The 55,029-nt window shown below is 66.5% G+C and carries 56 protein-coding genes (1 of these 56 only partly in view); 27 read left to right on the forward strand and 29 right to left on the reverse strand.

Going from position 1 to position 55,029, the window contains the following annotated elements:
- The 3 genes in view from AC4PTO_RS14645 to AC4PTO_RS14655 are tightly spaced (at most 25 nt apart) and all read left to right on the forward strand, a layout consistent with a single transcriptional unit that may run on beyond the window.
- On the forward strand, positions 1 to 266 hold the final stretch of the coding sequence (locus AC4PTO_RS14645) for a tetratricopeptide repeat protein (protein WP_492729685.1). The gene continues 301 nt to the left of window position 1, outside the view; 266 of the gene's 567 nt are visible here — the last part of the coding sequence; its start codon lies beyond the left edge, outside the window; its stop codon occupies positions 264 to 266.
- Positions 267 to 291: 25 nt separating this feature from the next.
- Entirely contained in the window at positions 292 to 1,152 is an 861-nt protein-coding gene (locus tag AC4PTO_RS14650) for a tetratricopeptide repeat protein (RefSeq protein WP_492729687.1), read from the forward strand.
- Between the two features lie 8 nt (positions 1,153 to 1,160).
- Entirely contained in the window at positions 1,161 to 1,655 is a 495-nt protein-coding gene (locus tag AC4PTO_RS14655; protein WP_492729690.1) for a prepilin peptidase, read from the forward strand.
- Positions 1,656 to 1,662: 7 nt separating this feature from the next.
- Here AC4PTO_RS14655 and AC4PTO_RS14660 read toward each other — a convergent pair whose 3' ends face one another.
- Positions 1,663 to 3,300, reverse strand: coding sequence for a hypothetical protein (locus AC4PTO_RS14660; protein WP_492729692.1), 1,638 nt, complete (start codon positions 3,298 to 3,300; stop codon positions 1,663 to 1,665).
- 158 nt (positions 3,301 to 3,458) lie between these two features.
- On the opposite strand from AC4PTO_RS14660, the gene AC4PTO_RS14665 reads away from it, so the two are divergent.
- From AC4PTO_RS14665 to AC4PTO_RS14680, 4 genes are all read left to right on the forward strand, one after another.
- Positions 3,459 to 4,769 carry a DUF8689 domain-containing protein gene (locus tag AC4PTO_RS14665; RefSeq protein ID WP_492729694.1) on the forward strand — a complete coding sequence of 437 codons (1,311 nt, stop codon included), beginning with the start codon at positions 3,459 to 3,461 and terminating at the stop codon, positions 4,767 to 4,769.
- A 44-nt stretch (positions 4,770 to 4,813) separates the two neighbouring features.
- Positions 4,814 to 7,201, forward strand: a complete 2,388-nt coding sequence (locus AC4PTO_RS14670) for a ligase-associated DNA damage response DEXH box helicase (protein WP_492729696.1) — start codon at positions 4,814 to 4,816, stop codon at positions 7,199 to 7,201.
- 96 nt (positions 7,202 to 7,297) lie between these two features.
- A complete protein-coding gene (gene pdeM, locus AC4PTO_RS14675; RefSeq protein ID WP_492729698.1) occupies positions 7,298 to 7,954 on the forward strand; it encodes a ligase-associated DNA damage response endonuclease PdeM in 657 nt (218 codons plus the stop codon).
- Between the two features lie 57 nt (positions 7,955 to 8,011).
- Positions 8,012 to 8,443 (forward strand): PaaI family thioesterase, encoded by a 432-nt coding sequence (locus AC4PTO_RS14680; RefSeq protein WP_492729700.1) that lies wholly within the window; start codon positions 8,012 to 8,014, stop codon positions 8,441 to 8,443.
- 9 nt (positions 8,444 to 8,452) lie between these two features.
- On the opposite strand, the gene folD is transcribed toward AC4PTO_RS14680, so the two are convergent.
- From folD to ruvC, 18 genes are all read right to left on the reverse strand, one after another.
- Complete coding sequence (gene folD, locus AC4PTO_RS14685) at positions 8,453 to 9,343, reverse strand: bifunctional methylenetetrahydrofolate dehydrogenase/methenyltetrahydrofolate cyclohydrolase FolD (RefSeq protein ID WP_492729702.1); 891 nt, start codon at positions 9,341 to 9,343, stop codon at positions 8,453 to 8,455.
- Positions 9,340 to 9,645 carry a chorismate mutase gene (locus AC4PTO_RS14690; protein ID WP_492729704.1) on the reverse strand — a complete coding sequence of 102 codons (306 nt, stop codon included), beginning with the start codon at positions 9,643 to 9,645 and terminating at the stop codon, positions 9,340 to 9,342. The genes folD and AC4PTO_RS14690 overlap by 4 nt, the downstream gene beginning before the upstream one ends.
- Before the next feature lie 90 nt (positions 9,646 to 9,735).
- The gene (locus AC4PTO_RS14695) at positions 9,736 to 11,361 is read right to left on the reverse strand and encodes a formate--tetrahydrofolate ligase (protein ID WP_492733643.1); all 1,626 of its coding nucleotides are present in this window, start codon (positions 11,359 to 11,361) and stop codon (positions 9,736 to 9,738) included.
- Between the two features lie 139 nt (positions 11,362 to 11,500).
- On the reverse strand, positions 11,501 to 12,097 hold the full coding sequence (locus AC4PTO_RS14700) for an MOSC domain-containing protein (RefSeq protein WP_492729706.1): 597 nt from the start codon (positions 12,095 to 12,097) through the stop codon (positions 11,501 to 11,503).
- Positions 12,097 to 12,897: a methyltransferase domain-containing protein gene (locus tag AC4PTO_RS14705; protein WP_492729708.1), complete on the reverse strand. Its 801-nt coding sequence runs from the start codon at positions 12,895 to 12,897 to the stop codon at positions 12,097 to 12,099. Before AC4PTO_RS14705 ends, AC4PTO_RS14700 begins: the two co-directional genes overlap by 1 nt.
- 6 nt (positions 12,898 to 12,903) lie before the next feature.
- Positions 12,904 to 14,814, reverse strand: coding sequence for an ATP-dependent zinc metalloprotease FtsH (ftsH, locus tag AC4PTO_RS14710; protein ID WP_492729710.1), 1,911 nt, complete (start codon positions 14,812 to 14,814; stop codon positions 12,904 to 12,906).
- A gap of 79 nt (positions 14,815 to 14,893) precedes the next feature.
- On the reverse strand, positions 14,894 to 16,123 hold the full coding sequence (tilS, locus tag AC4PTO_RS14715) for a tRNA lysidine(34) synthetase TilS (protein ID WP_492729712.1): 1,230 nt from the start codon (positions 16,121 to 16,123) through the stop codon (positions 14,894 to 14,896).
- The gene (gene ybgF, locus AC4PTO_RS14720) at positions 16,120 to 16,932 is read right to left on the reverse strand and encodes a tol-pal system protein YbgF (RefSeq protein ID WP_492733645.1); all 813 of its coding nucleotides are present in this window, start codon (positions 16,930 to 16,932) and stop codon (positions 16,120 to 16,122) included. Before ybgF ends, tilS begins: the two co-directional genes overlap by 4 nt.
- Before the next feature lie 16 nt (positions 16,933 to 16,948).
- Positions 16,949 to 17,473: a peptidoglycan-associated lipoprotein Pal gene (gene pal, locus AC4PTO_RS14725; RefSeq protein WP_492729714.1), complete on the reverse strand. Its 525-nt coding sequence runs from the start codon at positions 17,471 to 17,473 to the stop codon at positions 16,949 to 16,951.
- A 77-nt stretch (positions 17,474 to 17,550) separates the two neighbouring features.
- A complete protein-coding gene (tolB, locus tag AC4PTO_RS14730; protein WP_492729716.1) occupies positions 17,551 to 18,870 on the reverse strand; it encodes a Tol-Pal system beta propeller repeat protein TolB in 1,320 nt (439 codons plus the stop codon).
- Positions 18,871 to 18,983: 113 nt separating this feature from the next.
- Complete coding sequence (locus AC4PTO_RS14735) at positions 18,984 to 20,174, reverse strand: hypothetical protein (protein ID WP_492729718.1); 1,191 nt, start codon at positions 20,172 to 20,174, stop codon at positions 18,984 to 18,986.
- A gap of 13 nt (positions 20,175 to 20,187) precedes the next feature.
- On the reverse strand, positions 20,188 to 20,679 hold the full coding sequence (locus tag AC4PTO_RS14740; protein ID WP_492729720.1) for an ExbD/TolR family protein: 492 nt from the start codon (positions 20,677 to 20,679) through the stop codon (positions 20,188 to 20,190).
- A gap of 3 nt (positions 20,680 to 20,682) precedes the next feature.
- The gene (gene tolQ / locus AC4PTO_RS14745; protein WP_492729722.1) at positions 20,683 to 21,378 is read right to left on the reverse strand and encodes a protein TolQ; all 696 of its coding nucleotides are present in this window, start codon (positions 21,376 to 21,378) and stop codon (positions 20,683 to 20,685) included.
- Positions 21,379 to 21,493: 115 nt separating this feature from the next.
- Positions 21,494 to 21,895: a tol-pal system-associated acyl-CoA thioesterase gene (ybgC, locus tag AC4PTO_RS14750; RefSeq protein WP_492733647.1), complete on the reverse strand. Its 402-nt coding sequence runs from the start codon at positions 21,893 to 21,895 to the stop codon at positions 21,494 to 21,496.
- Positions 21,895 to 22,524 (reverse strand): hypothetical protein, encoded by a 630-nt coding sequence (locus tag AC4PTO_RS14755; RefSeq protein WP_492729724.1) that lies wholly within the window; start codon positions 22,522 to 22,524, stop codon positions 21,895 to 21,897. The genes ybgC and AC4PTO_RS14755 overlap by 1 nt, the downstream gene beginning before the upstream one ends.
- A 27-nt stretch (positions 22,525 to 22,551) precedes the next feature.
- Positions 22,552 to 23,598, reverse strand: a complete 1,047-nt coding sequence (ruvB, locus tag AC4PTO_RS14760; protein WP_492729726.1) for a Holliday junction branch migration DNA helicase RuvB — start codon at positions 23,596 to 23,598, stop codon at positions 22,552 to 22,554.
- A gap of 111 nt (positions 23,599 to 23,709) precedes the next feature.
- Entirely contained in the window at positions 23,710 to 24,369 is a 660-nt protein-coding gene (gene ruvA / locus AC4PTO_RS14765; RefSeq protein WP_492729727.1) for a Holliday junction branch migration protein RuvA, read from the reverse strand.
- Entirely contained in the window at positions 24,366 to 24,872 is a 507-nt protein-coding gene (gene ruvC, locus AC4PTO_RS14770) for a crossover junction endodeoxyribonuclease RuvC (protein WP_492729728.1), read from the reverse strand. Before ruvC ends, ruvA begins: the two co-directional genes overlap by 4 nt.
- Positions 24,873 to 24,981: 109 nt before the next feature.
- Here ruvC and AC4PTO_RS14775 point away from each other — a divergent pair, with 109 nt between their 5' ends.
- Both AC4PTO_RS14775 and AC4PTO_RS14780 read left to right on the forward strand, forming a co-directional pair.
- Positions 24,982 to 25,194 (forward strand): hypothetical protein, encoded by a 213-nt coding sequence (locus AC4PTO_RS14775; protein WP_492729730.1) that lies wholly within the window; start codon positions 24,982 to 24,984, stop codon positions 25,192 to 25,194.
- Positions 25,195 to 25,206: 12 nt separating this feature from the next.
- Positions 25,207 to 25,398, forward strand: coding sequence for a DUF1127 domain-containing protein (locus AC4PTO_RS14780; RefSeq protein WP_492729731.1), 192 nt, complete (start codon positions 25,207 to 25,209; stop codon positions 25,396 to 25,398).
- A gap of 78 nt (positions 25,399 to 25,476) precedes the next feature.
- On the opposite strand, the gene AC4PTO_RS14785 is transcribed toward AC4PTO_RS14780, so the two are convergent.
- Together AC4PTO_RS14785 and AC4PTO_RS14790 are read right to left on the reverse strand one after the other, a co-directional pair.
- Positions 25,477 to 25,848, reverse strand: coding sequence for a hypothetical protein (locus AC4PTO_RS14785; protein WP_492729732.1), 372 nt, complete (start codon positions 25,846 to 25,848; stop codon positions 25,477 to 25,479).
- A 57-nt stretch (positions 25,849 to 25,905) separates the two neighbouring features.
- Positions 25,906 to 26,784 carry a 50S ribosomal protein L11 methyltransferase gene (locus AC4PTO_RS14790; RefSeq protein ID WP_492729734.1) on the reverse strand — a complete coding sequence of 293 codons (879 nt, stop codon included), beginning with the start codon at positions 26,782 to 26,784 and terminating at the stop codon, positions 25,906 to 25,908.
- 150 nt (positions 26,785 to 26,934) lie between these two features.
- Between AC4PTO_RS14790 and AC4PTO_RS14795 the strand changes: the two genes are divergently transcribed.
- On the forward strand, positions 26,935 to 27,999 hold the full coding sequence (locus tag AC4PTO_RS14795) for a YeeE/YedE family protein (protein WP_492729736.1): 1,065 nt from the start codon (positions 26,935 to 26,937) through the stop codon (positions 27,997 to 27,999).
- Here AC4PTO_RS14795 and AC4PTO_RS14800 read toward each other — a convergent pair.
- Positions 27,996 to 30,191, reverse strand: a complete 2,196-nt coding sequence (locus tag AC4PTO_RS14800) for a primosomal protein N' (protein ID WP_492733649.1) — start codon at positions 30,189 to 30,191, stop codon at positions 27,996 to 27,998. The genes AC4PTO_RS14795 and AC4PTO_RS14800 overlap by 4 nt on opposite strands.
- Before the next feature lie 155 nt (positions 30,192 to 30,346).
- Between AC4PTO_RS14800 and fsa the strand changes: the two genes are divergently transcribed.
- The 4 genes from fsa to AC4PTO_RS14820 all read left to right on the forward strand — a co-directional run bounded on the left by fsa (position 30,347) and on the right by AC4PTO_RS14820 (position 33,512).
- Complete coding sequence (gene fsa, locus AC4PTO_RS14805) at positions 30,347 to 30,997, forward strand: fructose-6-phosphate aldolase (RefSeq protein ID WP_492729738.1); 651 nt, start codon at positions 30,347 to 30,349, stop codon at positions 30,995 to 30,997.
- A gap of 134 nt (positions 30,998 to 31,131) precedes the next feature.
- Positions 31,132 to 31,848, forward strand: coding sequence for a DUF484 family protein (locus AC4PTO_RS14810; protein ID WP_492729740.1), 717 nt, complete (start codon positions 31,132 to 31,134; stop codon positions 31,846 to 31,848).
- Positions 31,848 to 32,771: a tyrosine recombinase XerC gene (locus AC4PTO_RS14815; RefSeq protein ID WP_492729742.1), complete on the forward strand. Its 924-nt coding sequence runs from the start codon at positions 31,848 to 31,850 to the stop codon at positions 32,769 to 32,771. Before AC4PTO_RS14810 ends, AC4PTO_RS14815 begins: the two co-directional genes overlap by 1 nt.
- Positions 32,772 to 32,810: 39 nt before the next feature.
- Positions 32,811 to 33,512, forward strand: a complete 702-nt coding sequence (locus AC4PTO_RS14820; RefSeq protein WP_492729744.1) for a CDP-alcohol phosphatidyltransferase family protein — start codon at positions 32,811 to 32,813, stop codon at positions 33,510 to 33,512.
- On the opposite strand, the gene AC4PTO_RS14825 is transcribed toward AC4PTO_RS14820, so the two are convergent.
- Together AC4PTO_RS14825 and ileS are read right to left on the reverse strand one after the other, a co-directional pair.
- Positions 33,509 to 34,345, reverse strand: a complete 837-nt coding sequence (locus tag AC4PTO_RS14825; protein WP_492729746.1) for an EamA family transporter — start codon at positions 34,343 to 34,345, stop codon at positions 33,509 to 33,511. The two genes, AC4PTO_RS14820 and AC4PTO_RS14825, sit on opposite strands and share 4 nt — an antisense overlap.
- 80 nt (positions 34,346 to 34,425) lie before the next feature.
- On the reverse strand, positions 34,426 to 37,395 hold the full coding sequence (gene ileS / locus AC4PTO_RS14830; protein ID WP_492729748.1) for an isoleucine--tRNA ligase: 2,970 nt from the start codon (positions 37,393 to 37,395) through the stop codon (positions 34,426 to 34,428).
- Positions 37,396 to 37,732: 337 nt separating this feature from the next.
- Here ileS and AC4PTO_RS14835 point away from each other — a divergent pair, with 337 nt between their 5' ends.
- Positions 37,733 to 38,140, forward strand: coding sequence for a group III truncated hemoglobin (locus tag AC4PTO_RS14835; protein WP_492729750.1), 408 nt, complete (start codon positions 37,733 to 37,735; stop codon positions 38,138 to 38,140).
- On the opposite strand, the gene AC4PTO_RS14840 is transcribed toward AC4PTO_RS14835, so the two are convergent.
- Positions 38,137 to 39,153, reverse strand: coding sequence for a YcjF family protein (locus AC4PTO_RS14840; RefSeq protein ID WP_492729752.1), 1,017 nt, complete (start codon positions 39,151 to 39,153; stop codon positions 38,137 to 38,139). The genes AC4PTO_RS14835 and AC4PTO_RS14840 overlap by 4 nt on opposite strands.
- Entirely contained in the window at positions 39,150 to 40,559 is a 1,410-nt protein-coding gene (locus tag AC4PTO_RS14845) for a YcjX family GTP-binding protein (protein ID WP_492729754.1), read from the reverse strand. The genes AC4PTO_RS14840 and AC4PTO_RS14845 overlap by 4 nt, the downstream gene beginning before the upstream one ends.
- A 168-nt stretch (positions 40,560 to 40,727) precedes the next feature.
- On the opposite strand from AC4PTO_RS14845, the gene truA reads away from it, so the two are divergent.
- On the forward strand, positions 40,728 to 41,495 hold the full coding sequence (gene truA / locus AC4PTO_RS14850; RefSeq protein ID WP_492729756.1) for a tRNA pseudouridine(38-40) synthase TruA: 768 nt from the start codon (positions 40,728 to 40,730) through the stop codon (positions 41,493 to 41,495).
- Between the two features lie 3 nt (positions 41,496 to 41,498).
- On the opposite strand, the gene AC4PTO_RS14855 is transcribed toward truA, so the two are convergent.
- The 3 genes from AC4PTO_RS14855 to AC4PTO_RS14865 form a co-directional block, all read right to left on the reverse strand.
- Positions 41,499 to 43,421, reverse strand: coding sequence for a polysaccharide biosynthesis protein (locus AC4PTO_RS14855; protein ID WP_492729758.1), 1,923 nt, complete (start codon positions 43,419 to 43,421; stop codon positions 41,499 to 41,501).
- A gap of 98 nt (positions 43,422 to 43,519) precedes the next feature.
- Positions 43,520 to 44,125 (reverse strand): sugar transferase, encoded by a 606-nt coding sequence (locus AC4PTO_RS14860; protein WP_492729760.1) that lies wholly within the window; start codon positions 44,123 to 44,125, stop codon positions 43,520 to 43,522.
- On the reverse strand, positions 44,122 to 45,015 hold the full coding sequence (locus AC4PTO_RS14865) for an NAD-dependent epimerase/dehydratase family protein (protein WP_492729762.1): 894 nt from the start codon (positions 45,013 to 45,015) through the stop codon (positions 44,122 to 44,124). Before AC4PTO_RS14865 ends, AC4PTO_RS14860 begins: the two co-directional genes overlap by 4 nt.
- 78 nt (positions 45,016 to 45,093) lie before the next feature.
- Here AC4PTO_RS14865 and AC4PTO_RS14870 point away from each other — a divergent pair, with 78 nt between their 5' ends.
- The 11 genes from AC4PTO_RS14870 to AC4PTO_RS14920 all read left to right on the forward strand — a co-directional run bounded on the left by AC4PTO_RS14870 (position 45,094) and on the right by AC4PTO_RS14920 (position 54,984).
- The gene (locus AC4PTO_RS14870; protein ID WP_492729764.1) at positions 45,094 to 46,209 is read left to right on the forward strand and encodes a polysaccharide biosynthesis/export family protein; all 1,116 of its coding nucleotides are present in this window, start codon (positions 45,094 to 45,096) and stop codon (positions 46,207 to 46,209) included.
- 85 nt (positions 46,210 to 46,294) lie between these two features.
- A complete protein-coding gene (locus AC4PTO_RS14875; protein ID WP_492729766.1) occupies positions 46,295 to 47,161 on the forward strand; it encodes a branched-chain amino acid aminotransferase in 867 nt (288 codons plus the stop codon).
- A gap of 65 nt (positions 47,162 to 47,226) precedes the next feature.
- Positions 47,227 to 47,682, forward strand: coding sequence for a universal stress protein (locus AC4PTO_RS14880; RefSeq protein WP_492729768.1), 456 nt, complete (start codon positions 47,227 to 47,229; stop codon positions 47,680 to 47,682).
- 104 nt (positions 47,683 to 47,786) lie between these two features.
- On the forward strand, positions 47,787 to 48,350 hold the full coding sequence (locus AC4PTO_RS14885) for a NifU family protein (RefSeq protein WP_492729770.1): 564 nt from the start codon (positions 47,787 to 47,789) through the stop codon (positions 48,348 to 48,350).
- On the forward strand, positions 48,340 to 48,996 hold the full coding sequence (gene tsaB / locus AC4PTO_RS14890; protein ID WP_492729772.1) for a tRNA (adenosine(37)-N6)-threonylcarbamoyltransferase complex dimerization subunit type 1 TsaB: 657 nt from the start codon (positions 48,340 to 48,342) through the stop codon (positions 48,994 to 48,996). The genes AC4PTO_RS14885 and tsaB overlap by 11 nt, the downstream gene beginning before the upstream one ends.
- A complete protein-coding gene (locus AC4PTO_RS14895) occupies positions 48,993 to 49,442 on the forward strand; it encodes a GNAT family N-acetyltransferase (RefSeq protein WP_492729774.1) in 450 nt (149 codons plus the stop codon). Before tsaB ends, AC4PTO_RS14895 begins: the two co-directional genes overlap by 4 nt.
- Positions 49,443 to 49,575: 133 nt before the next feature.
- Complete coding sequence (locus tag AC4PTO_RS14900; protein WP_492729776.1) at positions 49,576 to 50,565, forward strand: BMP family lipoprotein; 990 nt, start codon at positions 49,576 to 49,578, stop codon at positions 50,563 to 50,565.
- A gap of 4 nt (positions 50,566 to 50,569) precedes the next feature.
- Positions 50,570 to 52,141, forward strand: a complete 1,572-nt coding sequence (locus AC4PTO_RS14905) for an ABC transporter ATP-binding protein (protein ID WP_492729778.1) — start codon at positions 50,570 to 50,572, stop codon at positions 52,139 to 52,141.
- Complete coding sequence (locus tag AC4PTO_RS14910; protein WP_492729780.1) at positions 52,141 to 53,232, forward strand: ABC transporter permease; 1,092 nt, start codon at positions 52,141 to 52,143, stop codon at positions 53,230 to 53,232. The genes AC4PTO_RS14905 and AC4PTO_RS14910 overlap by 1 nt, the downstream gene beginning before the upstream one ends.
- Positions 53,232 to 54,197: an ABC transporter permease gene (locus tag AC4PTO_RS14915; protein ID WP_492729781.1), complete on the forward strand. Its 966-nt coding sequence runs from the start codon at positions 53,232 to 53,234 to the stop codon at positions 54,195 to 54,197. The genes AC4PTO_RS14910 and AC4PTO_RS14915 overlap by 1 nt, the downstream gene beginning before the upstream one ends.
- Positions 54,181 to 54,984 carry a purine-nucleoside phosphorylase gene (locus AC4PTO_RS14920; RefSeq protein WP_492729783.1) on the forward strand — a complete coding sequence of 268 codons (804 nt, stop codon included), beginning with the start codon at positions 54,181 to 54,183 and terminating at the stop codon, positions 54,982 to 54,984. The genes AC4PTO_RS14915 and AC4PTO_RS14920 overlap by 17 nt, the downstream gene beginning before the upstream one ends.
- Positions 54,985 to 55,029: the final 45 nt, after the last annotated feature.

Below are 55,029 nucleotides of genomic sequence, written 5' to 3' on the forward strand. Positions count from 1 at the left end.
GCCGCGCGATCGAAGAGGATCGTACCTTCGTTCCCGCCTGGAACAACCTCGGCGTCGTGCTGATGGAGAAGAACGAAGTGCCCGAAGCCGCGCGCGTCTTCCAGACCGCCTATGCGCTTGATAGTGGCCAATCGGACTCCATTCGGGAAAACCTTCGCCTGGCGCTCGCAAAACTCAAAAATCCGGGCTATGTTGAGGAAGAAGAACCAAACTATGCGCTGGTGCGGCGAGGGGCCGGAGAGTACCTGCTGTTGACCAAGCGTTGAGGCAACGAGCAGAAGGACGCAAAAAATGCGCCACCCGATCTTTATCGCGCTGCTTGCGGGCAGCGCCATCGCCTTGGCGGCATGCCAGAAATCCAACGATGCCGAGGTGTCGCGCGCACTCAAAAGCGTGAACGCGATCGACGAGACGAACCTGTCGGACATCATGCTGACGGTGGGCGACCCGAACGAAGCGGTATCCTATTTCAAGCGCACCGCAGACGAGAACCCCGACCGCATCGACCTCAAGCGCGGGCTGGCCAAGTCGCTTGTGCGGGCCGGCAAGCCCTCCGAGGCGATCCCGGTCTGGCAGGCCGTCATCGCCATGCCCGAGGGCAATAATGATGACCGCGTGCAGCTTGCCGATGCGATGATCCGCGCGAATGATTGGAAAGGCGCCGAGGCGGCGCTGAACCAAATCCCGCCGACGCACGAAACCTATCAGCGTTATCGCCTTGAAGCGATGGTCGCCGACGCGAACAAAAACTGGTCCAAGGCCGATGCGTTCTATGACACCGCAGCCGGGCTGACGACAACGCCGGCCGGCGTGTTGAACAACTGGGGCTATTCCAAGCTGACCCGGGGCGATGCCAAGGGTGCGGAAAAGCTGTTTGCCGATGCGCTGGTGCACGATCCGACGATGTTCACCACCAAGAACAACCTCGTTCTGGCCCGCGCGGCGCAGCGCAAATACGATATGCCCGTGGTCACCATGACCCAGACCGAAAAGGCGCAGCTGCTTTACACCGCCGCGCTTTCGGCGATCAAGCAAGGCGACGTGACGATCGGGAAGGGGCTATTGCAAGAGGCGGTAGACACCCACCCGCAACATTTCGAGGAAGCCTCACGCGCGCTTGCTGCGCTTGATGCCAACGTGGCGAAGGGCTGAGCGAACATATGCTTGGCCTGACCCCGCCCCAGTCCGCGCTGGTGTTCCTTATCCTGATCACGCCGATCTGCCTGTGGGTCGTTTACACCGACCTGAAATACATGAAAATCCGCAACAAGGCCGTTCTGGCACTGGTGGCGGTCTATGCGATCGCGGGGCCACTGGTGCTGCCTCTGGATGTCTGGGCATGGCGATGGTTGCATCTGGTGATCGTACTAGCAGTCGGGGTGTTTCTGAACGTGGTGGCGCATTTCGGTGCGGGCGATGCGAAATTCGCCGCCGCTGCCGCGCCCTTCTTCGCATCAAGCGCCGCGGGGCTGGTCGTGGCATTGCTGGCCGCTTTTCTTCTAGGGGCCTTTAGCGCGCATCGCATCTTTCGCGCGGTCCCCGCCGTGCGCCGCCTGACCCCGGACTGGGTCAGCTGGAAGCGTGCGGATTTCCCGCTGGGGCTTGCGTTGGTCGGAACGCTCTGGACCTATCTTCTGATCATCGTCCTGCCCTAAGCACCGCTCAGGGCGCGACCGGCCTAAGAAGGATGTAGGTGTCGGTGCGGCGCTCTTCTTCCAGGATCCAGCCATCTTCCTCCAGCGCCTTCACGATGCCAGTGCGCACGTTCAGGCCCGTGGGGCACAACGGCACCAGAAGATGGTCCGCCCCTGCAATCCCCGGCGTGCCGCCGTAATACCAAGGCGCCCCACCGCGGACCGGACGCAGATCACCATAAAGCCAAAGTGCCGAGAAGAGATCGGCCACCAGAACCGCGCTGCCCGCCTGGCCATTATCCTCCAGATCCTTCACCACGGTTTCGAACCAGGCATTGTAACCAGCGGCAAGCTCGCAATCGGGCAGCGCTTCTCCGTTCAGCGTCGTCGGATCAGGCCAGTCGGCACGCTCTTTGTAGGCGGCATAGGCGGTGCCCGGCCCGTCTGCGGCGACACGGTAGGACACACGATAGACCCGCGGTTCCTGCACCATGATGTCGTGATGGGCCGGCAGGGCCGACAAAAGCGGCACGGCTTTTTCTGCATCCATCGACATGTGACGGAACGGACTCCACATCAGGTTGAGGATCGAGCCCGCACCAAGCGTCACCGCAACGATACCGGTTACGCGCAGCGCATCGGAAAGAGACCATCCAAACCCGTTCGTCTCCGGCCCGGAAGGACGCAGCGAAAAAGCCAGAAGCGCAAGCAGAACAAGCCATTGCGGGTCATTGCCGAAATTCTGCCAGGTGACATAGATGAAGCCCGGCATCAGGAACAGAAGAACCATGCCCTCGGTCATACGGCCGGCCTGGCGCAGGAAGATGATGACCGCCACCAGCGTCAGCGTGCCCGCCAGATAGGCAGGCGCCGCCATCACCGCCCCCAGCGGATGGCCCGGCGCCGGGCGCGTCTCGGAGCCGGCGACACTTTGCAGATCATGCAGATAGGCCAGCCAGAATTCGGCCCCCAGTAGCCCTGTCACCGCACCGGCCACACCCAGCCCCGCGACAAGGGCCGCAAGGATCATGCGCCCCTGCCGCCGCGCGATCAGCGCAATCAGCACCGGCGGCGCGAAGGCCACGAAATAGGTCACCTTGATCAGCACAAGCCCCGCCATCGCAAGGCCGATCAGCCCGCCATCCAGCCAGGGACGCGGCGCCCCGTTCGGCGCCAGCATCGCCAGCGGAATCGCCAGATAGGCAAGCGCCCATGCCCACCGGTTGTAATGCATCGAGATCGAGATCGAGGCCTCGGATTCGCCATGCACGAGCGCGAGGCACAGGATCATCAGGTAAAGGCCGAACGCCCAGGACAGAAGCCCCGAGAAACGCGACAGCGCCACCCGCAGCACCGGCAGGAACAACAGCGCCGCGACCGCCGCCTGCGCGGCAAAGATCGCGTGACCCAGCCCCAACCCCGCCTGCACGAAGGCCGCCATCGGCCAGACCGCGCCGATGCCGATCGGCGTCATGAAATCCAGATGCGGGACCTGCCCGGCTTCGCCCATGCGCAGCACGATGTCGGCCAGGTGCAGCGTGTCACCTTCATGCTTGCCGATGAAGAACGCGCCCTTGAGGAAGGGCAGGACCGCCAGAATCGCAGCCGCAGCCGCCATGGCCTCCGCCAGCAAGACCCCGTTCGTTCCCTGCCGATTTCCACTCATCGTTTACGCCTCACAATCATTCTTCCATTTTTTGGCCACATTAGCCGCGCATCTTGCGCCTGTGAATCCCCGTATCGGGCAATTGCGCCCAGAGCGTGGCGCAGCAGGGGCAAACGGCAAATGAACCGCAGACGGCAAGCACAAAGAGGACAGCGGGCATGAACATGATGGCAACGAACGTGCTGGCCCCGGTGCCGCCGCGCAGTCTGGACGATGTCGGGATCTCGGTCGTGATGATGCGGGACATCCTGCTCAAGACGATGTTCCGGACCAATATGGATACCGCCTCGGGGATCGCGAAACTGATCGCGCTGCCGCTGACGCTTACGCAGGAACTGATCGACCTTGCCCGCTCGCAACGGCTGGTCGAGGCGATGGGCACGCTGCATGCAAACTCGGGCGGCGAGATGGGGTTCCAGCTTGCCGATGCGGGCAAGGCACGCGCGCTCGATGCGCTGTCGCAATCGGAATATTACGGCGCCATGCCGGTGCCGCTTGCGCAATACCGCGAACAGACCACGCGCCAGTCGATCCGCAACATCCAGCTCAGCCGCCAGCAGCTGACCTCGGCGATGGGGCACCTGATCCTGCCGCCCATGCTGCTTGACCAGCTTGGCCCCGCGGTCTCATCGGGCCGGTCGATCCTGATGTATGGCCCGCCCGGCAACGGCAAATCCTCGATCTCGAACGGGATCCGCGACGCGCTTGGCGACCGGATCTATATCCCGCGCGCAGTGGAATATGCAGGCCAGGTCATCACCGTCTATGACCCGATCGTCCATTCCGCCGCCGCCGAGTCCGTCGACGACCCGACCAGCCTGCGCAAGTCGGGCAACCGCTTCGACAACCGCTATGTGCTGTGCGAGCGGCCCACCGTGATCACCGGTGGTGAACTCTCGCTCGACATGCTCGATCTGACCTACAACCCCACCGCGCGCACCTATACCGCGCCCTTGCAGATGAAATCCTCGGGCGGGGTGTTCATCGTGGACGACCTTGGCCGCCAGGCCGAGCCTCCGCAAAAGCTCGTGAACCGCTGGATCGTGCCGCTTGAGGAAAGCCGCGACATCCTTGCCCTGCAATCGGGCGAGAAGTTCGAGGTGCCCTTCGACACGCTGGTCATCTTCTCGACCAACTTCCACCCGAACCAGATCTTCGACCGCGCCGCGCTGCGCCGGATCTTCTTCAAGATCAAGATCGACGGCCCGACGCAATCGGACTTCCTCAAGATCTTTTCGATGATGGCCAAGAAGCGGAAGATGCCGCTGGACGAGAAGGCGCTGATCCACCTGCTGAAGGTCAAGTACCCCACGATCGACAATGTCTATGCGAACTATCAGCCGATCTTCCTGATCGACCAGATGATTGCGATCTGCGAATTCGAGGGCATCCCCTACCAGATGACGCCCGAGTTGATCGACCGGGCATGGGCCAACATGTTCGTGCGCGAGGAAGAGATCATCCACTGATCCCGTCCCTTTTCAGCGGCGCACACGGTCCCTAGACTGGTGCCATGCGCGCCCTGCCCCCGCCCCTGTCCGACTGGTTTTCCTCACGTGGATGGGCGCTGCATCCGCATCAGTTGCAGATGCTGGAACGGGCCGAAGATCCCGCCACGCTGCTGATCGCTCCGACCGGCGGCGGCAAGACCATGGCGGGGTTTCTGCCCACGCTGGCCGATCTGGCCGACCACCCGCCCCCCGGCCTGCACACGCTTTACATCTCACCTCTGAAGGCGCTTGCGGCTGATATTCGGCGCAACCTGACCGGCCCGGTCACAGAGATGGGCCTGCCGATCCGCATCGAGGACCGCACCGGAGATACGGGCGCCACCGCACGGCGGCGGCAAAGGGCCGACCCCCCGCATATCCTTCTGACGACACCCGAAAGCCTTGCACTGCTGTTGTCCTACCAGGATGCACCGCGCATCTTTGCAGGGTTGAAGCGTGTCATCGCCGACGAGATCCACGCCCTGGCCGAAAGCAAGCGCGGCGATCAGCTCATGCTGTGTCTGGCGCGGCTGCAACACCTTGCACCCGGCTTGCGGCGTGTCGGGCTCTCGGCAACGGTCGAGGATCCGGCGGCGCTTGCGCGTTTCCTTGCGCCCGACGGGTGCCGAGTGCTTCAGGCCGATGCGGGCCCCCTGCCTGATATCGCCATGCTTTCGGATACGCCGCCCCCATGGGCAGGCGGTGGCGGGCGCCATGCCATTCCAGAAGTGCTGGAGGCGGTTCGCGCCCACCGCACCACGCTGATCTTTCACAACACCCGTGCGCAAGCCGAACTGTTCTTTCACGACCTGTGGATGGCCAATACCGAGGGCCTACCCATCGGCATCCATCACGGCAGCCTCGCACGCGAGGCCCGCGAAAAGGTCGAGGCAGCAATGGCCACGGGCGCGCTGCGGGCCGTCGTTGCCACGGGCTCGCTCGATCTGGGAATCGACTGGGGCGATGTCGATTTGGTGATCCAGATCGGCGCACCAAAGAACGTGAAGCGGCTGGTCCAGCGCATCGGCCGCGCGAACCACCGCTACAATGCGCCCTCCAAGGCAAGGCTGGTGCCCGCGAACCGCTTCGAGGTGATCGAGTGCGTTGCCGCGCTGGATGCCGTGGCGGAGGGTGATCTGGATGGTGATCCACGCGGTCCGGGGCCGCTTGACGTATTATGCCAGCACATTCTTCTGGTTGCTTGCGCCGGTCCGTTTGACGCGCACGCCTTATTTGCGGAAATCCGCAGCGCAGGCCCCTATGCGGGATTGTCGCGTGCCGATTTCGATGCCTGTCTAGAGTTCTGTGCCACGGGCGGCTATGCGTTGCGCGCCTATGATCGTTGGCGCCGCCTGATGGAAAAGGGCGGTTTGTGGCAGTTGCGTGATCCACGCGCGGCACGCGATATCCGCATGAATATCGGCACCATCGTGGATACGGAGACCCTCAAGGTGCGTCTGGCGGGACGCGGCGGAGTTCTGGGCGAGGTCGAGGAAAGCTTCGCGGCCTCACTCAGCCCGGGAGACACCTTCCTGATGGGAGGGCAGATCGTGCGCTATGAGCGGCTGCGGGAAATGACGGTCGAGGTCAGTCGCACGGCCGGCAGGGTGCCGAAGGTTGCTGTCTTCTCGGGCACCAAATTCGCCACCTCGACACAGCTTTCCGAACGCGTCCTGCGGCTGATGAACGAACCGGAGCAGCACCTGCCCGACCATACGCGGGACTGGCTGGCGCTGCAGCGCGGGGTCAGCCGGATGCCCGAATGCGGCGCCATGCTGGTAGAGAGCTTTCCCTGGGACGGGCGCGAACACACCTGTTTCTGGGGCTTCGCGGGGCGCAATGCCATGCAGACCCTCGGGCTTTTGCTGACACGGAGGATGGAAGAGGCGGGGCTGGCGCCGCTTGGCTTCGTAGCCTCGGATTACGCGACGCTGGTCTGGGGGCTCGAACCTGTCACGGACGCGACACCGTTATTGATGCCGGCCGGTCTGCGCGACGGGCTGGAAGGCTGGCTTTCCGGCAATGCGGTGATGAAGCGCACGTTCCGAAATGTCGCCACGATCGCCGGGCTGACACCGCGCAACCTACCGGGATCACGCAAGAGCGGACGGCAGGCAACGTTCTCTTCGGACATCCTTTATGACACGCTGCTGCGCCACGACCGGGATCACCTGCTGATGCGCATCACGCGCCACGAGGCAATGCGCGGGCTGGTGGATTTTGCCCGGATCGAGGAAATGCTTGGGCGTATCGGCGACCGGATCGACACGATACGGCTAGAGCGGCTGCCTCCGCTTGCGGCACCGCTCCTGCTCGAGATTGGCAAGGTGCCTGTGGAAGGCGCCGGGCGGGCAAGGCTGATGGAGGCCGAAGCCAGACACCTTATGGCAGAGGCGGGGCTTTGCGGGTAAGCGGGGAACGGGGGGCTGTCGGCCCCCCGGCACCGGATGCCCCCTCGACGGGGGTATCCGGTGCCCCCCCGAGGATATTTCGACTCTGAAGAAGTGATGCAAGGATACCGGTTCGAGTTCCATGGAGCTGAGATGGAGGCGCGTGAGAGCGGGGCGCTTTGGTGGTCTGCCCGGCGCATGCTTGTCGTGTCGGACCTGCATCTGGGAAAATCCGGGCGCATGGCACGGCGTGGTGGCGTGTTGTTACCCCCCTACGAGGGGCACGAGACCCTTATGCGGCTGGAAGGCGAGATCGCGGCCCTCGCACCCGAGACGGTGACCTGCCTGGGCGACAGTTTCGACGATCCGGAGGCCGCCACACTGCCGCAGGACGAGGCGCTTTGGCTTGCGCGCCTTATGGCGGGGCGGGACTGGATCTGGGTCGAGGGCAATCATGACCCCGGCCCGGTCGTCACCCATGGGCGCAATGTCGCAGAGTTGCATGTGCGGGGCATCGTTCTGCGCCATATCGCCCGGCCTGGTGCCGTCGCCGAGATCTCGGGGCATTATCATCCGAAGGTGCGTCTGGCCGGGCAGAGCCGACCCGCTTTTCTGCTGGATCGCGATCGGCTGATCCTGCCCGCGTTCGGCGCCTATACCGGCGGCCTTCGGGTCGGAGACCCGGTGATCGCGGGTTTGTTGCGCGCGGATGCCCGGGCGATCCTGACCGGGAAGGGAGGGCTTGTCGTTCCGGCGCGGAAATCTGGCGACTAGCTCTTTCTTTCCCGTTCCGCAGCTGGCAACATCGCCGGATCTGACGAGGGAGCCCCCATGCACGACGCGCAGCGCAATCGCATTCTGGACAGCTTTGCCGCCCAAAGCCTGATGTGCAGCTGTCAGGCCCGGATCACCGATCTTGCGCCGGGCAGTTGTGTGATCGAGGCCCCCCTGCTGCCGGGCATGTTGCAACAACACGGGGCGGGCCATGCGGGGGTGACCTTCGCGCTTGGCGATACCGCGGCCGGCTATGCCGCGCTGAGCCTGATGCCCGAGGGGCGCGAGGTGATGACCGCCGAGATCAAGATCAACCTGCTTGCCCCCGCCTTCGGTGAAACGCTCGTGGCGCGCGGCCGGGTGGTCAAATCCGGGCGCAGGCTTTCGGTGGTGACGGCCGAGGTCGAGGCCGTCGCCGCGGACGGGGCCCGCAAGCTGATTGCGGTGATGCAGGGTACGATGGTTCCGGTCGATCCGGCCGGCGGCTGAGCCTGCGGGTCAGGCCGTCAGCCCCTCGGGTTCGGCAAGGCCGTTCGCGCGGCAGCAGGCGGTGACGGTATTGGCCAGCAGGCAGGCGATGGTCATCGGCCCCACGCCGCCCGGCACCGGGGTGATCGCGCCGGCAACCTTGGCCGCCGAGGCGAAATCGACATCGCCCACAAGGGCGGTCTTGCCGTCACGCTCGATCCGGTTGATGCCCACGTCGATCACCGTAGCGCCCGGCTTGACCCAATCACCCGGTATCATCTCGGGGCGGCCCACGGCGGCCACGAGGATGTCGGCACCGCGGCACACCGCCGCAAGATCGCGCGTGCGGCTATGCGCGATCGTCACCGTGCAGCTATCCCCCAGCAGAAGCTGCGCCATCGGCTTTCCCACGATGTTCGAACGCCCCACCACGACGGCATTCATCCCCGACAGGTTGCCCAGATGGTCGCGCAGCATCATCAGGCAGCCAAGCGGCGTGCAGGGCACCATCGCCTTCTGCCCGGTGCCCAGAAGCCCGACATTCGAGATATGGAAACCGTCCACATCCTTCGCCGGATCAATGGCGTTGATCACCAGATCGGCATTGACATGGCCCGGAAGCGGAAGCTGCACGAGGATGCCGTGCACCGCCGGATCGGCGTTCAGCCGCGCGATCAGCGCCAGCAGGTCGGCCTCGGAGGTTTCGACGGGCAGCTTGTGCTCGAAGGATTGCATCCCCGCCTCAATCGTCTGCTTGCCCTTGTTGCGCACATAGACCTGGCTGGCGGGGTCTTCGCCAACCAGCACCACCGCGAGGCCCGGCAGGATACCATGTTCTTCCTTCAGGCGGGCGACATGCTGCGCAACCTTGCCGCGCACCTTCGCTGCGAAGGCCTTTCCGTCGATGATCGTGGCGCTCATGCCGAATCTCCCGTTCCCAGAACCCGCTCTTCGCGGGCGATTGCCCATTCGATCAGCGCGCGCCACAGGCTTTCGGCCAGCGCCGGGTCCAGACCCTGCCGCGCGGCCTCGGCGCGCACATTCTCCACCACCTGCTCGACCCGGGAATCGATCCGGGCGGGCCAGGCGGCCTTTTGCTTCAGAACGGCGGCGCGGTCGATCAGACGCGCGCGATCCGCCAGAAGCGTCACCAGCTTCGCATCAAGCATGTCGATCTCTTCGCGCAGTTCGGACATGCTTTCGATTGTTTCCGGCGCTTTCATCCAACTCACCTCCGGCAAGGCCAGCCTGCGCCGCGCGCAAGCATCAGACTGGCTATCGCAGGCTTCGCCGGAAGGCTCAAGGCCGGGGCGTCAGAACAGGCCCACAACCTCGCCTTCCGCGCCCAGGCCGATGGTCTCGGCCGAGGGCACCCGCGGCAGGCCGGGCATCGTCATGATCTCGCCGCAGATGACGACGATGAAGCCCGCCCCGGCCGACAGCCGCACCTCGCGGATCGGCAGGGTGTGACCGGTGGGCGCCCCCCGCAAAGCCGGATCGGTCGAGAAGCTGTATTGCGTCTTGGCCATGCAGACCGGCAGGTTGCCATAGCCCGCCGCCTCCCATGCGCGCAGCTGGTCGCGGACCGCCTTGTCGGCAATGACATCGCCCGCGTGATAGATGCGCCGGGCGATCGTTTCGATCTTTTCGAAAAGCGGCATCTCGTCGGGATAGAGGGGTGCGAAATGCCCGGTGCCCGCTTCGGCCAGTTGCACCACCTTGCGCGCCAGTTCCTCGGCCCCGGCGCCCCCGTCGGCCCAGTGGCGGCAGATGATCGCCTCGGCCCCCTGGCGCGCGACATAGTCCTTGACCGCGGCGATCTCGGCCTCGGTATCGGTGGTGAAATGGTTGATCGCCACCACCACGGGCACGCCGAACCCCTTGGTATTGGCGATGTGGCGGCCCAGGTTCGGGCAGCCCTTCACCACGGCCTCCACATTCTCGGGGCCAAGATCGGCCTTGGCCACGCCGCCATTCATCTTCATCGCGCGCACGGTGGCCACGATGACCGCCGCCGCGGGCGTCAGCCCCGCCTTACGGCATTTGATGTCGAAGAACTTCTCGGCCCCCAGATCGGCGCCGAAGCCCGCCTCGGTCACCACGAAATCCGCCAGTTTCAGCGCCGTCGAGGTCGCCATGACCGAGTTGCAGCCATGCGCGATATTGGCGAAGGGCCCGCCATGCACGAAGGCCGGGGTGTTTTCCAGCGTCTGCACAAGGTTGGGCTGCATCGCCTCTTTCAACAGCACGACCATGGCGCCATCGGCCTTGATGTCGCGGCACAGGATCGGGCTCTTGTCGCGCCGATAGGCCACGACGATGCGCCCCAGCCGTTCCTGCAAATCGTCCAGATCGCGCGACAGGCACAGGATGGCCATGATCTCGGACGCGACGGTGATGTCGAAACCCGTCTGGCGGGCAAAGCCGTTGGCAACCCCGCCAAGCCCCACCACCATGTCGCGCAGTGCCCGGTCATTGATGTCCATGACCCGGCGCCAGGTGATCCGGCGCTCGTCGATCTCAAGCGAGTTGCCCCAGTAGATGTGGTTGTCGATCATCGCAGCAAGCAGGTTATGTGCTGCGGTTATGGCGTGGAAATCGCCGGTGAAATGCAGGTTCATCTCTTCCATCGGCACGATCTGCGCGAAACCGCCGCCGGCCGCACCGCCCTTCATCCCGAAGTTCGGGCCAAGGCTGGCTTCGCGGATGCAGATCGCCGTGCGCTTGCCAATCCGCGCAAGCGCATCGCCAAGGCCCACGGTCGTCGTGGTCTTGCCCTCGCCCGCCGGGGTAGGGTTGATCGCGGTCACAAGGATGAGCTTGCCCTCGGGGCGCCCGGCAAGGCCTGCGATGAATTCCCGGTCGATCTTTGCCTTGTCGCGCCCGTAGGGGATCAGCGCGTCCTCGGGGATGCCAAGCTTCGCCGCGATTTCGGGCATGGGGCGCTTTTTCGCGGCGCGGGCGATCTCGATATCGGTTTTCACGGCAAGTCCTCCGGCAGTCCGTTTCAGACGCTACCGTATCCGCAGCCAAGCACAAAAAAGTGGCAATACCGACATATATGCAGCCGAATTCGTCCTAGCCGCGCCGCGCCTCGTCCAGATATGTCCAGGCGCGCTGGTCGGGGACATGCAGGCGCAGCATTTCGCCCAGCCGAAGGACCCCCGGACGCTCGACCCAGGCGGTGATGCCGCGCCGGTCCTTGCCCGCGGGCTTGAAAGCCGCGCCGTTGCCGGGATGGTGGGTTTCGATCACCTTGCCGGGCAGCACGCAGGGGCGGTTCTCCATATCCACCACCAGCGTAACCCCATCGGGCCCCTGCAACCGCGAGGACGGCGGAAGATGCGTCAGATCGGGAATTCCGCGCAGAACCAGCGACGCGCCCACCCATTCGGGTGCAAGCCGCCCAAGCCCCATGGCGCGGGCCGTCTCATCCAGTTCTTCCTGCGACAGGACGCTCAGCTGGCGGGTATTGGCGATGGTCGTGCCGCGCGGATGCAGCCCCAGCACGCGCGAACACGAGGGCCGCGTAAGGCCGCCATGCGCCTCGCCTTCGGGGCCGTCGAAGCCCAGCACCAGCGTTTCCTGCGGAACCGAGGCCAGGCCGCCCCCTTCGGGCACAAGGCCCAGCCAGACGATCTCGGCCTCGAACCGGGTGGATTTCAACGCAGGCATCAGTCGACCTTCAGCACGAAAAACAGCCGCCGGAACGGGAACAGGACGGTGCCGTCCGCCTCGGGCGGATAGGCGGCGCTCAGCGCGGTATCGTAGCGATCGAGGAACGCTTCGGCCTCGGCCGCGGACATCTGCGCAAGGAACGGGCGCATCGCGGTGGATTGCGTGAAATGGCGCACCGGATGGCCCGAGGGCGCGGCATCGAGGCGTTGCAGATAGTCGGTTTCCCACAGATCGGCGCGGCCAAGCGGCGCCAGGACGCGCGCATAATCCGTGGGCGTGCCGACCGGCGCCGTCCAGCCGCTGAAGTCGAACCGATCGGGAAACATCTCTGCGGCGAATTCACGCAGGAAGCGGTGCGACGGGGCGCCGTATTGGCGCGGCATCTGCACCGCAAGCACGCCGCCCGGCACCAGATGGCGCGACAGCCGCGCGATCAGCACCTCGTGTCCCGGCAGCCATTGCAGCATCGCGTTGGAAAAGATCAGTGCGGCGGGCTTGCCCGGTTCCCATGTGGTGGCATCGGCCAGGTCGCAGCGCCGATAGGCCCCGGTTGCCGCGGCCTCGGCCAGCATCGCGGGCGAGGCATCGACCCCGATGATCTTGCGGTCGGCATAGCGCGAGGACAGTGCCGGCCCGGCCGCACCCGCCCCGCAGCCAAGGTCGATCACCTTGCCCGGCGGCAGGGGGCCGACCTGCGCCAGAAGGTCAAGCGCGGGGCGCAGGCGAAGCCCGCTGAAGCGGGTATAGGCGGCGGGGCTCCAGTCCGCCCCGCCCGCCGGATTGTCTGTCCGGTGCATGGCGTCTCAGGCCGAGGGTTCGGGCGCCGTGCCGCCGCCCTTGGGCGCGGCCGGCTTCGTCTTGGGGATCGAGGTGACCGAGGGCAGGCTGCCCGAGGGCGGCGAGGCCGCATCGTCATCCTCGCCCAGCGGAACGCCCGCGATCACCTTCTTGATCTCGTCCCCGGTCAGGGTTTCGTATTCCAGAAGGCCCTTGGCAAGTCGCTCGAACTCTTCTTCCTTCTCAAGCAGGACGCGCCGCGCGGTCTGGTAGCCCTCTTCGATCAGGTCCTTCACCTCCTGCTCGATCAGTTCCTTGGTGTGGGCCGAGACCGAGAAGCCGCCGGTATTGCCCGAATAGCCCTCATGCGCCTCGGCATAGTCGATATTGCCCACCTTGTCGGACATGCCCCAACGCATCACCATCGCGCGCGCAAGCGCCGAAGCCTGCTGGATATCGCCCGCAGGACCGTTCGAGACCCCCTCTTCACCGTATTTCATGATCTCGGCCGCCTTGCCCGCCATGGTCATGGCGATGCGTTCCTTGGCCTCGTCCTTGTGCATGTTCAGCCGGTCCATCTCGGGCAGGCTGACAACCATGCCAAGCGCACCGCCGCGCGGGATGATGGTGGCCTTGTAGACCGGATCGCATTTCGGCATCGCCATGCCGACGATGGCGTGGCCGGCCTCGTGATAGGCGGTCTTTTCCTTCTGTTCGGGCGTCAGCACCATCGAGCGGCGCTCGACCCCCAGCATCACCTTGTCCTTGGCGCTTTCGAAATCTTCCATCGTGACGAAGCGCCGCCCGACGCGCGCGGCCATCAGCGCTGCCTCGTTGACGAGGTTCATCAGGTCGGCCCCCGAAAAGCCCGGCGTGCCGCGCGCGATCAGGCGCAGATCGACATCGGGGCCCTGCGGCACCTTGCGGGCATGCACGGCCAGGATCTTCTCGCGCCCCTTGATGTCGGGGTTCGGAACGTGGATCTGGCGGTCAAAGCGGCCCGGACGCAGAAGCGCGGGGTCCAGCACGTCCTTGCGGTTCGTCGCGGCGATGATGATGATGCCTTCATTCGCCTCGAAACCGTCCATTTCGACCAGAAGCTGGTTCAGCGTCTGCTCGCGTTCGTCATTGCCGCCGCCGATGCCTACGCCACGCGAACGGCCCACCGCGTCAATCTCGTCGATGAAGACGATGCAGGGCGCGTTCTTCTTGGCCTGTTCGAACATGTCGCGCACGCGGGACGCGCCGACACCCACGAACATCTCCACGAAGTCGGACCCCGAGATGGTGAAGAAGGGCACGCCCGCCTCGCCCGCGATGGCGCGCGCCAGAAGGGTTTTCCCGGTGCCGGGCGGGCCGACAAGCAGCGCGCCCTTCGGGATCTTGCCGCCAAGGCGGCTGAACTTCTGCGGGTTGCGCAGGAATTCGACGATCTCTTCGAGCTCTTCCTTGGCCTCGTCGATGCCGGCCACATCGTCGAAGGTCACGCGGCCATGCTTTTCGGTCAGAAGCTTGGCGCGGCTTTTGCCAAAGCCCATCGCGCCGCCCTTGCCGCCACCCTGCATGCGATTCATGAAGAAGATCCAGATACCGATCAGCACAAGGAACGGAAGCCAGACGCCCAGAAGCGACATGAAGCCCGACTGTTCCTGCCGCACGACATTGACCTCGATGCCCTTGGCAATCAGCCGCTCGGCGATCGGATCCGATTCCGGCTTGACCGTGGTATAGGTCGTGCCGTCCGCGGCCTGGTAGGTCACGGTCTCGCCGTCAAGCCGCACGCTGGCAACCTCGTCCTTGTCCACCTTCGCGATGAAGTCGGAATAGCTGGTCGAACGCGCGTTGACCGCGTTCTGCCCGTCGCCGAACAGGTTGAACAACGCCAGGATGAGCAGAAACAGCACGGCCCAGAAGGCGAGATTGCGCGCGTTACCCAAGGGGAGACCTCCAATAGTTCCGTGGCGCCGGAACGAGTCCGGCACCTTGTCTGAGAAAATAGGGATAAAGCGGCCGGGTTCAATGCGAGAATGGCTTTTGTAGGAAAGTGCCGCGGACAATACGCGCTTTCCAGCCATTTTCTCGCCCCGCAAGAGGGGCCGCGATCAGGTATTCACCCCTCCAGACCGCCGGAGAGGCCATCAGAGAGGGGCGCGGCAGGCCGCATTCACGCCATTGCGGGCAGGCGCGCAGCCCGTCTTCGCCGAGTGCCGCGATCTCGAGCCCGGTTTCCCCGGGGCCTTCCATCTGCCAGCGGTCCCATTGCTGCCCGGTGGGCACGCGCAACCCCGCCACGGCGGACCATTCGCGCGTGATGCGGATTTCATCGGTGCGGGCAAGGATGCGGCAGCCGGCAAGCGTGGCGCTGCGCCCCTGTTGCAGCTCGGCAAGAAGCCCAGCCACCGCATCGGCGCGCGGCGCATAGCCCTGACCGCCGACCCATTGCAGCGCCCGCACGATCAGGCGGCGGCGCAGTTCGGGCGGAAGCGCGGGTCCGAACGCGGCGGGCGCGATCACCAGATCGCCGCGATCGGCCCGCACCAGATCGCCCGCCATGTGCCGCAAACACTCCTCAAGCGCGGCCTCGGCGGCGGCCAGATGGGCGGTGGTCTCACAGATCCGCGCCACCGAGATCCCAAGCGGCGCCAGTTCGCGCAGCGCCTTGCGGGCCTTCACCCGGTCGAAATTATCATTGTCGTTGCTCGGGTCGTCGATCCAGCCCAGATCCGCGGCGCGCAGCCAGTCGCGCAACGCCGCCCGGCCAACCCCAAGGAAGGGGCGGGTCCAGATCACGCCATTCTCTTCCCATCTGCGCCGCATCCCCGACAGGCCCTCAAGCCCCGCCGAACGCCCCAGACGCATCACGAAGGTCTCGGCCTGATCGTCGGCCGTATGGCCAAGCGCGACATGGCGCAGCCCGCGCGCGCGCGCCCAGTCTCCGATCAGGCGGATACGGGCGCGGCGGGCCTGATCCATCAGGTTGCCGCGCGCCTCGCCGCGATGCCAGTGCAGCACGGAATGAAAAACCCCCAGACGCGCGCAGCCCTGGGCCACGAAGCGCGCCTCGGCCGCGGCCTCGGGGCGCAGGCCATGGTCGACGGTGACGGCCTCGACCGTGAAATGCCGCGCCAAAAGGTGCAGCGCGGCCATCGAATCTCCGCCCCCGGAAACGGCAACCCCGACACGTTGCGGCGTGTCGGGGGCAAAGGCCGTCAGGGCAAGGTCATCAAGCGCGGGGCCTTCGGTCACTGACACCCCAGCGATTGCATGGCCATCCCCGCTTCCGACGCGGCGGGCGCGGCCTGGAAGCGATAGCCGACCTCGGACAATGTGGCGCAGGCCTCGGCGGTCTGGCCCAGATCGCCCAGGGATTTGCCCAGCATCAGCAGGTTTTCGGCGGCACGCGGCCCCTCGGGCTCGGCCGAGAAGGCATCGAGCCAGGCACGCGCGGCGCCGGGCACATCGCCTGCCTGTTGCAGCGCCTGACCGCGCAGGAACATCGCCTCGCCCGTCAGGGGGCCGCCCGGATAGGTTTGGGCAAAGGCCGCAAAGAGGTCAGCGGCGCCGCGAAAGTCACCCTGACCGAGCACCTCCTTGGCCCGGTCGAAATCTGCCTGTTCGTTCATCGCCATGGAGGGTGCGACCACCGGCGCCGTGGAATTGGGCGCAGGCGCGGTCACCGCCGATCCGCCCAGAACCGGCGTCTGGCCGACCGAGGAAATATCGCAGCCCGGCTCAAGCTCACACAGCCGGAACTCAAGATCCCCAAGCCGGTTGGTGCCATCGGACACCACCCGGTTGATGCGGTTCTCAAGCTCTTCGGCGCGCGATGTCAGCCGCGACAGCGCGGCCTCCATCGTGTTCATCCGCTCAAGCGCCGATGTGCCGCCCGCCGCCTGAAGGCCCTGCGCGCCCGATGCCACCAGCTCCGAGCGCAGGCCTTGCAGATCGGCCGAAAGCTGCGACAGCTCGGCCCGGATATCGGCCAGCGACCGGGCATCCTGCCCGAAGGCCGGAACAGCCAGCCCCAGCGCCAGCGTCAGAACCACTGAGCGGATCATCCTGCCAGGCTCCTCAGCTGCCCGCGCCAAGCGAGATGACGGTCACCGCGCGGCGGTTCTTGGAATAGCAGTCCTCGGTCGAGCAAACCTCGAGCGGGCGCTCCTTGCCGTAGGACACGGTGCGCAGCCGGTTCGAGGCAACGCCCTGCGACACAAGGTATTCCTGAACCGAGCTTGCCCGACGCGCGCCAAGGGCAAGGTTGTATTCGCGCGTGCCCTGTTCGTCGGCATGGCCTTCGATGATGGCGGAATATTGCGGGTGGCTGCCCAGCCATTGCGCCTGCCCCGACAGGATTGTGCGGGCCTCGGGCGAAAGGGTGGACTGGTCGACCGCGAACAGCACCTTGTCGCCGATGGTCTGCGCGAAATAGGCCGGAGAGTTCGGATCCGACGGAAGACCCATCTGGTCGATGCCGCCGGCACCGCCATAGGCGCCGCCCGGATCGACCACGCCATTGGCCCCGTAACGGTCGGGATTGTTGCAGGCCGCAAGGGCCAGAGCGGACAGAAGAAGAAGCGCCTTCGGAGCAAGAGTCATGGTTTACCGCCTTTTTTCACTGGCTCGATGCCAGATATCCTAACAGGTTCGTTCTGCCTTGGGAATCGCCGCCCGCATCAGGGCAAAAGCGGCGACCAGGCCGGGTCGGAGGCCGCACCGTCAAGCGGAACCGCACGCAGGTTCCGCCCCGAGATGTCGACCGAATAAAGAACTGCGCCACCCGCCGCACCGGGGGTTTCGCGGGTGAACATGATGACCCGGCCATTGGGCGACCAGGTCGGCCCCTCATCAAGGAAGGACGAGGTCAGAAGCCGCTCTTCCGAGCCGTCGGTGCGCATCACGCCGATATGGAAGCGGCCCGCATGCTGCTTGGTGAAGGCGATCAGGTCGCCGCGCGGCGACCAGACCGGCGTGCCATAGCGCCCCTCGCCGAACGAGATGCGCGTGGCCTCGCCCCCGCCGGCGGGCATGATGTAAAGCTGCTGCGTGCCCGAGCGGTCCGATTCAAAGACGATCCGGCTGCCCTCGGGGGAATAGGAAGGCGCGGTCTCGATCGCGGGGGTGTTGGTCAGGCGCTGCGGGCTGCCGCCGTTCACGCCCATGCGCCAGATATCGGTATTGCCGCCCTGCTCCAGCGAATAGACGATGCTGCCGCCATCGGGCGAGAAGCGCGGCGCGAAGGTCATCGTGCCGGGCACCTCGGGCAGAAGCTGCGCCGAGACATTCGCAACATTGAGCATCTTGATGCGCGGGAACCCCGTCTCGAAGGTGGTGTAAAGCACCCTGTCGCCCGTGGGCGAGAAGCGCGGCGCCAGCACGATCGTGCTGGAATCCGTCAGATACTGCACGTTCGCGCCATCGTAATCCATCACGGCCAGGCGCTTTTGCCGGGCATTCTTCGGCCCGCTTTCCGAGACATAGACCACGCGGCTGTCGAAATAGCCCGACTCGCCGGTGATGCGGCTATAGGCGATATCGGCGACCTTGTGGGCCAGGCGGCGCCAGCTTGCCGGAGAGGCCGCAAGCTGCTGCCCCTCGCCCAGTTGCTGGCCCGAGAACACGTCGAACAGGCGGAACTTGACCACCACGCGCCCGCCCGACACCGACACCGCGCCGGTCAGAAGGGCCTGCGCGTTGATCGCCTGCCAGTCCGGGTAAGACACCGGCGCATCGAAAGACGAGACGCGCTGGATATGCGCGCTTTGGGGAATTTCCCGAAACAGCCCGGTCCCCGACAGATCGGCCGCGATCACCCGGCTGATATCGGCGGCGAACTGCCCCGCATCGCCGGTTTCGGCCACGAAGCTGGGCAGTGCGAAGGGCAAGGGCTCGATCACGCCATCGGTGATCTCGATGCGCAGGGGCCCTTGCTGGGCAAGCGCCAGCGACGGGATGAAGGCAAATGCGGCCACGGCGGCCATCGCAAATCGGAACATTTCGGACTTCCCTTCGATGGGGGTGTGACTGTTGTAGCGGATTTTCCCCCGCAGAGGCATCACAAGTGCCTCAGCTTTCGCGGAAATCCGCCCGATGTGGCGCCGAAGACGGGTCATTTCATCCTCATCTTCTCGGGGTTGAAGACGATCTCGATCTCGCGCCAGTGGTCGTATTTCTCGGCCGGCAGCGGGAAGCCGTCAGAGCCGCAGCGCACGATGGCGCGCCGCCCGGCCTCATAGGCCTGGTTGGCCGCCGCCTCCGAGCCGCCCTCATGGCCGATGCGGCGGATCGAGCCGATATCGGGGCGGCCGTCGGGCAGCATGGTGACGCCCACGGTGACGGTCGTGCGCAGTGCCTCGGTCGACAGCGCGCCCACGTTCCAGCAGGCCTTCACATCGACGATCAGCGCGTCCTTTTCACCCGAGGTCAGCGGCGGACCCGAGGCCGCGCGGCCCACGCCGCCGCTGCCGGTTCCGGTTTCAGCGGACATCGCCTCGGCAAGCGCGTCGTTGACGGCATCGTTGACCGCGGGCTCGGACGCGGGGGCGGCGGGCCTTGCGGCCGCGCTTTGCGTCGGGGCCGGTGCGGCCGGTTTCGCCGGGCGCGGGCGCGGCCGGGCCGAGGTCAGCGGCGCCGAGGATTGCGGCCTGTCGTCGGTTTCGGTCGCCTCGGTCACGATCTCGGTGGTGGCTTCGGGTGGCGCGGCCTCTTCCTCGGGTGGTTCGACCACCTCTTCGGGCTCGGCCGCCTCGTCGGGCCGGGTTTCGGCGACGGCGGTGTCCGAGACCCGCGCATCGGGTTCGGGCGCCTCGGCGGGCGTGGGCGCGACGCGCGGCGCGGGGCGCGGACGGGGGCGCGGGCTGATTTCCATCAGCACGGTCTGCGAAGGCTCCTCGACCGGCGGCATCGGCTGCATCGGGGGAACCTCGGTCACCTCGGCCTCGGCCGGGGGGGTGGTCAGATCGGTCATGTCCGGGGCGGGCTCGGGCGCGGGTTCCGGCTCGGGCAGAGGCTCGGGCTGGGGTTCCGGCGCAGGCGCGGGCACCGCTTCGGGTTCGGGGGCCTCGGCGTTTTCGGCGGGGACAGAAGGCGCGACCGGCTGCGTCGCCGGGGTTTCCGAGGGCCGGGGCGCGGCCGCCACCAGCGCCGCGAAATCGGCCTCCGACATCACCGACACCTCGGTCATCACGACCGGATCGGTGGGGCGGGCGCGGAACAGATCTCCGCCCACGATGGCCCAGGCGATCAGCCCCAGATGAAGCGCCGCCGAGATCCCCGTGCCGAGTTTATCTGCCCTGTCCATGCGCATCCGCGCCTCAGTTCGCCGCCGCGCTGTCCGGCTGGCCGGTCAGCGTGGGGCCGCCCGCATCCGTGACCAGCACGATGTTCGAAAAACCACCCAGGTTGAGCGCCCCCATGACCTGCACCACGCGGGAATATTCGATGGCGCCATCGGCGCGCAGGAACACCTTGTCGCTGTCACGCTCCTGCGCGACCGAGCGAAGGCGGTCCACCAGCTCGTTCTCGGGCACGGGCGTGTTCATCATCGACACCGTACCATCGGCCTGAAGCGAGATGGTCAGCGGTTCTTCCTGCTCGGTCGGGACGGCCTTGGCGGCGGTCTTTGGCAGCTCCAGCGGAACGCCCACCGTCATCAGCGGCGCCGCGACCATGAAGATGATCAGAAGCACAAGCATCACGTCCACGAAGGGCGTGACGTTGATCTCGCTCATGGCGGCGTGCTTGCCGCGCGCGCCGCGGCGGCGGCGTCCGCCCCCGCCTGCCTTTTTCATGACCCCCGCACCCATGGCTCAGGCGTCCAGCTGGCGCGAAAGGATCGTGGCGAATTCGTCCGCGAACGCCTCGTAGCCCGAGGCGATGCGGTCGGCATCGGCCGAAAGCTTGTTGTAGAAGATCACCGCCGGGATCGCGGCCAGAAGGCCCAGACCCGTCGCCATCAGCGCCTCGGAGATCCCCGGCGCCACGACCGCAAGCGAGGTGTTCTGCGAGATCGCGATCTCCTCGAACGCGACCTTGATCCCCCAGACCGTGCCGAACAGGCCCACGAAGGGCGCGGTCGAGCCGACGGTCGCAAGGAAGGGCAGGCCCGCGTTCAGATGCTCGGTTTCCTTGGCGATCTGCACGTCCATGGAGCGGTCGATCCGCGCCTGCGCGCCTGTGATCAGCTCACCGTCGCTGCGGTGGCTGCGGCGCCATTCCAGCATGCCCGCCGCAAAGATCTTTTGCGACGCGCCGTCCGGTGCCGGGCCGATCTGGTCGAACAGCTCGTCCAGCGGCTCGCCCGACCAGAAGGCGCGGTCGAACCCCTCGGCCTCGGAGCGCGCGGCGCGGTAGGTGATGAATTTGCGGATGATGATCGACCAGGACCAGAAACTGGCCACGGTCAGAAGGATCATCACGAGTTTCACGGTGAACGATGCGCGCGCAAAAAGCGCCAGCAAGGAGAAATCGATCTCCTGCGCCATCGCAAGGGCTTCTGTTTCCATCTGTCACTGCTCGCCGGTTGGGCCACGTTATCGCGGCTCTGATTAACAGTGATTCTATACGAGGTTCAGGGGGAACGCCATAACATCTGCGTCATTGCAGCGCGGCAACGGCGGATCAATGCAGCGACGGGGCCAGCAGGCGGCGGATATCGGCGGGAAGTCGCGCGGCGCCGCCCGTTTCGGACAGGCAGACGATGGTCACGACGGCCGAGAACAGCACCTCGCCGTCGCGCGTCACGGTCTGGCCCATCACCAGCCGGGCGCCGGTTTCGGCCTGAAGCACGGTCTCGACCACAAGCTGGTCGTCATAGCGCGCGGGGCGCAGGTAATCGGCCTCGATGCGGCGCACCGCGAAGACAAGGCCATGATCGCGTTTCAGGGCCGCCTGGTCGACGCCCAGGCCACGGATCCATTCGCTGCGCCCGCGTTCGATGAATTTCAGGTAATTGGCATAGTAGACGATGCCCGCAAGATCGGTGTCCTCGTAATAGACGCGGAGCGGCAGGCGATGGATCATCATGCCACCCCGCCCGCCGCCAGCCGGGCCGACAGGCGCAGCGCGTGGCTGGGATCATGCGCGACCGCGGGCAGGACCGGATCATAGGCCGCACGGATCAGATCCCCGATCTCGGGGCGCAGCACCGTCACGCCGCGCGCCACCGCAAGGGGCGAGCTTTCGGCAAAGGCCGTGTCGGACCACAGAAGGATCATCTGCGCCGCCTGGTTGAGCGCCAGCGTCTCGGCCGGAACTTCGTCCAGTGCTGCGTCCATGCGCACGAAGGCGAAACAGGCGCGGATCGCCCCCTCCTTGTCGAAGCGGAAGACGCGATACTGGTTGGCGCCCCCGTCATCGAGCCGCACCACAAGGTCGTGCAGCCCCTCGATCAGGTGATCGAGGTTCGGCACGTCAAGCAATTCGTGCCAGTCGCGGAAGAAGAACACCATCAGGTTGGCGCCCAGTTCGGCATCGGTCTCGGCCATCTTGTGGCCGGCAAGCGCCACGACCGCCTCGACCGCGCCCTTCACGATCGACAGGGTGGCGGCATCGACCCCGAAGACGACGGGCACGACCGGCCGGCCCCAGCGGGCGAACAGGTATTCGCCGGAACTGCGGGTGAAAAGCGCCTCGATTTCGGATGGCTGCATGATGACCCCCTTCTTGATGGATCCGGCCTAGCCGTCGCCGAACAGATCGGTTTGCGGCACGGCAGCCGGGGGGGCGGCGCGCGGCGGCTCCAGCCCCAGATGGCGCCAGGCCCGCTGGCCCAGCATGCGCCCGCGCGGCGTGCGGCTGATCAGCCCCTGCTGCAACAGGAACGGCTCGATCACCTCTTCGATCGCATCGCGGCTTTCCGAAAGCGCCGCCGAAAGCGTTTCCACGCCGACCGGCCCGCCGGCATAATGTTCGGCGATCAGCGTCAGATAGCGCCGGTCGGCCCCGTCCAGCCCGAGATGGTCGACCCCGAGACGGGTCAGCGAACCGTCGGCGATCTTCTGCGTCAGGCGGCCGTCGCCCTCGACCAGCGCGAAATCCACCACCCGGCGCAGCAGCCGCCCCGCGATCCGGGGGGTGCCGCGCGCGCGCCGCGCGATTTCGCGCGTGCCCTCCGGCTCGGCCGGAACGCCAAGCAGGCGCGCACCCCGGCCGACGATCTGGTCCAGCTCGTCCTCGGTGTAGAATTGCAGCCGCGTGGGAATGCCGAACCGGTCGCGCAGCGGGGTCGTCAGCAGGCCGAGCCGGGTGGTGGCCCCGACAAGGGTGAAGGGCTGCAACTCGATGCGTACGGTGCGCGCGGCGGGGCCTTCGCCGATCACGAGGTCAAGTTCGAAATCCTCCATCGCGGGATAGAGCACCTCTTCCACCGCGGGATTGAGGCGGTGGATCTCGTCGATGAACAGGACATCGCGGGCCTCGAGATTGGTCAGGATCGCGGCAAGATCGCCGGCCTTGGCCAGAACCGGGCCCGAGGTCATCTTGAAATTCACACCCAGTTCGCGCGCCATGATCTGCGCGAGCGTCGTCTTGCCCAGACCGGGCGGGCCGTGGAACAGCGTGTGATCCATCGCCTGGCCGCGCATCTTCGCGCTTTCGATGAAGACGCGCAGATTGGCGCGCGCCTCGGCCTGGCCCACGAATTCCCCGAGCGCCTGCGGGCGCAGGGCGCGGTCCGCGTCATCGGGCAGGCGGTCGGGGCGAAGGGTCGGGTCGGGTTCGGTCATGATGGCTCAGTGTCGGGCGATTGCGGCGGCGTTGCAAGGGCGGGGGCGGGTTCTCGGGGGCGCTGCCCCCGGCCTGCGGCCTCCCCCGGGATATTTATGCAAAGCTGAAACCTAGTCCTTGGGGGCAAGAAGGCGCAGCGCCGTGCGGATGAGTTTGGCGGTATCGGTTGCCTCGGGGTCGTCGGAGGCGCGGGCGACGGCGCCGGCGGCCTCGGTCGGGTTGTAGCCGAGATTGGTCAGCGCGCTGAGCGCCTCGGCGGTATGGCTGGGGGCAGCGGCGGGCGCAGCGGGGCGCGGTTTCGCCGCGGGTTCGGGAACCGCGTCGGAGGGGGACAGATCGACGGTAAGCGCGCCGCCCATGGCCATGACCGAGGGCGCCTTTTCCTTCAGTTCCATCACCACGCGCTGCGCGAGTTTCGGGCCGACGCCCGGCGCGGCCTTGACCGCCGACCAGTCGCCAAGCGCGATCGCGCGGCCCAGCCCGTCGGCGCCGAGCGTGCCGATGATGGCCAGCGAGGCCTTGGCACCGATCCCCTGCACCGAGGTCAGAAGCCGGTGCCATTCCTTTTCCAGAAGCGTGGGAAAGCCGAACAGCTGCAAGAGATCCTCGCGCACGAGCAGGTCGGTATAAAGCGCCACCGCCTCACCCACCGGCGGCAGGGAGGAGGCCGTGCGCGACGAGACATGGACGATATAGCCCACGCCGCGCACGTCGATCAGCACATGATCCATCGCCCGGTGCAGAATGGTGCCTGCGATACGCCCGATCATGCAACTTTCCCCTTCAGCGCCGCGGCCATGCGCCCGGCCGATTGCAGGTGATGGGCATGGCAGATGGCGACCGCCAGCGCATCGGCCGCGTCGGGGCCGGCCAGCTCGACGCCGGGCAGTTGGAAGCGCACCATATGGGCGATCTGGCCCTTGTCGGCATGGCCCACCCCCACGACCGCCTTCTTCACCGCATTGGGGGCGTATTCGCCCACGCTCAGCCCCGCCTGCGCCGGAGCCAGAAGCGCAATCCCCCGCGCCTGCCCCAATTTCAGCGTGGCGACCGCATCCTTGTTGACGAAGGTCTGTTCGACCGCCGCGGCCTGCGGGGCGAAGCGGGCGATGACCGCGCTGAGCGCATCGTGCAGCGACAAGAGCCGCAGCGCCAGATCGCTTCCCTCGGAATGGATGATCCCGTTTGCGACATGTGTCAGCCGCGAGCCCGCCATTTCGATGACGCCCCACCCCAGGTTGCGAAGCCCGGGATCGATTCCGATTACCCGCATGAGGCCCTGTCTCCTGTCTGCTCTGTTGCCTTTTTCACACGGCTAGCACGAAAAGAGAACATCGCAAAGCGGGAAGACGCCCCGGACGAAACGGACAAGTCTTTTCCGGGTGCGCGCCAAAGCGGCGGAAAACGACGCTGCGCGGCAGAAATTCGACGCGCCGCAGCGCAGAAACCGCCATTCGGAAGAACGCCCGTTCCAGTTCCTGGAAGACATGCAGAAATCGCATAACGGGGCTGCTTGGGCGGCGCTTGTTTTCGAAAACTGCCCGGCATATCTGCGGCTCATCGAGCCCGATGCTCGAAAAACATGCACTTTGTGAAGGAACACGGAAATGTCCGCCTATGACACCAACCGCGTCCTGACCCGGCACGGTAGCTCCGGGTTCGTTACGCGAATGATCGAAGCCATCTCGGCCTGGAACGATGCCCGCCTGACCACCGCAGCGCTCTCGAAGCTGTCGGATCGTGAGCTGGACGATATCGGCCTGTGCCGTGGCGACATCGCGCGGGTTGCCCGCAGCTGATCCGCGCAACCAGCGCGACGAATACAAAAAGGCCGTGTGGGGAAAACCCGCGCGGCCTTTATCGTCATGAAAAGGACTTCAGCGCAAGATCGGCTGGATGAACCCTGCAAGCTTGAGCGTCGCGGGATCGGCCTGCAACACCCAGGCGCCCGCCTGTTCGAACACGCTGCCATTGGCAAGCGCCGCGACACGCTCGGCGTAGCCGTCCTGCCCCAGTTGCGCCAGAATCGCGGCCTTGAACAGAAGCGCCGCCGCAAACAGGAACGCAAGCGCCCGCAACGAAACCCCGCGCCGCCGGCGCGGACGTGTCGCATCGAAATAGGCGCGCCCCAAGGTTCCCGACGATTCAAACGCACCGCCGGCCTTGTGGATCTTGTCGATCCGCGCAAGGCGCTGTTCGAAATTCTTCATGTTGGGATCGGCCACGGCATTTCTCCCTGTCATCGGCATTCCGTCTCCCACTGAGACGATTATGCCGCAAGGAGGCCGGAAACTCGATACGAATTGTTAACGCGATTGGTTCCGGATCAGAACCAGTGTCGTCCAATCGCCAAATTCGTTGCGCGTAACCAACGAAAATCCTTGATTTTCATAGGCTGCAATCACCGCGTCGGCCTGGTCGTTAAGGATTCCGGACAGGATGACATGCCCTGATTCGGTACAATGCCGGGCCATGTCCGGGGCCAGAGAAATCAGCGGCCCCATCAGGATATTCGCGAAGATCAGATCATAGGGCGCGGCCTCTTCCAGATGCGGATGACCGAAACCCGCGGCCTCGACGCAGATCACCCGGCCCTCGAGGCCGTTGGCCACCACATTGGCTGCGGCCGTCTCTACCGCTACCGGGTCGATATCCGAGGCGATGACGGTCTCGGGCCAGATCTTTGCAGCCGCCATCGCCAGAACCGCCGTCCCGCAGCCGATATCGGCCACCCGCCGGGCCCGCAATCCGTCGCGCTCCAGATCGTCCAGCGCGCGCAGGCAGCCCAGTGTCGTGCCGTGATGTCCGGTGCCGAAGGCCATCGCGGCCTCGATCCGCAGCGGGATCACTTTGTCGGGCACCTTGTCCGCATCATGCGCGCCATGCACGAAGAACCGTCCCGCCGCAACCGGGGCAAGCTCGCGCCGGACATGGGCCACCCAGTCCACGTCGGGCAGTTCAGAGACAACGAAGGGCTCCGCCCCATGCGCAGCGGCCATCAGCGCAAGCGCGGTCTCATCGGGATGTTCAAGGAAATAGCTGCCCACTTCCCACCGCTCGGACCCGTCCTCGATCTCGAACACGCCGACACCGTAGGGCGCGGGATCCAGCTCATCGAGAAGCTCTGACAGCGCCTCGGCGCGGTCACGGTCCGGCAGGGTCGTGAAAGCAGTGAATGTGGGCATGAGGGCCTCCGGTCGGGCGTTGCGTGAGCCGGGCATGTCCGGGCGCATACCCCGGCAAAGACACAGAGGCAAGCCGCGCGTGATTTATGTCAAGGCCGATTGCCTTATACTGTGGAATAAGCCCTGCGCAGGGAATCAGGGAGCGTGCAGATGGAACTCGTCACACTTCTGGAGCGTATCGGAGAAGGTCCGACAGCGGCGCTGTTCGGACTGATCACCGGGATCATTTTCGGTGTTGCGGCACAACGCTCGAATTTCTGCCTTCGGGCTGCGACGGTCGAATTCGCGCGTGGGCAGCTTGGCGGCAAGGTTGCCGTCTGGCTTCTAACATTCTCCACCGCCGTGGTCTGGGTGCAGACGGCACAGCTTCTGGGCCTGTTTCGTGCGGCCGACAGCCGGATGATGGCCGTTCCCGGAAGCTGGTCTGGCGCCGTCATTGGCGGGCTGATGTTCGGCGTGGGCATGGTATTGTCGCGCGGCTGTTCGGGGCGGCTTCTGGTGCTGGCCTCGACGGGGAACCTGCGCTCGGTCGTGTCGGGGCTTATCTTCGCCGTCGTCGCACAAATGAGCCTGAAGGGTATCCTCTCTCCGACACGAGACCGCCTTGCGGGACTGTGGGTCACGCCGGGGGGCGAGAATGTAAGCATTCTGGACATGTTGCGCCTGCCACAATGGGCCGGGCTTGTCTTCGGGCTGGGGGTCGCCGCGCTTGCGCTTTACCTGGCGCGGCGCAACCGGATCGGGGCGCGGGTTTTGGTCTTTGCGTCGGGCGTCGGCTTTGCCGTTGCCGTGGGTTGGGTGCTGACATGGACGCTGGCGCAGGTCAGTTTCGATCCGATCCCCGTCACATCGGCCACCTTCTCGGGGCCGTCGGCCAACACGCTCATGTTCTTTCTGGATCGCAATGCGGTGCTGGAATTCGATGTGGGCCTTGTGCCCGGCGTGGTGATCGGAGCACTCATCGCGTCGCTTCTTGCGCGCGAATTCCGCTGGCAGGCCTTCGACTCGGTACCAGTGATGCGGCGCTCGATGATCGGGGCCGCACTGATGGGCTTCGGCGCGATGCTGGCGGGGGGCTGCGCGATTGGCGCGGGCGTGACCGGCGGGTCGATCTTTGCCGGAACCGCGTGGCTTGCGCTGTTCTGTATGTGGATCGGGGCCGTCACCACCGACTTTCTGGTCGATCAGCGCCGTCCCGCGGGCATTGCGGCCTAAAGAAAGCTCTGCGGGTCGATGTCGATCGCAAGGCGCACCGCGTTCGGCAACCTCACCTGTGCCACCCATTCCCTCAGGGCGGCCTGTAGCGGGGCGGTCTTGTCGGCCTTGACCAGCATGCGCACCCTGTGCCGGCCACGGACCCGTGCGATCGGTGCGGGCGCGGGGCCGTAAAGCGTGGCCCCAACGCGGCGCAGCGGCGCATCGGCCCGCGCAAGCGCGCCGCCGATATCGAAGAGCGGTTGCAGATCGGGGCCGGACAGGATGATCCCCGCAAGGCGCCCATAGGGCGGCACCCCCTGTGCGCGGCGCGCGTCGGCCTCGGCGCGCCAGAAGGCTTCGTCATCGCCGCCAAGGATCGCACGGATGACCGGATGGTCGGGCTGGTGGGTCTGCAACAGCGCCGCGCCGCGCCGTTCGGCCCGGCCGGCCCGCCCGGCGACCTGGCGCATCAGCTGGAAGGTGCGTTCCGCAGCGCGCAGGTCCGAGCCTTGCAGCCCGAGATCCGAGTCGATCACCCCGACCAGCGTCAGCAGCGGGAAGTTGTGCCCCTTGGCCACGATCTGTGTGCCGATGATGATATCCGCGCCCCCTTCGGCAATCGTGCCGATCGCCTCTTTCAGCGCGCGCGCCGATCCGAAAAGATCCGAGGACAGCACCGCGACACGCGCCTGCGGGAACCGTTCGGCCACCTCTTCGGCCAGCCGTTCGACCCCCGGTCCGACGGGGGCAAGGCGCCCTTCGGCCCCGCAGGACGGGCAGGCCAGCGGGATGGGCTTCGTCTCACCGCATTGATGGCAAACCAGCCGCTTGAGAAAGCGATGCTCGACCATCCGCGCGTCGCAATGATCGCAACCGATCTGATGCCCGCAGGCGCGGCAGACTGTGACCGGCGCATAGCCGCGACGGTTGAGAAACAGCATCGCCTGCTCGCCGCGCGCGATGCATTCGCCGACTGCCCCCGCGAGGGTCGGAGAGATCCAGCGGCTGACCTCCATCGCCTCTTCGCGCAGGTCGATCGCGGCCATTTCGGGCATCTCGGCCGCGCCGAAGCGGCTGATCAGGTCGATGCGGCGGTATTTCCCCGCCTCGGCATTAGCCCAGCTTTCCAGCGAGGGCGTGGCCGAGGCCAGAACCACCTGCGCGGCATTGAGCGAGGCGCGCAGCACCGCCATGTCGCGCGCATTGTAAAGCGCGCCCTCTTCCTGCTTGTAGGAACTGTCATGTTCCTCGTCGACGACGATCAGCCCCAGATCGCGGAACGGCAGATAAAGCGCCGAGCGCGCGCCCACCACAAGCTGCACCCCGCCCTCGGCCGTCATGCGCCACAGCCGCCGCCGCTCGGTCTGGCTGACGCCGGAATGCCATTCGCCGGGAAGCGTGCCGAAGCGGTCCTCGACCCGCGCAAGGAACTCCGAAGTGAGCGCGATCTCGGGCAAGAGCACCAGCGCCTGCCGCCCCAGCCGCAGGGCCTCGGCCACCGCCTCCAGATAGACCTCGGTCTTGCCCGAGCCGGTGACGCCCTTCAGCAGCGTGGTGCCGTAGCCGCCATCCCGCAGCGCCCCGCGCAAGGTTGCCGCGGCCGCCGCCTGATCCCCCGACAGGGTCTTGCCGGGCAGATGCGGATCGAGCCCGGGGAAGGGCTGGTCGCGCGGCACCTCGGCCTCGTCGATGGCGCCGGCCTTCACGAGGCCCTTGACCACCTGCGTCGTGACCCCCGCGCTGGAGGCGAGTTCCGACAGCAGGAACCCCGCGCCGCCATGTTCGCCCAGGACTTCGAGCACGCGCTTGCGCGCATCGGTCATGCGGTCGGGCTGGCTGCGGCCCAGCCGGTAGATCCGCCGCGCGCCCGGCGCCTCGGCCAGGGCCGGGGTGCGGGTGGCCAGCCGCAGCATGGCCGGAAGCGGCGTCATCGTATAGTCGGACATGCGCACAAGGAACTCGCGCAGTTCGTCGCGCATGGGCGGCACGCCGAGCACGCGCAGCACCGCACGGACCCGCGCCGGATCGAACCCACCCTCGCCCGGACCCCAGACCACGCCGAGAACCCGGCGGGGGCCAAGCGGAACCTCGACGAAGGCGCCGGCAAAGCAGCCGCCTTCGGGCGCACGGTAATCGAGCGGCCGGCCGATCGGTTCGGCCGTCAGCACCGCGATCAGCGCGCCTTCGGGAAACCAGCCCGCCTCAGCCATGGCGCGCATCCCGTGGCGGGCTGCCTCCGGCGGGGATATTTATCGCTCTGAAGAACGCAAGGCCATGATCGGGGACGGAGCGCCCGCGTTTGAGGGGTTCCGGGGGGCGGCGGATTGCGCTATCAGGCGCCGAACCCGTCTGCAGGAGCTGCCCCATGAAATTCTTCGTAGATACCGCCGATGTCGCCGCCATTCGTGAGCTGAACGACCTGGGCATGGTCGATGGCGTCACGACCAACCCGTCGCTGATCCTGAAATCGGGGCGCGACATCCTCGAGGTCACCAGGGAGATCTGCGACATGGTCTCTGGCCCGGTGTCGGCCGAGGTCGTCGCCACCGAGGCGAAAGCCATGATCGAAGAAGGTCTGAAGCTTGCCAAGATCGCCCCCAATATCGCGATCAAGGTTCCGCTGACCTGGGATGGCCTGACCGCCTGCAAGGCTTTCGCATCCGAAGGCCACATGGTCAACGTCACGCTGTGCTTCTCGGCCGCGCAGGCCATCCTTGCCGCGAAGGCGGGGGCGACCTTCATCTCGCCCTTCATCGGGCGGCTGGACGATATCAACCTTGATGGTGTGCAGCTGATCGAGGATATCCGCACGATCTATGACAATTACGATTTCCGCACCGAGATCCTGGCCGCTTCGATCCGCTCGGTGAACCATATCACCGATGTGGCCCGGATCGGCGCCGATGTGATCACCGCCCCGCCCGCCGTGATCAAGGCGATGGCGAATCACGTCCTGACCGACAAGGGGCTGGACCAGTTCCTCAGCGACTGGGCCAAGACCGGCCAGAAGATCTGAACCGGCGCGATCGGCATCATGACGGCCCGCCGCTCTGGCGGGCCGGTTCATTTTGGGCAAAAAATACCTGCATTTCCCCATATTTCGTGTAGAGTGGCCGCAAAACAACCACAAACAGGCACGATGATACGGGCATGACGGAAACCGCTGTGAACACTGTGCTGGCCAACCAGCTGCGCGAACGGATCATTTCCGAGCCGGAAGTGATCCTTGAGGACCGCGATCTGATGCATGCGCTGATCGCCGCGAACGAGCGCGCGATGGGCAGCAACATCATCGACCTGCGCGGCGTGGCGATGGAGCGGCTTGAAAAGCGGCTCGACCGGCTTGAGGACACGCATCGCTCGGTGATTGCCGCGGCCTATGAGAACCTTGCCGGGACAAACCAGATCCACCGCGCGGTGCTGCGCATGCTCGACCCGGTGGAGTTCGAGGATTTCCTGCGCAACCTGGGCAGCGAAGTGGCCGGCATCCTGCGGGTGGATTGCGTGCGCCTGGTTCTGGAAAGCCTGCATTCGGACAGCGATCCGGTGCTGCGCCGGCTGGGCGATGTGCTTTGCGTGGCCGAGCCGGGTTTCGTGCAGGAGTATCTGGGTGCGGGCCGGGGCGGGCAGCCGCGCAACGTGGTGCTGCGCCAGACCGTTGCGCAATCCGACGCGATCTATGGCGAGACCGCGGGCTGGATCCGCTCCGAGGCGCTGATGCGGCTGGATTTCGGGCCGGGACGGCTGCCGGGGCTTCTGGTCATGGGGGCCGAGGACCCGCATCAGTTCAAACCTGCGCAGGGCACCGACCTTCTGGCCTTCTTCGCCGGGGTGTTCGAACGGGCGATGCGCCGCTGGCTGGCGTGATGCCTGCCGCCTTTTCTCCGGCCGCCGCGGATGCGCTGCAACGCTGGCTGGACCATCTGCGCGCGCTGGACGGGGCGGCCGGGCACACGATTTCCGCCTATCGCGGCGATGTCGCCGGTTTTCTGGGATTCTTGCAGCAGCATCACGGCGAGGGTCAGGGCCTGGCCCGCCTGGCCGCGATCAGCCAGGCCGACATGCGCGCCTTTCTGGCGCATGAGCGGGGGCGCGGGATTTCGTCGCGCTCGCTTGCGCGGCGGCTTTCGTCGGTCAAATCCTTCATCCGCTGGCTTTCCGACCGCGAGGGGTTCGACGCAAGCCACGTGCTTGCGGCCCGCGCGCCGAAATACCAGCGCAAACTACCCCGGCCGCTGGCCGAGGATGCCGCGCAGGCCATGATCGGGCAGGTCGGGGATCAGGCGGCCGAGCCATGGATCGCCGCGCGCGATGCGGCGGTGGTCACGCTGCTTTACGGCTGCGGCCTGCGGATATCCGAAGCGCTTGGCCTGACCGGCGCCGACGCCCCCCTGCCCGAGGTTCTGCGCATCCTGGGCAAGGGCGGGAAAGAGCGTCTGGTGCCGGTCCTGCCGGTCGCGCGCACCGCCGTCGACATCTATATGCGGCTTTGTCCGTTCGAGACCGGCCCCGCCGCGCCGCTGTTCCGGGGCGCGCGCGGCGGTGCGCTCAGCCCGCGCATGATCGCCCGCGCGGTCGAGCGCGCGCGCATGTCGCTTGGCCTGCCCGCAACCGCCACGCCCCATGCCCTGCGCCACAGCTTTGCCACCCACCTTCTGGGCGCGGGGGGCGATCTGCGCGCGATCCAGGAGCTTCTGGGCCATGCAAGCCTTGCCACCACCCAGATCTACACCGCCGTCGATGCTGCACGGCTGATGGAAATCTACGAATCCGCCCATCCGCGGGCCTGACGGCATTGCGGGATGGCCGAGAATGCGCAAGAAGGGGCCATGGTTCTTCGCATAAAAGCCCTTCTCGTGCACCTGCTGACCGCGACCGGCGCAGTTCTTTCGATGCTGGCGATGCTGGCTGCGGTCGAGGAAAAATGGAGCCTGATGTTCCTATGGCTTGTCGTGGCGCTTGCGGTGGACGGGATCGACGGGCCGCTGGCACGGCGCTATGACGTCAAGACCAACTGGCCCACCTATGACGGCGTCCTGATGGACCTGATCATCGACTACCTGACCTATGTCTTCATCCCGGCCTATGCGCTGTTCAAATCGGGGCTGCTGCCCGGCTGGACGGGCTGGATCGCGATCATCGTCATCGTCTACGGCTCGGTCGTCTATTTCGCCGACACGCGGATGAAGACGAAGGACAATTCCTTCGCCGGGTTTCCGGGCTGCTGGAACATGGTGGTGCTGGTGCTGTTCGCCATCCAGCCGAATTTCTGGCTGATGCTGTCGCTTGTCGTGGCGCTTGCGGTGGCGATGTTCACCAACCTCAAGTTCATCCACCCGGTGCGCACGGAACGCTGGCGGTCGGTCTCGCTGCCGATGGCGCTCGCCTGGACCGGGTTCGCGGGCTGGGCGGCCTGGGTCGATTTCCACCCCGAAAGCTGGGCGCATTGGGGGCTGGTGCTGACCTCGCTTTATCTGCTTCTGGTCGGCATCGTGCAGCAGATCGTGCCCGCGCGCGACGCACGCGCCTAGATCCGCGTCACGATCACGCCCAGCACGATCAGCACCGCCGCAACCGCCTTGAGCGGGTTCATCCGTTCGCCGAACAAGAGCCAGCCGATCATCACTGCAAACAGGATCGAGGTTTCGCGCAGCGCCGCGACAAGCGCGATCGGCGCCACCGTCATCGCCCATACCGAGATCGCATAGGCCCCGTAAGATGCCACCGAGGCGGCCGCGCCAAGCGTCCATTCCCGCGCCCCGCCGGCCAGCATGCCGCGCCCTTTCAGCGCAACCATCCCGGTTGCGAAAAGCGCCCCGTCCACGATGAAGATCCAGCCGACATAGGCCACCGCATCGCCCGAGACCCGCGCGCCCAGCCCGTCGATCAGCGTATAGCTTGCCGTGGCGCAGGCCGAGCCGATGGCGAAGGGCAGTAGCCTGCGGCTTTCGCCGTCGGTAAACACCCCCCGCGCCATCAGGAGGATGCCGAAGCCAAGCGTAAGGATGCCCAGATATTCGGGCAGTTGCAGAACGTCCGACAGGAACACCGCCCCCACCACCGCCACGATCATCGGCGCCGCCCCGCGCGCGATAGGATAGACCCGGCTCAGGTCGCCCTGCTCATAGGCGTAGGTCAGGAAGAACTTGTAGGCGAAATGCGTGCACCCGGCCGCGATCACCCAGGGCCAGACTTCGGCCGGCGGCCACGGACGGGTCGCCACGACGGCAATGCCGATCGGGATCTCCATCACCGACAGGATCACCATCGAGCCGACCTTGGACTTTCCGCCCTTGATCAGCGCATTCCACAACGCATGCAGAAAGGCGGCGCCCAGAACCGCCAGCATTACCCCGAAAGCCATCCCGCCACCTGCCCGACCGATTATCCGTTATCGGTAAAGCGCGGCGGCGGGACCGGCAAGGGGGATACCGATCCCCCGCCTTATCCCAGGGCGTCGTTGCAGCGCTTGCAGGTGCCCGGATGGGCATGGCTGCCCACATCCGGCAGGATCCGCCAGCAGCGTCCGCATTTCTCGCCCTCGGCGGTTTCGAACACCACCGCGATGCCCGGAACCTCGGGCAGGCGGAAGGCCTCGTTCGGGGCCGGATCGGCGGTCAGGACCGCCGAGGAAGTGATGCAGATATCCGCGAAATCGACCGAATGCAGCGCCCTGAGAAGGTCTGCATCCTCGACATGGACGACCGGGGCCGCCTCGAGGCTGGCGCCGATCACCTTGGCGCTGCGCTGCACTTCAAGCGCGGCGGTCACGGCACGGCGGGCGCGGCGGATGCCGTCCCATTTCGCGGCCAGCGGCTCATCCCGCCAGTCGGCGGGCGTTCTGGGCATGTCGGTCAGATGCACCGAACCCGCCTCTTCGGGGAAGCGCGAAAGCCACACATCCTCCATCGTGAACACCAGGATCGGCGCAAGCCAGGTGGTCAGGCGATGGAACAGAAGGTCCAGCACCGTGCGCGCGGAACGGCGGCGCAGGCTGTCGGGCGCGTCGCAGTAAAGCGCATCCTTGCGGATGTCGAAATAGACCGCGGACAGATCGACCGTGGCAAAATTGAACAGCGCCTGGAAGACCCCCTGAAAATCATAGGCATCATAGCCCTTGCGCACGGTATGATCGAGCTCGGCCAGGCGGTGCAGAACCCACCGCTCCAGTTCGGGCATATCGGCGGGGGCCACACGCTCGGCCTCGGCAAAGCCCGCAAGGTTGCCCAGCAGGAAGCGCATCGTGTTGCGCAGCCGGCGATAGCTGTCGGCCACGCCCTTCAGGATTTCCTTGCCGATGCGCAGGTCGGCCGTGTAGTCGGCCTGCGCCACCCAAAGCCGCAGGATATCGGCGCCGTATTCGTCGATCACCTGCTGCGGGGCGATGGTGTTGCCAAGCGATTTGGACATCTTCATGCCCTTCTCGTCCAGCGTGAAGCCATGCGTCAGCACCCCGCGATAAGGCGCCCGGCCCTTCGTGGCACAGGCCTGAAGCATCGAGGAATGGAACCAGCCGCGATGCTGGTCGGTGCCCTCCAGATACAGATCCGCAATCCCGTCGGGCGTGCCGTCGGCGCGGTCGCGCAGCACGAAGGCATGGGTCGAGCCGCTGTCGAACCACACGTCGAGCACGTCGAAGACCTGATCGTATTCCTCCGGGTCGGCAATGCCTTCCAGCACCCGCGCCTTGAAGCCGTCCTTGTACCAGACATCCGCGCCCTCGGCCTCGAAGGCCGCCACGACGCGGGCGTTGAGTTCGGCATTGCGCAACAGGAACCCGTCATCGGTGGGCCTGGCACCCTTCTTCACGAAACAGGTCAGCGGCACGCCCCAGGCGCGCTGCCGGCTCAGCACCCAGTCGGGCCGCGCCTCGATCATCGAGTAAAGCCGGTTGCGCCCGGTCTGCGGCGTCCATTTCACCAGCTTGTCGATCGAGGTCAGCGCACGCGCCCGGATCGTGTCGCCATATTCGCCCATCCCGTCATCGAGCACCTTGTCGATGGCGGCGAACCATTGCGGGGTATTGCGATAGATCAGCGGCGCCTTGGAACGCCAGCTATGCGGGTAGGAATGCTTCAGCTTGCCCTTGGCCAGAAGCGCCCCGGCCCAGGCCAGCTGCTTGATGTTCGAGACATTCGCAGGCCCTTCCTTGCCGTCGGGCAGAACGATCGCCTGCCCGCCGAACAGCGGCAGGTCCGGCCGGTAGGAACCGTCTTCCAGAACGTTATAGGTCATCGGCAGGCCGAATTTCAGGCCAATCTGGTAGTCGTCGTCGCCATGGCTGGGCGCGGTATGCACGAACCCCGTCCCGGCATCGTCGGTGACATGCTCGCCGGGCAGGACCGGAACGTCGAAATCCCACTCACCCGCGCCGTTCTCGACACCGCGATAGGGATGGGCAAGGGTCAGCCCGGCCAGTTCCTCGGCGGACACCCCGCGCAACCGGCTGAAACTTTCGACCTTGGCCGCGCCCATCACGCTCTCGGCCAGCTTGTCGGCCAGAAGGACGGTCTCGCCCACGCGCGCGGTGGTGTTCTCGGCCACCGCGTCGATGCGATAAAGCCCGTAAGAGATTTCGGGGCTGAAGCACACGGCGCGGTTCTGCGGGATGGTCCAGGGGGTCGTGGTCCAGATCACCACCGAGGCATCGTGCAGCTGATCGGCCAGAAGCGCCTGATCGGCGCCGTCATATTCCACCGCATCCTCGACCGGCATCGGCGCATTGCCGCCGCGCAGAACCGCGAAACGCACCCAGATCGTGTGGCTGGTGTGATCGTGATACTCGACCTCGGCCTCCGCCAGGGCGGTCTTTTCCACCGGCGACCACATTACCGGCTTCGAGCCTTGGTAAAGCGTGCCGTTCATCAGAAGCTTCATGAACTCTTCGGCGATCACCGCCTCGGCGTGGAAATCCATCGTCAGATAGGGCGCGTCCCATTTCCCGGTGACGCCAAGGCGCTTGAACTCCTCGCGCTGGATGTCGATCCAGCCCTCGGCGAAACGGCGGCATTCCTGGCGAAAGGCAACCAGGTCAACATCGTCCTTGTTCAGCCCCTTCGCGCGGTATTGCTCCTCGATCTTCCATTCGATGGGCAGACCGTGGCAATCCCAGCCCGGAACATAACGTGCATCGCGCCCCATCATCTGCTGCGAACGGACGATGAAATCCTTCAGGATCTTGTTGAGCGCGTGCCCGATATGCAGATGTCCATTTGCATAGGGCGGGCCGTCATGCAGCACGAACGGCGTGCGCCCCTCCTGCGCGCGCAGCCGGTCGTAAACGCCGATCTTCTCCCACCGCGCCAGCCAATCCGGCTCGCGCTGCGGAAGGCCCGCGCGCATCGGAAAATCGGTCTCGGGAAGAAAGACGGTATCACGGTAATCAGGTGTCGTGGCGGGCGTATCAGCACACATCGGTCTTGTCCTTTGCAGGGAATGGGCGCATCACCCGCGCCCGTTTCTGGCTCGCAATTCCCGGCCACCCTGACGCGTCAGAGCGCCGGGCCAGTAATTCGATGCATGAGACGCATGTGCCAGGTCATGCCCGCCTTATAGGCGCGGCTCGGCGCTGCGGCAAGGCGGTGAACCGCCAGTTTCTTCAGAGTCGAAATATCCCCGCCGGAGGCTCCTGCGATCGGCCATGGAACGCTCCGCGGGGGATATTTTCACTCTGGTGAAAGGGGGGTGCGGCCTTATTCCGCCTTGCCCGCGCACGGGCGGCACCCTATCTGATCGCCGACAGGAGACCGCCATGACCGCACCGCCCCCCCGTTTCGAGGTTACCGAAGCCGATATCGAGCGAGTCGTCGCGCGCTTCTATGCACGGGTGCGCGCGCATCACCTTCTGAGGCCGGTCTTCGCCGCCCATGTCGAGGACTGGCCCGCCCATGAGGCGAAGATCGCCCGGTTCTGGAAGGGTGCGATCCTGTTTCACGCAGGTTATGACGGCAGCCCCATGATGGCGCATCGCCGCGCGGGCAATGTCGAGGCCGGGCATTTCCCGATCTGGCTGGGGCTGTTCGACGACACGTTGCGGCAAGAGCTTGAGCCGCTGGCCGCTGCAAGCTGGTCCGCGCTTGCCCATCGCATCGGGCAAGGCCTGCGGCTTGGCGTGGAGGATATGGGCCGCCCCCGCGATACGGTGCCCGTCCTGCGCTAGTCCTCGTCCGCTTTCGATTTCGAAAACACGCCCGTCAGCGCCCGGCTGACGAGATTGGTCACCCGCGGTTTCGGCAGGGCCGCGAAGGGCATCGGGCGGCAGACCTCGATCGCGGCGATGCCCACGCGTGCGGTCAGCGCGCCGTTCACGACGCCTTCGCCGAAGCGGCGCGAGAGTTTCGACAAAAGCCCGCCGCCCGCCATCGTTTCGATCAGGTCGTCGCCTGCCGCGACCGCGCCGGTGGCGACAAGGTGGGTCATCACCGTGCGCGCCAGGCGCAGCGAGCCGAACGAGCCTGCGCGCCCGCCATAGATCTCGGCGATGCGCCGGATCATGCGCAGGTTCGCCGCAAGCGCCGCGAAGACATCGGCCAGAGCCAGCGGCACGAGCGCGGTGACGGTGGCGACGGTCCGGGCGGCGGCCTCGACCTCGAGACGCGCGGCGGCATCGAGCGGGCCCATCAACTCGCGTTCGGCAAGGCCCAGAAGGTTCTCGGCATCGAATGCATCGCCCGTCCGTTCGGCCAGGCGGGCGCGGGACCAGTCCAGCTCGGGGCGGGCCGCGTAAAGCGCGGAAAGCTGCGTCACCGCCGCCCGCGCCTGCCCCAGATCGCCGGAGGCGGCGGCGGCACCCACCTTGCGATGCACGCCGTCAAGGCGGCGCAGGCGCGCGAAGGCTGCCAGTTCGCGCCCCGCCATCAAAAGCGCGGCCAGAACGAAGGCGCCGATCAGCGCGATGCCCAGCCATCCCAGAACCGGGTTCGCGGCGAACAGCCCGGTCACGAAATTCCACGCCGCGACCGAGGCGAGAAACCCCAGAAGGGCCACCGCCGAACGCCAGAAGAACCGCGTCAGCCCCGAGGTCGGGCGCGCCGCAAGGCGCGTGGCGATCTGCATGGCGCGGCCCTCGGGGCGGGGCTCGGCACCGGGGGCATCCTCGATCGGCGGGGCCTCGGCCGGGGTTGGCGCGGGGCCATCCAGTTCGATCAGGACGGGGCCTTTGGTCGTGTTCATAGCTTGTCCCCGATCAGGAATTCCGCGGCACGGTCCAGCCGGATATGCGGCGGGCCTTCGCCAGGCTTGAGGCTCAGTTCGGCGGGCGCGAAGGACATCACCGCATAATCGGCATCCAGCCATCGCGCCGCCCCGGCGCGGGCGGGCGACAGAAGCTGCGCGGGATCGTCCGGAAGCGCGCCGGGATAGAAGGCGGCGCGGCGCCCGTCCATCAGCGTGCCCCGCACGGCCTCGACGCTGCGGCCCTCATGGGGGACGGTCTCTTCGGTCGTGGTGCGCAGGGCGGCAAGCGACATGGCAAGCGTTCTGGCCCCCGCGAAATCGGCGCGGTCCTTCGCCTCGCGCAGAAGCGCGCCGGTGATCGCGGTCAGCCGGGCGTGCTGCGTGTGGTGCAGGTGATCGGCCTTGGTCGCGGCGAACAGGATGCGTTCGACGCGCCGCGCGCCCAGAAGGCTTGCCAGCCAGCCCGCCGTGCCGGGGCGGAAGGCGGTCAGGATCCCGGCCATGGCGCGGCGCAGATCCTCGAGCGCGGCGGGACCGGAATGGATGGCGCCCAGCACGTCGACCAGCACGACCTGCCGGTCGATCCGGGCAAAGTGATCTCGAAAGAAGGGGCGCACCACGCGGGACTTGTAGGCCTCGAAGCGGCGCTCCATCTCGCGCCCGAGCGAGCCGCGGGGGCTGTTGCCCAGCGGCAGGGGGGCGAAGGTCAGCACGGGCGATCCGGCCAGATCTCCGGGCAGCAGGAACCGCCCCGGCGAGCAATCCGAATAGCCCGCCGCGCGCGCGGCCTGAAGATGGGCGGCAAAGCTGTCAGTCAGGCGGCGGGCGACGGGTTCGTCCAGCGCGGCCTCTGTGTCGGTGGCCTGGGCAAGCGCCATGAACTCGGCCCCGCCCGGCCGATCCGGCAGGCGGGCCAGAACCCCTTCGGACCATTGCGCATAGCTCTTGTCCATCAGGGACAGGTCCAGAAGCCACTCGCCCGGATAATCGACGATATCGACATGCACGGTGCGCGGGCCCCGCAGCGCGCCCAGCATGCCCGAGGGCTGCACCCGGAACGACAGGCGCAGTTCCGACACCGCGCGGGTGCCCTCGGGCCAGTGGGGCGCCGGGCCGGTCAGCGCGGCAAGGTGGTTTTCATAATCGAAGCGCGGCACGGTATCATCCGGCTGCGGCTGCAGATAGGCCGCGCGGATCGCCCCGCCCGCGGCCGCCGACAGCGCGGGCATCCGCCCGCGATCCAGAAGATTGGCGACAAGCGAGGTGATGAACACCGTCTTGCCCGCGCGCGAAAGCCCCGTCACGCCCAACCGGACCACCGGCTCAAACAAGGCCTCGGAGACCGATGCGCCGATCCCCTCGATGCCGCGCGCGACATCATCTGCGATGCTGGAAATGCCCAATGCGGTTCGCCTTTTGCTGCCCCATGGCCTCAAGATAGGTGGCCGCGCGCGGCCTTGGTAGGGGGAAAGGCCGCGCGGAACCGGCCCCTTGCGCAGCGGGGCCGCGAATTTCGCCCCGCGCCGCATCTTGGGATTGCCGCCGGGGCGCAGGGCGCGATATGGCGGGGCATGCCAAGATTTGCTTTCCAGATCGAATATGACGGGGCGCCCTTCGCGGGATGGCAGCGCCAGCGCAGCCAGGCTTCGGTTCAGGGCGCGATCGAGGCCGCGCTTGCCCGGCTGGAGCCCGGCCCCCACACGATCGCCGCGGCGGGGCGCACCGATGCGGGCGTTCACGCCACCGCACAGGTCGCCCATGTGGATCTGGCCAAGGACTGGGACCCGTTCCGCCTGTCCGAGGCGCTGAATTTCCACCTCAAGCCCAGCCCGGTCGCCATTCTGACCTGCGCACGGGTGCCCGATGAGTTTCACGCCCGCTTTTCCGCGATCGAGCGGCGCTATCTGTTTCGCCTGCTGCAACGCCGTGCGCCGGCGGTGCATGACAGGGGGCGGGTCTGGCAGGTGCTGCACCCCCTGTCGCTCAGGGCGATGCGCGCGGGGGCCGCGCATCTGGTGGGGCATCACGATTTCACCACCTTCCGCTCGTCGATCTGCCAGGCGGCATCGCCGCTCAAGACGCTGGACGAGATCCGTATCGAGGCCGTCCCGGTCCCGCATGGGCAGGAGTTCCGCTTTCACCTGCGCGCGCGGTCCTTCCTGCACAACCAGGTGCGCTCCATCGTCGGCACGCTGGAGCGGGTGGGCGCAGGGGCCTGGGCGCCCGAGGATGTGCAGACCGCGCTTGAGGCGCGCGACCGCGCCGCCTGCGGGCCGGTCTGTCCGCCGCAGGGGCTTTATCTTTGCGGGGTGGGATATCCCGAGGATCCGTTCGGCTAAGGGTCACTCGGCCGGTTTGTCCGCCGCCTTCAGCGCATTCACGATCCGCTCGGGCAGGGCGCCCTCGGGCTGGCTTTGCGGCTGGTATTCGGGCACGGCGCGCATCAGCGTGGCCAGCAGGTCCGCGTCGGACCCGCGGTCGATCGCATCGCGCAGGGCGCGCAGCGCCGCGGCCATCTCCAGCTCCGACAGGTGATCTTCGCGCACACGAATGATCTTGGGATGCGCGGTCGTCTGCGCCCCTTTGCGCACCATCAGCTCTTCGTGCAGCTTTTCGCCCGGACGCAGGCCCGTGGTCACGATCTCGATGTCGCCATCGCAGTTCTCGGCATCGCGCACCGTGTATCCCGAGGCCACGATCAGCTGGCGCGCCAGGTCACGGATATAGACCGGCTTGCCCATGTCGAGCACGAAGACCTCGCCTCCTTCGGCGAAGGACCCCGCCAGCAGCACGAGGCGCGCGGCCTCCATGATCGTCATGAAATAGCGCGTGACCCCTTCATCGGTCAGCGTGACGGGCCCGCCGCGCGCGATCTGTTCCTGAAACAGCGGGATCACCGAGCCGGACGAGCCAAGGACGTTGCCGAAACGCACGATGGAAAAGATCGTGCCGTTCGAGCGCGTCGCCAGATCCTGCACGATCAGCTCTGCCAGCCGCTTCGAGGCGCCCATGATGTTGCCCGGCCGCACCGCCTTGTCGGACGAGACCAGAACGAAGCGGCGCACCTGTGCCTCGCGCGCCTTCTGCGCCAGAACGGCGGTGCCGAGCGCGTTGTTCGAAAGCCCCACGCGCGGGTTGGCCTCGACCAGCGGAACATGCTTGTAGGCCGCGGCGTGCAGCACCACCTCGATCCCGTATTGCGCCAGCACGTCGCCCACAAGGATGCCGTCGGTGATCGAGCCAAGGACCGGCACGATCTCGACCCCGGCCTGACCGGCAAGCACGCGCATCTCGGCCTCGGCGTTGTAAAGCGCAAGCTCGGAAAGTTCGAACAGGACAAGGCGCGCAGGGCGGCAACGGATCATCTGGCGGCACAGTTCCAGCCCGATGGACCCGCCCGCCCCCGAGATCAGCACATTGGCGCCGCGATACTCGGAGCATCCCGAATTCATCGCGTCGTGCAGCGGATCACGCGACAAAAGCGCACCGGGACCGGCGGGCAGCAGCTTGTCCAGCAGCGCCTCGCCTCCGATCAGCTGCGCGAAAGCCGGCAGGGTCTGCACCTCAAGGCCCAGCCCCTCCAGGCGCTTGGACAGGTAGGTCTGCTTGTGAACCGACAGCGACGGCATCGCCAGGATCACGCGGTCAAGCTTGTAAAGCGCCTTCACCCGGTCGATATGCACGCCCGAATAGACGGGCAGGCCCACTACGTTCAGACCGCGCAGCGTGGCATTGTCGTCCAGAAAGGCGCAGGCCATGATGTCGGACTGCCCCTTCAGCGCCGAGGCCAGCGACATCCCCGTGCGCCCCGCGCCATAGATCGCAACCCGCGTGACCGCGCGCGACCGGCGATAGATCGACATCAGGATCTGGTACATCGCCAGCCGGGCAAGGAAATAAAGTGCGAAATAGACCAGCGCGAAGATGAAATGCAGCGCCACCGGAAACGCGCTGTCCCCCAGTGAATCGAGCGCCGCCGAACAGACGGCAAGCAGGCTTGCCAACACGGCCGAGCGCACGACGCTGCCCAGATCGTATTCCTTCAGCTGCACCCGCCGCAGCCCCAGGATCAGCGAAAGCGCCGCCGCCGCGACCATCAGCAACGGAATGAACGGCCAGTTGTCCACGAAAAGAGGCAGCAGATCCAGCGACGAAAACTGCAACGACAGCGCCAGGATCATCGATATCGGAACCAGCGCCAGATCTACGGTCAGAAAGATCGCATCTTTCTGAATGCGGCTGAGAGAGATGACTGTTTTTATCATTCTGCTTGTGGTGCCCGGAACCAAGCGTAAATATTCATGAAATCGTTACACGAAAAGCGGGGCCACAACAACCAACCCGTGTTTTTTGGCGGCAAAAATCAGCGCAATATGCGGGCGACGGTCTGCCAGATCAGTTTCATGTCGAAACAGACGGACTGATGACGCTGATAGATCAGGTCCAGCCTTGCCTTCGCGGGAACGCATCGACGGCAATAGGCGGCATCGGTTTGCTCGGATGTGCCGCATCCGGCGAGAATGCGCTCCTCGTGCCGATGATAGATCATCGAGGCCAGCCCGGTGACGCCCGGCCGGCTTTTGAGAACCTCCGAATAGATCTCGGGGAAGCGTTCGACATACTGGCGCAGGGGGGGGCGGGGGCCGACGAAGCTCATGTCGCCCTTCAGGATGTTCCACAGCTGCGGCAGTTCGTCAGCGCGGGTGCGGCGCAGAAGGCGGCCGATCCGGGTGATGCGTGCGGTCTTGTCCCCCCCCGACACGCCGGTATCGGTATCGACAGTGGTCATCGTGCGGAACTTCCACAGCGCGAAGGGTTGTGCCGGACAGCGCATGCGCTCGGCCACATAGAAGACCGGGCGGCCCTCGGTCACAAGGATCGCAACCGCGATCAGGGCAATCACCGGCGCCAGAACCGGCAGGAGCACCAGTGCGAAGAGGATATCGAAACTGCGTTTGGCAAGGGTCATGCACGGGTCTCCGCCGGGGGCAGCGACGCAAGGTCGGCCACGATGTCGGCGGCCCGCGCCGGTTCCTCCGGCACGAGGCCGAGCGTGACCGCCCGCGCCACGTCCAGCGTGATTTCCGCGATCGCGCCTTCGGGCGCCGGCCGGTCGCGCCAGCTTTCCCCGGCGGCGCGCAGCAGCGCGTCCATCCCGACCGGCCCCGCCTGCGCAAGGTTCAGGGCGGCCGGCAGCGCCGCCCCGCCCGCCGCCAGCCGCGCCAGCCGCGCGATGGCATGGGCGATGGCATGCGGCCCGATATAGCTGCGCCGGGGCGCGGTCCCGTCCGGGAAGATGTCCAGAACGCGGGTGCCGGGCGCATGCGGCACCCCCAGCAGCGCATCGGCCCCCGCGACATTACCGATCCGCAGGCAGCAGATGCCGGCCGCGCCCTGCAAGGCCTGTTCCATCGCGTGCTTGGCCGCGCCATAGGCCCCGGCGGGGGCCAGGGCATCCGTTTCGGCCTGCGCGCCCGGCCGTGGCCCGTAGACCGCTGCGGACGAGGCCACAAGGACCGGGCGCCCGCCCGCCGTTTCGGCCGCCCGCAACGCCGCAAGGGCAAGCTCCGTATTGGCGCCAAGCGCCTGCGCATCGCCCGCAACCACGCCGGCAAGGTTCAGCACGACATCGGCCGCGCGCGCGGCCCGGGCATAGGCATCGGGCTGGCCCAGCGGATCGAAGACCAGATCGCCGCCGCGCCCCTCGGTGCGGGCCTGCCAGATCAGCTGCACCCCGACACCCGCGCCGTCCCCCACGGCCCGGCGGATCAGCCCGCCGAGACGGCCGGTTCCGCCGATCACGAGGATGCGTGGATTCTTCGACTTGAGAATTACCGGATTTATCCCCATACCCGTCATGCCGATGCTAAAGGTGACTCGCGCTGCCCGCCTGACGCTTAGCATCGCAAGCCAAAGGGCGAAACGGGGGATGTTTGAATGTTGACCAAAGGCCGCCTGCTGGTTTGCCTTCTTTGCTGCATGGCGCTTGGCGCGTGCACCCTTCCGCGCGGCGCGGCACTGCAATCGGAAATCCTGCGCAACGAAAGCAGCGAGGATGCGGGGTTCGCCCATTACGAGGTGACGCGCGACTTCCTGCCCGTGGTGGCGCAATGGCCGGCCGGTGCGGGCGCGCTTGAGGCGCGTTCGTGGATCAAGGGCGGCGCCGGTGGCGCGGGCCAGGTCCTTGCCGCGGGCGACATGGTCAAGATCGCCATCTGGGACAATGGCGACAACACGCTCCTGACGGCCCCGAACTCTCCGGCCTCGACCCTTCAGGAAATGCAGATCGCGCCCAATGGCACGGTGTTCGTGCCCTATGTCGGCGCGGTGAAGATTTCCGGCCTGACGCCCGACCGCGCGCGCGAGAAGATCCAGCAGGACCTGTCCACGATGGCCCCCGCCGCGCAGGTGCAGCTTTCCGCCGCGCCGGGCCGGCAGAACTCGGTCGACATGGTCAGCGGCGTCGTGCGCCCCGGCAACTATCCGATGGCCGACCGCTCGCTGACCGTGCTTGGCCTGATTTCGCTTGGCGGAGGGGTCTCGCCCGAGATCGCCAACCCTCAACTGCGCCTGATCCGCGGCGGCAAGGTGCACGAAATCTCGATGGAGCGGGTGCTGAAGGACCCCGCCCTCGATACCGGGCTGCGCGGCGGTGACAAGCTGATCGTGGAAAAGGACCCGCGCTATTTCCTCGCGCTCGGCGCGTCCGGGCGGGAAGAGATCATCCCCTTCCCGAAGGACCGCGTGACCGCGCTTGAGGCCGTGACCCTTGCCGGCGGGATCAATGCCTCCCGCGCCAACCCCAAGGGCGTGCTGATCCTGCGCGAATATCCCGGCGCGGCCGTCGCGCCGGAGGGCAGCGATGCGGGCCCCACCCATAACCGCGTGGTGTTCACGCTGAACCTGACGCGCGCGGACGGGCTCTTTTCGGCGCAGAACTTCGTCGTGCAGCCGCGTGACCTTGTGCTGGCCACCGAAAGCGCCGTGGTGCCCACCCGCACGCTTCTTGGCCTGATCGGGACAGGCGTCGGCATCGCCAGCAACGTCGACTAAGCTGCCGGGGCGTCAACGCCACCACACGCTCTGGACGATCCGGTCACGGCCTGCTTAGACTGCGCCGTCTGATCGGAGGATACCCATGGCATTCGGCACGAACATCCGCACCTGGTTCGAAGGCAGTTGGCACGAAGGCGACGTGGCGGTGATGCGCGCGGCCGATCACGGCATCTGGCAGGGCTCGTCGGTCTTCGACGGCGCGCGCATGTTCGACGGGCTCGTCCCCGACCTCGAGGCGCATTGCGCCCGCGTCAACCGCTCGGCCGAGGCGCTGATGATCACCCCGACGATGAGCGCCGAAGACATGGTCGGGATCGCGCGCGAGGGGTTGCGGCGCTACGGCAAAGGCGCCGCCGTCTATGTGCGCCCGATGTATTGGGCGCTGCACGGCTCGGATCTGGGCGTGGCGCCGCGCGCGGGCGCGACGGGCTTTGCGCTCTGCCTCGAAGAGGTGGCGATGCCCGCCCCCGCCGCCGGCACCACGTTGACCACGACGCAATTCCGCCGCCCCGTGCTGAGCGACAACGTCTGCAACGCCAAGGCGGGCTGCCTTTACCCCAACAACGCGCGCATGCTGGTCGAGGCGCAGCGCAAGGGCTTTGGCAATGCGCTGGTGCAGGACGCGATGGGCAATGTCGCCGAAAGCGCCACGGCCAATGTCTTCATGGTCAAGGACGGCGTGGTCTTCACCCCGATCGCAAACGGCACCTTCCTGTCGGGCATCACCCGCGCGCGCCACATCGCCAATCTGCGCGCCGACGGCACGGAGGTCCACGAGGCGGTGCTGACCCTTGGCGATTTCCGCGATGCCGACGAGGTGTTCCTGTCGGGCAATTTCGCCAAGGTCACGCCGGTGACGGCCTTCGACGACATCTCTTACCAGCACGGCCCGGTGACGCGCCGCGTGCGCGAACTTTACTGGGACTGGGCAGCTTCGCGCCCGCTGTAACGCGCATGGTTGCCAAGACCGGGCACATCGGGCGATGATCGCCCGACGCGATCATAGGAGAGATCATGCGCAAGTTCCTTGTGGTTCTTGACGATACGCGCGAATGCCTGAACGCCATGCGCTTTGCCGCGATGCGCGCGGCCCATACCGGCGCGGGGGTGACCATCCTGTCGGTTATCTCGCCCGACGAATACCAGCACTGGATCGGCGTGTCCGAGATCATGCGCGCCGAAGCCCGCGAACGGATCGAAGCCCATTTCGAGGTGTTCGCCAAATGGATGCGCGACCGGCAGGGGGTGGACCCCGAGCTGATCATCCGCGAGGGCGAGCCGGTGACCGAGATCCTCGACGTGATCCAGAAAGACAGCTCGATCGGGGTTCTGGTGCTGGGGGCGGGCACCGACAAATCCGGCCCCGGCCCGCTTGTGACGCAGATGAGCCGCAACTCGGGCTCGCTGCCCTGCCCGATCACCATCGTGCCCGGCGACATGTCGAAGGAACGGCTTGAGGCGATCACCTGAACAAAAGCCTGCGACTTAAGGTCTGAATCGCCATTTAGAACGGTTCCAAACTTGACTAGGGGCGGGTGCGGGCGCATATCTGTTGCCCTACGAAGGAGCGCACGATGTTCATCCAGACCGAGTCCACGCCGAACCCCGCCACGCTGAAGTTCCTGCCCGGCCAGACCGTGCTAGAGACCGGCACCGCGGATTTCCCCACGGCCGATGCCGCGACGCGCTCGCCGCTGGCCACACGCCTTTTCGCCGTGCCCGGCGTTGCCGGGGTGTTCCTGGGATCGGACTTCGTCACCGTGACGAAAACGCCAGACACCGAATGGGACCACGCGAAACCCGCGATCCTTGGCGCCATCATGGAGCATTTCCAATCCGGCGCCCCCGTGATCGAGGGCGAGGGGGCCGCAAGCGGTGGGCATGCCGATCATTCCGGCCCCGATGCCGCGATCGTGGCACAGATCAAGGAGCTGCTTGATACGCGGGTGCGCCCCGCCGTGGCGCAGGATGGCGGCGACATCACCTTCCACGGGTTTGAACGCGGCGTGGTCTATCTGCACATGCAGGGCGCCTGCGCGGGCTGCCCGTCCTCGACGCTCACCCTCAAGATGGGGATCGAGAACCTGCTGCGCCACTACATTCCCGAGGTGGTCGAGGTCCGTCCCGTTGCCGTCTGAGCCCCTCGTTCTGGCATTCGACACATCGGCCGCGCATTGCGCGGCCGCTTTGCTTGCGGGCGAACGGGTGCTGGCATCGCGCCATGAAGAGATGGCCAAGGGTCAGGCCGAACGCCTGATGCCGATGCTGGAAGAGGTGCTGGCCGGGGCCGGCACGGGCTGGCGCGATCTGGCCGCGATCGGCGTCGGGGTCGGGCCGGGCAATTTCACCGGGGTGCGGATCGCGGTTGCGGCGGCGCGGGGGCTGGCGCTGTCGCTCGGCATTCCGGCCATCGGCGTCAGCACACTGGAGGCGCGCGCCCATGCCCTGCCCCGCCCGCTGACGGTGATCGAGGACGCGCGGCGCGATGCCGTCTACTGGCAGGAATTCGGCACGGACGGCATGGGGGCGCCCGCGCTCGACGCGCTTGCCGATCTGCCCGCGCGCATCGCCGCCCCCGGCGCCCTGACCGGCAGCGCCGCGGCGCTTGCCTCCCCGCGCCTGCCCGGTGCGCGGGTGCTTGGCCCCGCGATGCCGATGGCCGAGGCGATCGCCCGCATCGCGGCGGCGCGGCGCGGCGTGCCGCAGCCCCGCCCCGCGCCGCTTTATCTGCGCGGCGCGGATGCGGCGCCCCCGGCCGATCCGCCCCCCGTCATCCTGCCATGAACCCCGACGCGCTTGCCGCGCTGCATGCCGCCTGTTTCACCACCCCCCGGCCGTGGTCGGCGCAGGAATTCGCGGCCCTTCTGGCCACGCCGCACTGCTTCCTTCTGGAGGAACCGGGCGGTTTCCTTCTGGGCCGCGCGATCGCGGACGAGGCCGAACTTCTGACCCTTGCCGTCGATCCCGCCCTACGCCGGGGCGGGATCGCGCGCCTGCTGGTCCGGCGCTTTGCCGAAACGGCGGCGCAACGCGGCGCGACACATGCCTTTCTTGAGGTGGCCGAGGAGAACGGCCCCGCCCGCGCGCTTTATGATTCCCTTGGCTGGAAAGGTGCCGGACGGCGGCGGGGCTATTACACCACCCTCGATGGAAAAGCCTGCGACGCGCTGGTCCTGCACTGGCCGATCGGCACCCCGCGCCCACGGTTTTTACCGCCGAGAGACCGATAACAAGCGGGCGATACGCGAAAAATCGCGCTTGACCGGCCCGCTCGTCTCGTCCCTAATCCAAGGGGTCCGCGGGCCCTTTGCCCGCCAGTAGGTGCTCCGCCCCGGAGCGCCGCAACACGACCGGGAGTGATCCATGACCCTCATGAAACAGTTTCTTGGCGCGGCCGCGACGCTGGCCCTGTGCTCGGGCGCGGCGCTTGCCGATCCGGCGCTGGTCTATGACCTGGGCGGCAAATTCGACAAATCCTTCAACGAGGCCGCCTTCAACGGCGCGCAACGCTGGGTGAACGAAACCGGCGGCAGCTACAAAGAGCTTGAGATGCAATCCGAGGCGCAGCGCGAACAGGCCCTGCGCCGCCTGGCCGAGTCGGGCGCCAACCCGATCGTGATGACGGGCTTTGCCTTCGGCGACGTTCTCAACTCGGTCGCGCCGGATTATCCGGACACCAAATTCGCCATCATCGACATGGTCGTCGATCAGCCCAACGTGCGCTCGGTCGTCTTCACCGAAGAGCAGGGCTCGTATCTGGTGGGCATCATGGCCGCGACCGCCTCGAAGACCGGCACGGTGGGCTTCATCGGCGGCATGGACATTCCGCTGATCCGCAAGTTTGCCTGCGGCTATGTGCAGGGCGTCAAGGCCGCCAACCCCGAGGCGAAGGTGATCCAGAACATGACCGGCACCACGCCGGCCGCCTGGAACGACCCGGTGAAGGGCGCCGAGCTGACCAAGGCGCAGATCAGCCAGGGCGCCGACGTGGTCTATGCCGCGGCCGGCGGCACCGGCATCGGCGTGCTGCAAGCCGCCGCCGACGAGGGCATCCTGTCGATCGGCGTGGACAGCAACCAGAACCACCTGCATCCCGGCAAGGTTCTGACCTCGATGGTCAAGCGCGTCGACAACTCGGTCTACGAGGCCTTCGTCGCCGGGGCCGATCTGGAAACCGGCGTGGTGGTGATGGACCTTGCCAAGGAAGGCGTGGGCTACGCGCTGGATGAGCACAACGCCGAGCTTGTCACCGACGAGATGAAGGCCGCCGCGGATGCCGCAAGCGCGAAGATCCAGTCGGGCGAGATCGCCGTGCACGACTACATGTCGGACAACACCTGCCCGGTCGAATAGGCCGATGGCGGCAGTGCAAAATGCGGCGCGGCAGGAAACTGCCGCGTCCGACGCCCCCGCCCCCGCAATCGAACTGCGGGGCATCTCGAAGGCGTTCGGCACGGTTCAGGCCAACAAGAACATCTCGATCCGGGTCATGCCCGGAACCATCCATGGCATCATCGGCGAGAACGGCGCAGGCAAATCCACGCTGATGTCCATCCTTTACGGCTTCTACAAGGCCGACGCCGGAGAGATCCTGATCAACGGCGCGCCGATCACCATTCCCGACAGCCAGGCCGCGATCCGCGCCGGCATCGGCATGGTGTTCCAGCATTTCAAGCTGGTGCAGAATTTCAGCGTCCTCGAAAACGTGATCCTCGGTGCGGAAGACGGCGCGCTCTTGCGCCCGTCGCTGGCCAAGGCGCGCAAGTCGCTGGCCGAACTCGCCGAGGAATACGAGCTGGATGTCGACCCCGACGAGCTGATCGAAGAGCTTTCGGTCGGGCATCAGCAGCGCGTGGAAATCCTCAAGGCGCTTTACCGCCAGGCCGATGTGCTGATCCTGGACGAGCCGACGGGCGTTCTGACCCCGGCCGAGGCGGACCATCTGTTCCGCATCCTCGACAACCTGCGCGCGCAGGGCAAGACCATCATCCTGATCACCCACAAGCTGCGCGAGATCATGGAAATCACCGACACCGTCAGCGTAATGCGCCGCGGCGAGATGACGGCGACGGTCAGGACCGCACAGACCAGCCCCGAAGAGCTGGCCGAGCTGATGGTCGGCCGCAAGGTGCTTCTCGATGTGGAGAAGGCCCCCGCCAGACCCGGCGCCACCGTGCTGGAGATCGAGGATCTGCGCGTCGTCGATCAGGACGGGGTGGAGCGGGTGAAGGGCATTTCCCTGTCGATCCGCGCGGGCGAGATCCTTGGCATCGCGGGCGTGGCCGGCAACGGGCAATCCGAGCTTCTGAAGGTTCTGGGCGGGTTCCAGGCCGCAACCGGCAGCATCCGCATCAACGGCGCGCCGATCGACCTGACCGGCAGCCATTCCGACGGCCAGACCCGGCGCGCGCGCGGCATCGCCCATGTGCCCGAGGACCGCCAGCATCTGGGCCTCATCATGGATTTCATGGCCTGGGAGAACATGGCCTTCGGCTATCACAATGCCCCGGAATACCAGAAGAACGCCTTCCTGATGGACAATGCCCCATTGCTTGAGGACACGAAGGGCAAGATGGAGCGTTTCGACGTGCGCCCGCCGATCCCGACCCTGCCGGCCAAGTCCTTCTCGGGCGGCAACCAGCAAAAGCTGGTGCTCGCGCGCGAGATCGAGCGCAATCCCGATCTGCTGCTGGTCGGGCAGCCGACGCGCGGCGTGGACATCGGCGCGATCGAGTTCATCCACAAGCGGATCATCGAGCTGCGCGACGCGGGCAAGGCGGTGCTTCTCGTCTCGGTCGAGCTTGACGAGATCCTGTCCTTGTCGGACCGTGTCGCGGTCATGTTCGACGGACATATCATGGGCGAGCGCGACCCCGACAAGACCGACGAGCGCGAACTGGGCCTGATGATGGCCGGGGTGGTGAACTGATGGACAAGATGCCGAAATGGGCCGACCTTGCCCTGATCCCCGCGATCAACCTGATCATCGCCTTCGCCATTTCCGCGCTGGTCATCCTTGCGATCGGCGAAGACCCGGTGCGCGCCATTCAGGTGATGGTCTCGGGGGCGCTCGGTTCGGCCTATGGCTGGGGCTACACGCTTTACTACGCCACCAATTTCATCTTCACCGGCCTTGCCGTTGCGGTGGCCTTCCACGCAAGCCAGTTCAATATCGGCGGCGAGGGTCAGGCGACGCTTGGCGGCCTGGGCGTGGCGATCGTGTGCCTTGCGCTGCCCTGGCCGCACTGGACGCTGGCGCTTCTGGCCGCCTCGCTTGGCGCGGCGCTGTTCGGCGCGGCATGGGCCGCGATCCCGGCCTGGCTTCAGGCGCGGCGCGGCAGCCACATCGTCATCACGACGATCATGTTCAACTTCATCGGCGCCTCGCTTCTGAACTACATGCTGGTCAACGTGATGCGCCCGGTGGGCAGCATGGACCCGGCCACAGCCCGCTTTCCGGCCGGAGCGAAGCTGCCCTCGCTGCATGACATTCCGGGCCTTGGCGGCGTCTTCTCGCGCTCGGTTCCGGCCAATGTGACGCTGTTCGTGGCGCTTGCGGCCTGCTGGCTGGTCTGGCTGCTGATCTGGCGCACGCGGCTTGGCTATCAGATCCGGGCCTATGGCAAATCGGAAAGCGCGGCGCGCTATGCGGGGATTTCGCCGTTCAGGATCATCATGGTCTCGATGCTGATCTCGGGGGCGCTTGCGGGCATGATGGCGATCAACAACGTCATGGGTGAGGCCGAGCGGCTGGTCCTGAACGCGGTCGAGGGGGCGGGCTTCATCGGCATCGCGGTCGCGCTGATGGGGCGCAACCATCCCGTGGGCGTGTTGCTGGCCGCGATCCTGTTCGGCTTTCTCTATCAGGGCGGGGCCGAGCTTGCGCTGGAAACCTCGATCCCGCGCGAGCTGATCACCGTGATCCAGGCGCTGGTGATCCTGTTCACGGGGGCGCTGGACAACATGGTGCGCCGCCCGGTGGAGCGGCTGTTCATCGCCACCGCGAAGGAGGCGAAGTGATGGATTTCCAGACCCTGATCCAGATCCTCGATTCGACCGTGCGGCTGGGGGTTCCGTTGCTTCTGGCCTGTCTGGCCGGGCTTTATTCCGAACGCGCGGGCGTTTTCGACATCGGGCTTGAGGGCAAGATGCTGATGGCCGCCTTCGCCTCGGGGGCGATCGCGGCGGTGACGGGCTCGGTCTGGCTGGGCCTGCTGGCGGGAATATCGGGCGCGATGGTTCTTGCGGTAATCCACGGGCTTGCCTCGATCACCTTTCGCGGGAACCAGCTAATCTCGGGCGTTGCGGTGAATTTCCTGGCCTCGGGCTTTACGGTGCTGATCGCGCAAAGCTGGTTCGGCCAGGGCGGACGCACCCCGCAGCTGATGGGCGGCGGCCGGTTCGAGCCGATCGTCCTGCCCGGCGCCGTGGCGCTGCGCGACGTGCCGGTGATCGGCCCGATCTATTACGACCTGATCTCGGGGCATACCGCGCTGGTCTATGTGGCGTTCCTTGCGGTGCCCGCCACATGGTGGCTTCTGTTTCGCACGCGCTTCGGGCTGCGGCTGCGCGCGGTGGGCGAAAACCCTGCCGCGGTGGATACCGCCGGGGTCTCGGTCATACGGCTGCGCTATACGGCGGTGGCCATCACCGGGCTTCTGACCGGCCTTGCCGGGGCCTATCTGGCCACTGGCCTGTCGGCGGGCTTCGTCAAGGAAATGACCGCCGGGCGCGGCTTCATCGCGCTTGCCGCGCTGATCTTCGCAAAATGGCGCCCGCTGCCCGCCCTTGGCGCCACGATGCTGTTCGGCTTTCTCGAGGCGATCGCCAACCGCTACCAGAATCTCGATCTGGGCTTCGTCACGCTGCCGGTGCAGTTCATGCAGGCGCTGCCCTATATCCTGACGGTCATCATCCTTGCGGGATTCATCGGCAAGGCGATCCCGCCGCGCGCGGGCGGAGAACCCTATGTCAAAGAGCGCTGAACTCACCCGCCTGATCCGCGACCGGGCGGGCACGGCGCCGCCCCGGCTGGGGCTGATCCTGGGCTCGGGCCTCGGCCATCTGGCCGATGAGGTGCAGGGCACCGCCATCCCCTATTCGGACCTTCCCGGCTTTCCGCATGCCGGCGTCTCGGGGCACAACCCCAGGCTTGTGATCGGAGAGCTTGAGGGACAGCGCGTCGCCGTCTTTGGCGGACGGGCGCATTATTACGAGCACGGCAACCCCGCCGAGATGCGCCTGCCGCTGGAGATCCTGCGCGGGCTGGGATGCGAGTCGCTTCTGCTAACGAACGCGGCCGGATCACTGCGCGCCGACATCCCGCCCGGCGGGCTGATGCTGCTGAACGATCACATCGCCTTCGCCGGCACCAACCCCCTGATCGGAGAGCCGACCGACGCGCGCTTCGTCCCGATGACCGAGGCGCATGATCCCGCACTGCGCGCAGCCCTTGCCACCGCCGCCCGGGCCGAGGGCATCGCGCTGCCCGAAGGGGTCTATTGCTGGTTCTCCGGCCCCTCGTTCGAGACCCCGGCCGAGATCCGCGCGGCAAAGGTTCTGGGCGCGGATGCCGTGGGCATGTCGACCGTTCCCGAGGTGATCCTTGCGCGGTTCCTGGGGCTTCGCGTCGCGGCCGTTTCGGTCATCACCAACATGGGCGCCGGGATGGCTGACGAACAGATCAGCCACGAACAGACCAAGGCCATCGCCCCCCTGGGCGCGGCCAAGCTCGAACGGGTTCTCCGACGATATCTGCGCGATCTGGGCTGAGCCTCGGACACCGGCGTCCGAAGTTTGACACCGCCCGCCTTGGGG

Source organism: Rhodobacter maritimus, from assembly GCF_058747975.1.

Bases quoted from the DNA above. Each gene is read 5' to 3' on its own strand.
- AC4PTO_RS14650 (WP_492729687.1), top strand. From the start codon at position 292: ATGCGCCACCCGATCTTTATCGCGCTGCTTGCGGGCAGCGCCATCGCC.
- AC4PTO_RS14655 (WP_492729690.1), top strand. From the start codon at position 1,161: ATGCTTGGCCTGACCCCGCCCCAGTCCGCGCTGGTGTTCCTTATCCTG.
- AC4PTO_RS14660 (WP_492729692.1), bottom strand. From the start codon at position 3,300: ATGAGTGGAAATCGGCAGGGAACGAACGGGGTCTTGCTGGCGGAGGCC.
- AC4PTO_RS14665 (WP_492729694.1), top strand. From the start codon at position 3,459: ATGAACATGATGGCAACGAACGTGCTGGCCCCGGTGCCGCCGCGCAGT.
- AC4PTO_RS14670 (WP_492729696.1), top strand. From the start codon at position 4,814: ATGCGCGCCCTGCCCCCGCCCCTGTCCGACTGGTTTTCCTCACGTGGA.
- pdeM (WP_492729698.1), top strand. From the start codon at position 7,298: ATGCAAGGATACCGGTTCGAGTTCCATGGAGCTGAGATGGAGGCGCGT.
- AC4PTO_RS14680 (WP_492729700.1), top strand. From the start codon at position 8,012: ATGCACGACGCGCAGCGCAATCGCATTCTGGACAGCTTTGCCGCCCAA.
- folD (WP_492729702.1), bottom strand. From the start codon at position 9,343: ATGAGCGCCACGATCATCGACGGAAAGGCCTTCGCAGCGAAGGTGCGC.
- AC4PTO_RS14690 (WP_492729704.1), bottom strand. From the start codon at position 9,645: ATGAAAGCGCCGGAAACAATCGAAAGCATGTCCGAACTGCGCGAAGAG.
- AC4PTO_RS14695 (WP_492733643.1), bottom strand. From the start codon at position 11,361: ATGCCCGAAATCGCGGCGAAGCTTGGCATCCCCGAGGACGCGCTGATC.
- AC4PTO_RS14700 (WP_492729706.1), bottom strand. From the start codon at position 12,097: ATGCCTGCGTTGAAATCCACCCGGTTCGAGGCCGAGATCGTCTGGCTG.
- AC4PTO_RS14705 (WP_492729708.1), bottom strand. From the start codon at position 12,897: ATGCACCGGACAGACAATCCGGCGGGCGGGGCGGACTGGAGCCCCGCC.
- pal (WP_492729714.1), bottom strand. From the start codon at position 17,473: ATGACTCTTGCTCCGAAGGCGCTTCTTCTTCTGTCCGCTCTGGCCCTT.
- tolB (WP_492729716.1), bottom strand. From the start codon at position 18,870: ATGTTCCGATTTGCGATGGCCGCCGTGGCCGCATTTGCCTTCATCCCG.
- AC4PTO_RS14735 (WP_492729718.1), bottom strand. From the start codon at position 20,174: ATGGACAGGGCAGATAAACTCGGCACGGGGATCTCGGCGGCGCTTCAT.
- AC4PTO_RS14740 (WP_492729720.1), bottom strand. From the start codon at position 20,679: ATGGGTGCGGGGGTCATGAAAAAGGCAGGCGGGGGCGGACGCCGCCGC.
- tolQ (WP_492729722.1), bottom strand. From the start codon at position 21,378: ATGGAAACAGAAGCCCTTGCGATGGCGCAGGAGATCGATTTCTCCTTG.
- ybgC (WP_492733647.1), bottom strand. From the start codon at position 21,895: ATGATCCATCGCCTGCCGCTCCGCGTCTATTACGAGGACACCGATCTT.
- AC4PTO_RS14755 (WP_492729724.1), bottom strand. From the start codon at position 22,524: ATGCAGCCATCCGAAATCGAGGCGCTTTTCACCCGCAGTTCCGGCGAA.
- ruvB (WP_492729726.1), bottom strand. From the start codon at position 23,598: ATGACCGAACCCGACCCGACCCTTCGCCCCGACCGCCTGCCCGATGAC.
- ruvA (WP_492729727.1), bottom strand. From the start codon at position 24,369: ATGATCGGGCGTATCGCAGGCACCATTCTGCACCGGGCGATGGATCAT.
- ruvC (WP_492729728.1), bottom strand. From the start codon at position 24,872: ATGCGGGTAATCGGAATCGATCCCGGGCTTCGCAACCTGGGGTGGGGC.
- AC4PTO_RS14780 (WP_492729731.1), top strand. From the start codon at position 25,207: ATGTCCGCCTATGACACCAACCGCGTCCTGACCCGGCACGGTAGCTCC.
- AC4PTO_RS14785 (WP_492729732.1), bottom strand. From the start codon at position 25,848: ATGCCGATGACAGGGAGAAATGCCGTGGCCGATCCCAACATGAAGAAT.
- AC4PTO_RS14790 (WP_492729734.1), bottom strand. From the start codon at position 26,784: ATGCCCACATTCACTGCTTTCACGACCCTGCCGGACCGTGACCGCGCC.
- AC4PTO_RS14795 (WP_492729736.1), top strand. From the start codon at position 26,935: ATGGAACTCGTCACACTTCTGGAGCGTATCGGAGAAGGTCCGACAGCG.
- AC4PTO_RS14800 (WP_492733649.1), bottom strand. From the start codon at position 30,191: ATGGCTGAGGCGGGCTGGTTTCCCGAAGGCGCGCTGATCGCGGTGCTG.
- fsa (WP_492729738.1), top strand. From the start codon at position 30,347: ATGAAATTCTTCGTAGATACCGCCGATGTCGCCGCCATTCGTGAGCTG.
- AC4PTO_RS14810 (WP_492729740.1), top strand. From the start codon at position 31,132: ATGACGGAAACCGCTGTGAACACTGTGCTGGCCAACCAGCTGCGCGAA.
- AC4PTO_RS14815 (WP_492729742.1), top strand. From the start codon at position 31,848: ATGCCTGCCGCCTTTTCTCCGGCCGCCGCGGATGCGCTGCAACGCTGG.
- AC4PTO_RS14820 (WP_492729744.1), top strand. From the start codon at position 32,811: ATGGTTCTTCGCATAAAAGCCCTTCTCGTGCACCTGCTGACCGCGACC.
- AC4PTO_RS14825 (WP_492729746.1), bottom strand. From the start codon at position 34,345: ATGGCTTTCGGGGTAATGCTGGCGGTTCTGGGCGCCGCCTTTCTGCAT.
- ileS (WP_492729748.1), bottom strand. From the start codon at position 37,395: ATGTGTGCTGATACGCCCGCCACGACACCTGATTACCGTGATACCGTC.
- AC4PTO_RS14835 (WP_492729750.1), top strand. From the start codon at position 37,733: ATGACCGCACCGCCCCCCCGTTTCGAGGTTACCGAAGCCGATATCGAG.
- AC4PTO_RS14840 (WP_492729752.1), bottom strand. From the start codon at position 39,153: ATGAACACGACCAAAGGCCCCGTCCTGATCGAACTGGATGGCCCCGCG.
- truA (WP_492729756.1), top strand. From the start codon at position 40,728: ATGCCAAGATTTGCTTTCCAGATCGAATATGACGGGGCGCCCTTCGCG.
- AC4PTO_RS14855 (WP_492729758.1), bottom strand. From the start codon at position 43,421: ATGATAAAAACAGTCATCTCTCTCAGCCGCATTCAGAAAGATGCGATC.
- AC4PTO_RS14860 (WP_492729760.1), bottom strand. From the start codon at position 44,125: ATGACCCTTGCCAAACGCAGTTTCGATATCCTCTTCGCACTGGTGCTC.
- AC4PTO_RS14865 (WP_492729762.1), bottom strand. From the start codon at position 45,015: ATGACGGGTATGGGGATAAATCCGGTAATTCTCAAGTCGAAGAATCCA.
- AC4PTO_RS14870 (WP_492729764.1), top strand. From the start codon at position 45,094: ATGTTGACCAAAGGCCGCCTGCTGGTTTGCCTTCTTTGCTGCATGGCG.
- AC4PTO_RS14875 (WP_492729766.1), top strand. From the start codon at position 46,295: ATGGCATTCGGCACGAACATCCGCACCTGGTTCGAAGGCAGTTGGCAC.
- AC4PTO_RS14880 (WP_492729768.1), top strand. From the start codon at position 47,227: ATGCGCAAGTTCCTTGTGGTTCTTGACGATACGCGCGAATGCCTGAAC.
- AC4PTO_RS14885 (WP_492729770.1), top strand. From the start codon at position 47,787: ATGTTCATCCAGACCGAGTCCACGCCGAACCCCGCCACGCTGAAGTTC.
- AC4PTO_RS14895 (WP_492729774.1), top strand. From the start codon at position 48,993: ATGAACCCCGACGCGCTTGCCGCGCTGCATGCCGCCTGTTTCACCACC.
- AC4PTO_RS14900 (WP_492729776.1), top strand. From the start codon at position 49,576: ATGACCCTCATGAAACAGTTTCTTGGCGCGGCCGCGACGCTGGCCCTG.
- AC4PTO_RS14905 (WP_492729778.1), top strand. From the start codon at position 50,570: ATGGCGGCAGTGCAAAATGCGGCGCGGCAGGAAACTGCCGCGTCCGAC.
- AC4PTO_RS14910 (WP_492729780.1), top strand. From the start codon at position 52,141: ATGGACAAGATGCCGAAATGGGCCGACCTTGCCCTGATCCCCGCGATC.
- AC4PTO_RS14915 (WP_492729781.1), top strand. From the start codon at position 53,232: ATGGATTTCCAGACCCTGATCCAGATCCTCGATTCGACCGTGCGGCTG.
- AC4PTO_RS14920 (WP_492729783.1), top strand. From the start codon at position 54,181: ATGTCAAAGAGCGCTGAACTCACCCGCCTGATCCGCGACCGGGCGGGC.